Genomic DNA, 57671 nt, shown 5'->3' on the forward strand with positions numbered 1-57671 from the left:
CGCACGGCCGACTTAGCAGGCCTGAAACAAACGGGACGCTTCACCGAAATTCCCCCCCGGCACGCTTCCCCTCATGGCCAATGGCGCGCAGGTTCTCGCGCGGGCGGCGCCGGAGTCGGTTCCGACGGAACCTCCCGTAGTCGGCTCAGCCACGATGAGGTGGCGCGGCCCCGACGAACCCGGTCACCGAACGAAGGAGAACCATCAGTGGCCGCGACACCGCTCCTGGAACTGCGCGGGATCGACAAGAGCTTCGGCCCCGTCCAGGTCCTGCACGACGTCGGTCTGAGCGTCTACCCGGGCGAGGTAACCGCCCTGGTCGGCGACAACGGCGCGGGAAAGTCCACGCTGGTCAAATGCATCAGCGGCATCTACAGCATCGATGGGGGCACGGTCACCTTCGACGGCCGTGAGGTGACGATCCACAGCCCCCGTGACGCCGCCGCGTTCGGTATCGAGGTCGTCTACCAAGACCTCGCGCTCTGCGACAACCTGGACATCGTCCAGAACATGTTCCTCGGCCGCGAGAGGAAGCGCGGCATCGTCCTCGACGAGGGAACCATGGAGGAGATGGCCGGCGAGACGCTGCGCAGCCTCTCCGTACGGACCGTCAAGTCACTGCGCCAGCTCGTCTCCAGCCTCTCCGGCGGCCAGCGGCAGACCGTGGCGATCGCCAAGGCGGTGCTCTGGAACAGCCGGGTCGTCATCCTCGACGAGCCGACCGCCGCCCTCGGCGTGGCCCAGACCGCGCAGGTGCTCGAACTGGTCCGCCGGCTCGCCGACAACGGCCTCGGCGTGGTGCTGATCTCGCACAACATGAACGACGTCTTCGCGGTCTCCGACCGGATCGCCGCCCTCTACCTGGGCCGGATGGCCGCCCAGGTGAGAACCGCCGATGTGACCCACTCCCAGGTGGTGGAGCTGATCACCGGCGGGCGCAGCGGCAACCTCGGTCTGCCTCCGGAGCGGCCCTCCGACTTCATCGACATCACGCCGGGAGAGGTCAAGTGACCATCACGACTGAGACGGCCGGGGGCATCCAGGTCGTCAAGCCCACGGTCGGCAGCCACATCCGGGACTACTTCGCCCGGATCCGCGGCGGCGACCTCGGCACCCTCCCGGCCGTACTCGGCCTGCTGATCCTGGTGTTGATCTTCGGCACCGCCCGGAACGAGACGTTCCTCAGCGCGCTCAACTTCGCGAACCTGTTCAACCAGAGCGCCCAGATCGTCTTCATCGCGATGGGCCTCGTCTTCGTCCTGCTGCTCGGCGAGATCGACCTCTCCGCCGGCTTCGCCAGCGGCGTGTGCGGCGCGGTCATGGCGATCCTGCTGACCGATCAGGGCCTGCCCTGGTACGTGGCGATCCCCGCGGCCATGCTCACCGGCATCGTCATCGGCCTCATGCTCGGCGTGCTGGTCGCGAAGCTGGGTATCCCGTCCTTCGTGGTCACCCTGGCCGCGTTCCTCGGTTTCCAGGGCGTCCTGCTGACCCTCCTCGAGGGTGGCAAGAACATCTCGATCACCGACGAGTTCGTCAAGGCGCTGAACAACGGCACCCTGTCGGTGCGGGACAGCTGGCTGTTCGCGGTGATCGGCGTGGCCGGGTTCGCCGGGGCGCAGCTGCTGCGCTGGCGGGGGCGGGTCTCCCGCAACCTGATCGCCGATCCGCTCGGCATCGTGGCGTTCCGGATCGCCGGGGTCGCGCTGCTGGCCTTCTCGGCCACCTACGTGCTCACCCTCGAACGGGCCGTCAACAAGGCGATCACCTCGCTCAAGGGCACGCCGATCGTCGTACCGATCATCGTGGTCTTCCTGGTGATCTGGACCTTCGTTCTGGCCCGCACCACCTACGGCCGGCACGTCTACGCGGTCGGCGGCAACGCCGAGGCGGCCCGCCGGGCCGGCATCCCGGTCGACCGGATCCGCATCTCGGTCTTCGCCATCTGTTCGTTCATGGCTTCGATCGGCGGAATCCTGGTGGTCAGCCGCCAGAGTTCCGTCGATCCGAACACCGGTGGCAGTAACATCCTGCTCTACTCGGTCGGCGCCGCGGTCATCGGCGGCACCAGCCTCTTCGGCGGCAAGGGCAAGATCATCTACGCGGTCACCGGCGGTGCGGTGATCATCGTCATCGAGAACGGAATGACCCTGTTGGGCCTCAACTCCGGCGTGAAGTTCATCTTCACCGGCCTCGTGCTGCTGGCGGCGGCGAGCGTCAACACCCTAACCCGGCGTAGAGCAGCGGCAACGGGCAGTTGATGATGCAGGACCCCGTGCGGGGGACGGGACGCTGATGCGGGCCGGGCCCAGCCAGGAAGAGGTACGCCGGCACAACCTCGGGACGTTGCTGCGCTACGTGCACATGCACGGCGCCACGTCCCGGGCCGAACTCACCACCCGGCTCGGCCTCAACCGCAGCACCATCGGAGCGCTCACCGCCGAGCTGATCGGCGCAGGACTGGTCAGCGAGGCGGCGCCACGCGAAACCGGCCGGGCCGGACGACCGTCACTGGTCGTCCGGCCCGAATCCGGCCGGGTGTACGCCTACGCGCTCAGCATCGAGGTCGACCGCCTGCGTGCCGCCCGGATCGGGCTGGGCGGCCGGATCCTCGAGCAGTACGAGACCGAGCGCCCACCCGGGATGAGCGCCGCCGACGCGGTCCGCCCGCTCGCCCGGTTCGTGGCCACCATGCGCTCCGGCGTTCCCGACGACGGCCGTTGCGTGGGCACCGGCCTCGCCGTCGCCGGCATGGTCCGCCGCGAGGACGGGATGGTCCGCCTCGCCCCGACCATCGGATGGGTCGAAGAGCCGGTCGGCGCGACCCTCCGCTCCGAGCTCGGCGAATTCGGCAGACTGACGATCGGCAACCACGCCGACGTGTGCGCGCTCGCCGAACACGCCCGTGGCGCCGCGGTCGGCTCCGACAACGTCATCTACCTGTACGGCGACGTCGGTGTCGGCGCCGGGATCGTGGCCGGCGGACGGCGCGTCACCGGGCACGGCGGGTACGGCGGTGAGGTCGGCCACATGGTCGTCAACCCGTACGGGCGGCCGTGCAGCTGCGGCTCCCGCGGCTGCTGGGAGACCGAGATCGGCGAGCACGCGCTGCTCCGCCTCGCCGGTCGCGCCGACCGCGCCGGCCGGGACGCGGTCCTCGCCGTGGTGGACGCCGCGATGCGCGGAGACAGCCAGGCGCAGCACGCGCTGCGGCAGGTCGGCGACTGGATCGGGTTCGGCGTCGGCAACCTGGTCAACATCTTCAATCCGGAGGTCGTCATCTTCGGGGGCACCCTGCGCGACGTCTATCTGGGCGCCGCCGCCCAGATCCGCAGCCGGCTCAACGCGGTGGGGCTGCCCGCCTGCCGGGAGCACGTCCGGCTGCGCACGCCCGAACTCGGCGCGGACGCGGCTCTGATCGGAGCGGCCGAACTGGCCTTCGACCATCTGCTCGGTGACCCTCTCGTGTCCTGAGTAGCGGATCACCCGGAATCCGCCGGTGATCGTGGGAGATCTATGCTGCCCGCCATGCTCCCGCGCCAATTGGATCTGGACCCGGCGACCGCGTACCCGAAGATCACCAGCCTGCGGACCGCCCTGGACGCCGGGGACTGGCCGGCCTGCCGGGAGCTGCTCGACGCCGCCGACCCGGTGGAACGCACCTGCCTGATCGATGCCGTCTCGGACGAGAAGGGGCTGGAGGACTTCCTGCGCGGGGTGCTCCGCGGCGATCCCGGCGACGGCACCGCCGGCGCACTGCTGGGCCGGCATCTGGCCGTGGCGGCCTGGGACATCCGCACCGACGCCCGCGCCGTGCACGTGAGCCGGGAGCAGTTCGCCGCGTTCCGCGCCGGGCTGGTCGAGGCCGAGCGGGTGCTCGTCGACGCCGCCGCCCGCAGCCCGCACGACCCGGCGATCTGGACCACCCGGCTGCTCACCGCACGCGGCCTGCAACTCGGCCTGTCCGAGATACGCCGCCGCTACGGCCGGCTCGCCGAGATCGATCCGCACCACCTGCCCGGCCAGCAGCAGATGCTCCAGAGCCTGTGCGCCAAGTGGTACGGCGACGTCGCCCAGGCCTACGAGTTCGCCAAGGAGGCGGCCGACGCGGCGCCCGCCGGAGCGCCGAACCCCGTGCTGCTGGCGATCGCCTACATCGAACACTCCGACGTGGTCACCGACACCGACCGGATCCGTGCGGAGCTGCGGGAGGCCGCCCAGCGTTCGGTGTGGCACCCGGACTTCCGGCGCACCCACGGCTGGGTCCAGGTGATGAGCACCTTCGCGATGGCCTTCGGTGTACTCGGTGACCATCCGGCCGCGGCGTCGCTCTTCGACGCGCTGGACGGACTGGGCTCCCGGTGGCCCTGGGAGTACCTCGGTGACCCGGCCACCACGATCGAGAAGTTCCGGGCACGGGCGGGAGGCAACGCGTGATCAAACGGTTGGAGGTCGACGGCGTTCCCGCGGTCCTGGCCCCGGCGAGCGGGCCGATGCACGCCGGCCTGGTCTTCCGGGTCGGCACCGCCGACGAGCCACTGGCCCGGCACGGCCTCACCCGCCTGGTCGAGCACCTGGTCACCGACGGGCTGGGCGTCGACGGGCAGCAACTCGGGTCGACCGGCGCCGAACACACCTACTTCCACATGCACGGCTCGCCCGGCGAGGTCGCCGACTTCCTCACCGGCGTGTGCGCGGCGCTGCGGAACCCGCCGGCCGCCCGGCTCGCCACCGTCCGGCAGCTCCTGCGGGGCACGCCCCCGGACCGCGACCCGCTGCCGATGTGGCGGCACGGCGCCCGCGGCTTCGGCGTGGCGAGCTACCCCGAATGGGCCCTCGGCAAGCTCACCGAAGAAGACCTGCGGGAGTGGATCGCCCGCTACTTCACCAGGGAGAACGCCGCACTCTGGGTGGCCGGTGAAGAGATTCCGGACGGGCTGACCCTGGACCTGCCGTCCGGCGAGCGGCGGCCCGCGCCGGCCGTCCCCACCGAACTGCCGGTCACGCCGGCCTACTTCACGAGTGCCGGCGGGGCGGTCGCCTGGGACACCGTCGTCCGCCGGGAGGCCCGGGCCGCGGTCTTCGCCACCGTGCTGGAACGGCGGATGATGAACGACCTGCGCCGCCGCGACGGCATCTCCTACCAGCCCCACACCGAGTACGTGCCGCGCGCCGACGGCACCGCCCGGATCCTCGCGGTCGCCGACGCCCTGCCGGAGAGACAGGACGCGGCCGTCGGCGGCCTGATCGACGTGCTGGCCGCCATGCGAGCCGGGCAGATCGACCCGGACGAGGTCGCCACCGTGGTCAAACTGACCTGCGAGGGACTGCGCGACTCCGAACTGCGCGGGGCCCGGCTGCCCGGCCAGGCGTTCAACCTGCTCTCCGGCCGTGAGGTGCAGAGCCTGGAGGAGGCGCTGGCCGAGGTGCGCTCGGTCACCGTCGAGGACGTGACCGAGGTGGCGGCCGCCGCGTACCAGGCCGGCCTGTTGATGACCCCGACCGGGAGCGGCGCCGACTGGGCCGGGTACACCGCCGCCCCGGAGATGTCCGAGAACACGCTGCCCGGCCGGGCGCACCGCGGGCGCAAGGACCGGAGCCTGCGCCTGATCAGCGGCGACGACGGGATCAGCGTCACCGGTCACGGCCAGGTCGCGTCGGTCCGCTGGGACGAGTGCGCGCTGCTGCTCGCCTGGCCGGACGGCGGACGGCGGATGATCGGCCTGGACGCGGTGACGGCCCGGGTCGAGCCGACCCTCTACCGGGGCGCCGACCGGGTGGTCCGGGAGATCGACGCCCGGATCCCGGCCCGGCTGCGGATCGACATGCCACCCCGGGACCGGGCCGCCATCCCGCAGCCGGTCGCGCCGCACCGCGAAGGCACCTGGCGCGAACGTTGGCGCCCGCAGCTCTTCCTGCTCCTGTTCGGCCCGTTCACCCTGCTGGGCCTGACCGGCGTCGTGTCGGTTCTGACAGCTCTCGGCAACGACGGCCGGCTCGACTGGCAGGCGCTGCTCGCCGGCCTCGGCCTCACCGCGTTCTTCGGGTGGCTCTGCGTGGGCGCGATCCGTGAGCTGCTGGCACGCCGGGCGGCACGCCGTCGATGAGCCGCATCCACCGCACCCGCCAAGATCGGTTCCACCGGCCCGGGACCCGGCCGCGCCGCCGTGCCGAGAACCACCCGGCCACGCGACGGCCGATCCGGCGTCTCCGGGCGGACGAGGAAGCCTCGTGATCACCCGCACCGAGGTCGACGGGGTGCCGGCGCTGCTCGCCCCGACCACCGGCCCGATGCACGCCGGCCTGGTCTTCCGGGTCGGGCACGCCGACGAGCCGCTGACCCGGCGCGGCATCACCCACCTCATCGAGCACCTCGCGCTGTTCTCCTTCGGGGTGGCCGACTACCACTACAACGGGGCCACCGGCATCGAGCACACCCTCTTCCACATGCGGGGCGCCGAAACCGACATCGTGGCCTTCCTCAACGGGGTCTGCGCCGGACTGCACGACCTGCCGATGCACCGCCTCGCCATCGAGAAGGAGATCCTGCGGACCGAGGAGAACGGCCGCGGCGAGAACGCCGCCGACGCCCTGGCACCGTGGCGGTACGGGGCCCGCGACCACGGCATGCCCGGCTACCCGGAATGGGGCCTGACCGGCCTCACCCCCGACCACCTGCGCACCTGGACGGCCCACTACTTCAACCGGCAGAACGCGGCACTCTGGATCGCCGGGCCCGGCGTGCCCGCCGGCCTCGAACTCAAGCTTCCCGAGGGCATGCGCCGGCCGCCACCCGCTCCCTCCAGCGCCCTTCCGGTACGCCCGGCGTACTTCCCCGGCGACTCCGACGTCGTGGCCTGGGACGCCGTGGTGGACCGGGGCGCCGGCGCCGCCGTCTTCGCCGACGTGCTGAAACGGTCGCTGTTCCGGTCGCTGCGCCAGGAGAGCGGCCTCTCCTACCAGGTGCACACCGAGTACACGCCCCGCACCGGCGGGCGGGCCGTGCTCACCGCGGTCGCCGACGCGCTGCCGGAGAAGCGGGACGCGGTGCTCGGCGGCTTCATCGACGTGCTCGCCGCCGCCCGGCTCGGGCGGATCGACGCGGCCGAGGTGGCCACCGTCGTCGCCCAGCGCCGGCAGGAGCTGACACACGCCGACCAGGCCGGCGCGCGGCTGCCCGGCCAGGTGTTCAACCTGCTCGACGGCCGCCCGGTGCAGAACCTCGACCAGGTCCTCGCCGAACTCGGCGCCGTCACCCGCGACAGCGTCGCCGCGGTCGCCGCCGCGGCCTGCGCCGACGGCCTGCTCATGACGCCCGGCCGCGCCGAGGCCGACTGGGCCGGGTACGCCGCCGCGCCGGCCGGATCCGAGCGGACCGTCGACGGCCTCACCCGCCCGGCGCTGGGCGAACCCCGGATCCGGCTCGTCGCCGGGGACACCGGGGTCAGCATGGCAGGTGGGGACTCGGTCAGCACGGTGCTGTTCGCCGAATGCTCGGCCGTGCTCCAGTGGCCGGACGGAGGCCGGCGGTTCGTCGGGCACGACGCCGTCTACGTGCACATCGAGCCGACCCTCTTCCCGGACGGGCCCGCGCTGATCGCCGACCTGGACGCCCGCACCCACCCGGACCTGCGCGTGCCCATGCCGGCCCGCAACCCGGACCGGATCCCGCGCCCGCCCGTGCCGGTGGAGGCCACGGCACAGCGCGGCGAACGCCTCGCCCGCCGGATCTCCGGGATCACCGGCCTGTTCCTGACCCTGTCGGCCGCCCTCCTCTCCGGCCTGTTCCTCCTCGCCTTCCTGACCATGGCCGACGACGGCGAGGAGGACGCTCTCGACCGCGCGCTCGCCGTCTTCTTCCTCGGCGTCATCGCCGCCTCGACATACGGGGGATACCGGGCGATCCGCCGCCTCCTGGGGCGCTGACCGGTCCCGCGCGAGGCACGATGGTGACGTGAGGTCATCGGTACGCGCGGGACTGGCCGGGATCGTGGCGGCCGCGGCGGCGCTCGGCGTCGCCGAACTGGTCGCGGCCGCGACCGGGACACGGTCCGCGCCCCTGGTCGCGGTCGGCGGCGTGGTGGTCGACCACGTTCCGGCGCCGGTCAAGGACTTCGGCATCGCGGTCTTCGGCACGCACGACAAGACGGCCCTTCTCATCGGCACGGCACTGCTGCTCGCCGGATACGCCTACGGTGTCGGCGTGCTGGGACGGCGACGCTGGGCGCTCGCGGTCGGCGGGATCGCGCTGTTCGGGGCGGTGGGCGCGGGGGCGGCGCTGACCCGGGCCGGGGCCGGGCCGTCCGCGGTGCTGCCGGCGCTGACCGGCGCGGCGGTGGCCGTTCTCGTGCTGCACCACCTGCTGCGCCTGGCCCGGGCCGCCGAGCCCGCACCGGCCCGGCAGACGACGGCCGGGGGTGCCGGGCCCGCGGTGCACGGACAGACGACGGCCCGGGGGGTCGAGCCGGCGGTGGTGGGGACGGCCGGGCCGGTGAGTGGGCAGCCCAGCCCGGCGGCGGGTGACGGCCCGGACCACGACGGCGCCGGCGCGCGCGGAGCGGGACCCGGCGTTGCGGTCGGGGACACCCGAACTCCGTACGAGAAGGAAGGAAGCCGTCGCCGTTTCGTCCGTGATCTGGGGATCGTGGGTTTGATCGCCGTTGCCGGAGGTGTGAGCGGGCGACTGCTCACCTCGCGGCGTGCGGTGAGCGCGGCCCGGCGGTCGATCGCGCTCCCGGAACCGGTGGAGCCCGCTGCGATGCTGCCCGCCGGGGTGCAGGCGCCCGGCGCGGTGCCCTACCTGACGCCGAACCGGGACTTCTACCGGATCGACACCGCCCTGGTCACCCCGCAGGTCGACCCGGCCACGTGGGAGCTGCGGATCCACGGGATGGTGCGCAACCCGATCACCGTCACCTTCGCCGATCTGCTGCGCCGGCCCCTGGTGGAGCGTTACCTGACCATCGCCTGCGTGTCGAACGATGTGGGCGGCGACCTGATCGGCAACGCGCTCTGGCTCGGCACACCGATCAAGGCGCTGCTCGACGAGGCGGACCCGTTGCCCGAGGCTGATCAGGTGGTGCAGCGGTCGGTGGACGGCTGGACGTGCGGCACGCCGACCGCGGTGCTGCGGGACGGGCGGGACGCGCTGCTGGCGGTCGGCATGAACGGCGAGGCGCTGCCGGTCGAGCACGGTTTCCCGGTCCGGATGATCGTTCCCGGACTGTACGGCTACGTCTCCGCCTGCAAGTGGATCACCGAGATCGAGCTGACCAGGTTCACTGACTTCGATGCCTACTGGGTGCCCCGGGGTTGGTCGGCCCAGGCGCCGGTGAAGACGCAGTCTCGAATCGACAGCCCGCGTGACGGCGCGTCACGATCGGCTGGCCCGGTCACGGTCGCCGGCGTCGCATGGGCGACACATCGCGGCATCGCCAAGGTCGAGGTGCAGGTCGACGACGGTGAGTGGCGGCCCGCGACCCTGGCCGGGGCGGCCTCCGCGGACACCTGGCGCCAGTGGAGCCTCACCTGGGACGCCTCCGCCGGACGGCACACCTTACGAGTACGCGCGACCGATCTCGATGGGGTGACACAGACCCCGGAGGAGGCGCCGCCCGCGCCGGACGGCGCCACCGGCTGGCACCAGGTGACAGTCGAGATCGGGTAGTTGAAAGCCGCACTTTCGGTCCGACTCGGCGGCGCAAGTCGCTCATACGGTGGCTTGCATGTCCACCAATGCGGTTGAAGAACCGCTGAACCACTCGACACGGACCTCCGCGGAGGACCGTGCCGGAAGTCGTGTGGTGATGCCGCGCGCCGGGCGGCGTCAGGCCGCCGGTGCCTGCCGTTGTGCCGGCACCGCCGTCTTGTGGGGCCGGCCGAGGCGCGCCTCCAACCGGAGCAGGTCGACCCGTCCGTGACGGTCCGCCAGATCCTCCCAGCCGACCGCGAGCAGCCGCAGCCGCTCCGATTCGCTGAAACCTCCCCAGACACCGTACGGCTCGCGAACGGCGAGGGCGTGCGCGGCGCACTCGGCCCGGACCGGGCACGCGCCGCACATCGTCTTGGCCTTGGCCTCGCGACGACTGCGGGACGACCCGCGCTCGCCGTCGGGGTGGAAGAACTGCGCGCTGTCCCGGCCCCGGCAGAGCCCGAGTCTCTGCCAATCCCAGAGATCGGCGATGGGCCCGGGCAGTCTGCGAACGTTCGACATCAACACCCTCCTCCCGCGCGGCACCGCGGAGCGTTCGTCGTGAGGGGCCTGGATCAGGCCTTTCGCGGGTGTACCCCGGTCAACGCCGGCTCACACGCAACATGTCGATGTCTTCGCGAGCGGTATGGCAAAGGGGTGGCAAGTCATACCTTTCTTTCCCGTTTTTTCCATCTAAAGCGCGTAATGCTGCGGCCCTCGCGTGATCTCCTCTGAGAGAGAAGGAGGATCACTGTGCGTACCGTCCTCGTGTGCGTCCGAACCCCGCTGGCGGCCCAGACCGTCGCGTCCACCGCGGCCCGGCTCGGCATGACCGGCGTCGTCAGGACCGCGGTCAGCGAGACCGAGGCCATGATCCGACTGGCGGAACGGCCCGCCGAAGTGGTCCTGGCCGACACCGCCGTGACTCGGCCCGACAGCGTCGGCTTCACCCGGCGTGTACTAGCCCGCGCTCCGCAGGCACAGGTCGTGCTCTTCGGCGCTGAAGACCCCCGGGTGGCGGCGGCGGCCGTCGCGGCCGGTGCCCGCGGCGTCATCCGCGGCGTCGAGCACGACCTGGTCAGCGTCGTGGCGAAGGCGCTGCTCCTGCTGCTCCTACCGGTGCGCCCGCAGGGCATGCCGATCAACGGCGCGAACGCGCAGCCGGCTACGGTGGCCGGCGGCGTCCGCAACAACAACTCCCCGGGGACCCGGGGGCAATATCACCAGGGACCCGGCATGAGCGTGCAGAACGCGGCCGCGGTGCCGGCCATGCTCGGCCCGAACGCGCCGATGGTGCCGTCGCAGCGTGGCGACGCACCGATCGACCCGGCGACCGGCCGGCCGATGGTGGCGTGGCCCGGGAACGAAGCGGGTGTCGGCATGGCCGACGCGCAGCCCGCCGGACGGCGGCTCACGCTCACCGAGCGTGAACTGCAGGTGCTACGGGGGATGGCGGACGGCAAGAGCAACGCCGAGATCGGCCGGGAACTCTTCGTCTCGGAGGACACCGTCAAGACACACGCCCGGCGGCTTTTCCGCAAGCTCGGCGCCCGCGACCGCGCGCACGCGGTCGCCGCCGGCTTCCGTGCGGGGCTGGTCGCCTAGCCGGCCGGCTCCGCTTTCGCTCCACGGCAGGACTCCTGGTAACCGGTGACGAGGCAGATGATTTCCCGCCGCCAGCAAACCCCGCTGGCGTCGGCAGATCACTCGCCTCGTCACCGGCGGCGTTTCGCGGGCCGTCCCGTGCCCACGCCCTCGCGCGAACGGGGTGGTACGGGGAAGGGCCGCCGCCCGCTACGAGCCGTCGTCGTCCGTGCCCTCCGTCAGGGTGTCGTGGACGCCGTCGGCGTAACCGCGGGCGTACTCCCACGTGACGTAGTGGTCGGGATCCGGATCGTAGGCGGGCTCGTGCACCCGTGGGCGGCCGCTGCTCAGCAGATGGCGCAGGTTGCCGCGCAGCAGATCCCAGTCGAAGTAGTGCGGCTCGTGGCAGTCCTCGCACTCGATCACCAGCCCGCGGATGCCCGTCGGGCTGAGCAGCGCCTGATAGATCTCCAGGTCGGAGAGATCCTCCAGGACGTCCTGCCGCTCTTCCTCGGTCAGCGGGTCGGACTCGGCGTCCTCGTTGAGGTCGTCGAGACCAGCGGCCGGGTCGGTCGGGTCGCCGTTGAACGGGTCGATCGGCTCATCTTGCACCCTCATACCGTACTCACCTACCGCGCGTGTGTGCTGGCCCGCACGTTCTGTCCGCCGCCCGGGTGCCCCGCCCGGGATGGGTAGGATGATGAACTCCGCCTCTTCTCTAGGGATGATTTGTGGAAACTGACAGCGCTCGAACCGTTCCTCTCGGTCTGACCTTCGACGATGTGCTGCTGCAGCCCGGCGAGTCGGACGTGGTGCCCAGCCGGGTCAACACCGTCACGCGCCTGACCAGAAACGTCGAGCTCACCATCCCGCTGCTGTCCGCGGCGATGGACACGGTCACCGAAGCGCGCATGGCGATCGCCATGGCCCGTGAGGGCGGCATCGGTGTGCTGCACCGCAATCTCTCCGCAGAGGACCAGGCGGCCCAGGTCGATCTGGTGAAGCGTTCCGAGTCCGGCATGATCACGAATCCGATCACCTGCAGCCCTGAGGACACCCTCGGCCAGGTCGACGCGCTCTGCGCGAAATACCGCATCTCCGGTGCCCCGGTGACCGACGCCCAGGGCCGGCTCGTCGGGATAGTGACCAACCGTGACATGCGTTTCGTCAGCGACCCGACCACCAGGGTTCGCGACGTGATGACGAAGTCCCCGCTGTTCACCGCGGCGGTCGGGGTCAGCAAGACCGAGGCGCTCGAGTTGCTCCGCCGTCACAAGGTGGAGAAGCTGCCGCTGGTCGACGAGACCGGCCGCCTGCGCGGGCTGATCACTGTGAAGGACTTCACCAAGTCCGAGCAGTTCCCCAGTGCGACCAAGGACGAGCACGGCCGCCTGCGCGTCGCCGCGGCCGTCGGCGTCGGCGACGACGCCTACAAGCGGGCCCGTGGCCTGATCGACGCCGGTGTCGACGTCGTGATCGTGGACACCTCGCACGGTCACCAGCGCCAGGTGCTCGACATGATCGCCCGGTTGAAGAAGGACACCAGCACCGACATCGTCGGCGGTAACGTGGCGACCTACGCGGGGGCCAGGGCGATGGTCGAGGCCGGCGCCGACGCGGTCAAGGTCGGTGTGGGACCGGGCGCCATCTGCACCACCCGGATCGTCGCGGGCGTGGGCGTCCCGCAGATCACCGCGATCATGGAGGCGTCCCGGGCGTGCAAGCCGGCGGGCGTTCCGGTGATCGGTGACGGCGGTATCCAGTACAGCGGCGACATCGCCAAGGCTCTGGTGGCCGGCGCCAACACGGTGATGCTCGGTGGACTGCTGGCCGGCTCCGAGGAGAGCCCCGGCGAGCTGATCTTTGTGAACGGCAAGCAGTACAAGGCCTACCGCGGCATGGGGTCGCTCGGCGCCATGCAGTCACGTGGCCAGGCGAAGTCCTACTCGAAGGACCGCTACTTCCAGCACGACGTGCCCGAGGAGAAGCTGGTGCCGGAGGGCGTCGAAGGCCAGGTGCCCTATCGTGGCCCGCTCTCCCGGGTGGTCAGCCAGCTCGTCGGCGGCGTCCGGCTGGCGATGGGCTACGCGGGGGCGGAGACCATCACCGACCTCCAGGAGCGGGGACAGCTCATCCGGATCACGGCGGCCGGGCTCAAGGAGAGCCACCCGCACGACATCCAGATGACGGTCGAGGCTCCGAATTACCACTCGCGCTGACCGCGCCCCAAGTTCCCACCCACCGCCCGTAAGAAGGACCGAAGGGCTGTTTGATCATGCGTGACGTCGTGGAGATCGGCCTCGGGAAGACCGCCCAGCGCGGCTACCACCTGGACGACATCGCCATCGTTCCGAGCCGTCGTACCCGGGACGTCGACGACGTGTCGACCGAGTGGAAGCTCGACGCGTACCCGTTCAAGATTCCCTGCGTCGCGCACCCGTCGGACGCGACCCAGAGCCCCGAGTCGGTGATCGCGCTGGGCCGGCTCGGCGGCCTGGGCGTGCTCAACGCCGAAGGCCTGTGGACCCGCTACCAGGACCCCAGCAAGATCCTCGAGGAGCTGGCGTCGCTGGACGAGGACGCCGACGCCACCAAGCGGCTCCAGGAGGTCTACTCCGAGCCGATCAAGCCGGAGTTGATCGCCGAGCGGGTCCGCCAGATCCGCGAGGGTGGCGTCACCGTGGCCGTCCGGGTGTCACCGCAGCACACCCTGGCGCTGGCCCCGGTCATCCTGGACGCCGGTGTGGACCTGCTCGTCATCCAGGGCACCCTGGTGTCGGCCGAGCACGTGTCGACCACCGACGAGCCGCTGAACCTCAAGGAGTTCATCGCCGACCTGGACCTGCCGGTCATCGTCGGCGGCTGCACCGACTACAAGACGGCGCTGCACCTGATGCGGACCGGCGCGGCCGGCGTCATCGTCGGTATCGGCGCCGACGAGTGGTCCACGACGGACACCGTGCTCGGCATCCGGGTGCCGATGGCCACCGCGATCGCCGACGCCGCGGCCGCCCGCCGTGACTACCTGGACGAGACCGGCGGCCGGTACGTTCACCTGATCGCCGACGGCGGCATCGCCACCTCCGGCGACATCGCCAAGGCGATCGGCTGCGGCGCCGACGCCGTCATGCTCGGCGAACCGCTGTCGCTCGCCGAAGGCGCCCCCGCCGGCGGCGCCTGGTGGCATTCGGCCGCCAGCCACCCTGCCCTCCCGCGCGGCGGCTTCTGCATCGCGGGCGAGCCGGACGGCACCCTCGAAGAGGTTCTGTACGGCCCGGCCGACCGTCCGGACGGCCAGCTGAACCTGTTCGGTGGCCTGCGCCGTGCCATGGCCAAGTGCGGCTACCGCGACGTCAAGGAGTTCCAGAAGGTAGCCCTCGTCCTGGACCGCGCCTGACCGTCTCCCCGAGTAGCCGCACCGGATCTCACCAGCCGGCGCTGAGGGCTGTTTCGCCGGCCGTGAGGCAGCCCCCAGGCGCCAGCTGGACCACCGATCTCAGCCCGGCGGCCGTGAGGCCCCAGGCGCCAGCTGGACCACCGATCTCAGCCCGGCGGCCGCGGCACGGGCGGGACCCGGCAGCGGGCCGCGGCCTTCGCCGGACCCGGACACCCGTGCGGCGCCAGCCGCCCGGGTGGGATCGTGCGGCGCCAGCCGCCCGATCAGGCCTCGCCCGTACAAGATCAGGGCTTTGGGGGTTGGGTTTCGCCGTTGAGCCAGGCCTCGAAGAAGCTGTCGAGGTCGCGGCCGGCGGTGGACTCGGCGGCCTCGATGAACTGGGCGGTGGTGACGTTGCCGTCGCGGTGGTCGGTGGTCCACGACTTGACCAGTTTGAAGAAGGCCTCGTCGCCGAGGGTCTTCCGCAGGGCGTGGACGGTCATGCCGCCACGCTGGTAGACGGCGTCGCCGAAGAGGCGGCGCGGGGTGGGGTCGCCGGGAGCCTCGGTCCAGTCGAAGGCGCGGTAACTCCGGTCGAAGATCGTCTGCGCGGTCTCGTCGCCGTTGTGCTCGGACCACAGCCACTCGGCGTAGGTCGCGAAGCCCTCGTTGAGCCAGATGTCCTGCCAGCGGGTGAGCGCCACGCTGTCGCCGAACCACTGGTGTGCCAGTTCGTGCGCGACCACGCTGGTGTTCTCGCCGGTGGCGAAGAAGGTGTTGCCGTAGACCGGGCGGGACTGCGTCTCCAGGGCGTAGCGGATCTGTTCCTCGTCGACCACCACGCCGCCGTTGGCCCGGAACGGGTAGGGCCCGAACCGGGTCTCCAGGAAGTCGGTGATCTCACCGGTGCGGGCCAGTGACCGGGCGGCCGGGCCGTTGGCGGGCAGCGACTCGGGGATGGCCGTCACCATGGGCCGGCCGGCGTGTGTGGCCGTGGTGATCCGGTACTGCCCGATCACGACGGTGGCGAGGTAGCTGGCCATCGGCGACTCCTCGGTCCAGCGCCAGGTGGTCCAGCCGTCCACGGTGTCCCGGTTGCCGGGCGTCCCGTTGCTGAGCACCTCGACGCCGTCCGGCACGGTCATCGCCAGCCGGAAGGTCGCCTTGTCGGACGGGTGGTCGTTGACCGGGAACCAGGTGCTGGCCGACTCGGGCTGGCCCAGCGCGATGGCGCCCTTCTTGCCGTCGCGCAGCCAGCCGCCCGCCCCGAGGATCTCGTTCTCCAGCTGGCCGGGTTGGCCGCTGTAGCTGACCACGGCGGTGAAGCCGCGCCCTTTCGGGATGCCGGCGGCCGGGGTGACCACCAGCTCGTTGCCTTCGGTGGCGACGGTGGCCGGTGCGCCGTCCACGATCACGGTGGTGGCGGTCAGGCGTGCCAGGTCCAGATTGAACCGGGACAGATCCTGCGTGGCGGTGGCCGTGATGGTGGCGGTGCCGGACAGCTTGCCGGCCGCCGGGTCGTAACGCAGCGCCAGGTCGTAGCCGCCGACGTCGTAGCCCCCGTTGCCGTAGGTGGGGAAGTACGGGTCGCCGGCTCCGGCCGCGCCCGGCCCGAAACTGGGCGCCGGTGTCGGGGACGGGGCGGGCGCCGGCTCGCGCTCGCCATCCGTGCACCCGGACAGCAGCAACAGGAGGGTCAGCGCGCCGGCGCGTCGTTTCATGGCTTCGAGGTTACGTCCACTACTTGTCGACCAGTTTGGGATGGGTCCTCAGGTAGGCGACGTGGGTGCCTTTGGACAGTGCCTTCAGGAAGCCGCGGCCTTCCGACTTGAGCTGTTCACCGAGGTAGCCGCCGCCACTGCCGACACCGCCGCCGGGCAGCGACACGGTGGTGATGTCCTGGGCGGTGAGGTTGCGGAGGGCGTAGGCGTACTCGAACGGCGTACGCCCGCCCACGTAGACCAGCGTGTCCCCGAGCGCGCCGATCAGCCCGCCGAGCTGCGACGGATCCGCCAGGCCCTGGGCCATCGCCTTGGTGAGGATCGCCTCGACGAGTTGCCGGTGGTGCCGCTGCCGGTCGTAGTCGCCGTTGGGCAGTCCGTAGCGCTGCCGGGCGTAGTCGAGTGCCTGCCAGCCGACCAGGTGCCGGGTGCCGGGCAGGTAGACGGCCTGCGGTCCGCTGTAGTCGCTGCCGGACTGCGGCCGCATCGTGCCGTCCGGTCTGCGGTGCCGGGACTTCACCTTTTGGTCGATCACCAGGTCGATGCCGCCGAGTTTGTCGACCAGCTTGTCCATGCCGCGGAAATTGAGGATGGCGCCGGCGTGGAAGGTCTTGATCCCGGTGTACGCGCTGAGACTCTTCGTGAGCAACTCGTAACCCTGCTCCACGCTTTTCTTCTTCGAACCCGGGATTCGGGAACCGCGGCTCATCGCTTCTGTGATCTTGTATCGGCCGCCGCGGAAACCTGCCTTTCTGTACGCCGGCATGTCCACCCGGAGGTCACGTGGCAGCGAATACAGATACGCCGACTCAAGGTCGGCCTCCACATGCAGCAGCATGATCGTGTCGGCGTGCGGCTCGTAGCCGGGAATGCTCAGCCGGGTGTCGACGCCGATCAGCACCAGGTCGAGCGGCCCTTTGATGTCGGCGCCCGGTGACGCCGACGGGGACGCCGACGGCCCGCTGACCGTGGGCGGGGCGCCTGCCGAGGGGGCTCCGGCCGGCGCCGCGGCCGGTTCGGCGGGGCCCCGGTTGACCGCGATGGCGACGCCCACTCCGGCGATCAGCGCGAGGCCGGTGCCGGCGATGATCGACCAGGTGATCTTGCTGTTTCGCATAGCGGAACAGTAAATGACATCTCGGCGGTGCTCAATGCCGCGGGGTATTGCGGAATTCAAGATCGCCGGTAGGCTTGCGCGGCCGATTCGTCGATCGACGGATCGCCTCGTGGGGAGGCCGTCCGAGAATGAAATCCACTCACCGGCGCATCGTCGTCGGTATCGCTGCCGCGGCCCTCGTCGCGGGCGCCGGCATCGTTTCGGTCGCCTACGCCTCGGTCGACGGTCCGGTCGCCGGCTCCGGCAGCGAACTGCCGGTGCGCCTGATCGTGGGTCTGCGGGCGGGCGTCGACTCCGACGTCGACCTGCCCAGCCTGAGCCGGCTCGGCCTGGCCGGCGCCGACGCGAGGGGCTCGGTGGCCCGCCGCCTGCTCGGCGAGATCCGGGCCAAGTCGATCGAGGTGCCGGGCGCCCGGGCCGCCGCGGTCACGGCCGCGCTCAAGGTCGACCCCCACGTCTCGTACGTGCAGGTCGACCCGTTGGTCAAGAAGCTCGACGTGACGCCGAACGACCCGTACTACACGGCCGGCCGCCAGCCGGAGCTGAAGCAGCTGCGGGTGCCCACCGCGTGGGACACCACCACCGGCGCCGACGTGAAGGTAGCGGTCCTGGACACCGGCGTGACCGCTGTCGGCGACCTGGCCGGCAAGGTGCTGCCCGGCTACGACTTCTCCAACCAGGACGGCAACGCGTCCGACGACGAGGGGCACGGCACCGTCGTCGCCTCGTTGATCGCCGCCACGCCGAACAACTCGGCCGGCATGGCGGGCGTCTGCGCCCAGTGCCGGATCCTGCCGGTCAAGGTGCTCAACAGCAAAGGCTCGGGCAGTCACACGCAGATCGCCCAGGGCATCATCTACGCGGTCAAGCAGGGCGCGAAGATCATCAACATGTCGCTCGGCGGCTACCGGTCGTCGGCCGTCCTCAAGGACGCCGTCGCCTGGGCCAGCGGGCAGGGCGTGCTGGTGGTCGCGGCGGCCGGCAACGACGGCAAGGACATCAAGAGCTACCCCGCGGCGTACCCGGACGTGCTCGCGGTCGGCGGGACCAACACCCGCAACGCCGGCAATCCCGGTGAGCGGGCCTCGTTCTCCAACCAGGGCAGCTGGGTGGACGTCTCGGCGCCCGCCATCACCGCCGGCATGAGGCCGAACGGCGGCTACTGCTGGGACAGCCGCGAGTCCTGCTGGGTCACCGTCCGCGACAGCGCCGGCGTGGTCGTCAAGGACTACTACGAGATCCGGGGCACGTCGTTCTCGTCGCCGCTGGTCGCCGGGGTGGCCGCGCTGGTCAAGTCGAAGAACCCGAACTACAGCGGCTGGAGCCTGCTGCAAGCGATCACCAGCTCGGCCCGGAAGAACGGCGCCTGGAACAAGTACGGCATGGTCGACGCGGCCGCCGCGCTGACCAGGGGCACCGACATCACCCCGCCGACCGGCACCGGCACCGGCCCGGCGCAGAACGCCAAGGTCCACGGCAACGCGGCGATCACCCCGCTCGGCCTGAAGGACAACTGGTCCGGCATCCGGGCGGTCACCCTCTACGCCGACGGCGAGTGGCACAGCTGGGACTACACCGCCCCGTTCGCCCCGGTGCTGAAGACGGCCGGCCGCAACGGCGCGATCACGGTCCAGCTGCGGGTGCACGACAAGGCCGGCAACGTCACCTGGCTGCCGGCCCGGACGGTGATCGCGGACAACGTGCTCCCGACCCTGTCGATCACCAAGGCCCCGGCAAGCAAAGCCAAGGTCAAAGGCACCGTCAAGGTGTACGCGAAGGCCGCTGACAAGTCCGGGATCAGCAAGGTTCAGCTGCTGGTCAACGGCAAGGTGGTGGCGACCGACACGACGGCCGGCTACAAGCTCACCTTCAAGGTGGCGAGCCAGAAGAAGACGATGAAGGTCAGGGTCCGGGCGTACGACAAGGCCGGCAACGTGCGGTACACCACGATCCGCACCTACTACCGGGCCTGACGGGCTCGGGGTGCTCGCCCGATGAGTAAACTCGCCGGGTGAGTACCCCGCGTCCCGTTCTCGTCGTCGACTTCGGCGCCCAGTACGCTCAGTTGATCGCCCGCCGGGTCCGCGAGGCCCGTGTCTACTCCGAGATCGTCCCGCACTCGATGCCGGTGGCCGAGATGCTGGCGAAGAATCCCGCCGCGATCATCCTCTCCGGTGGCCCCTCCAGCGTCTACGAGCCGGGCGCGCCCACGCTCGACCCGGGCCTTTTCGCTCATGACGTGCCGGTCTTCGGCATCTGCTACGGCTTCCAGGCGATGGCTCAGGCGCTCGGCGGCACGGTCGCGCACACCGGCTCCCGGGAGTACGGGCGGACCGCGCTGGAGAGCCGGGGCGGCACCCTGCTCCGCGACCTGCCGGCCGGCCTGCCGGTCTGGATGAGCCACGGCGACAGCGTCACGGTCGCCCCGGTCGACTTCGAGGTCACCGCCTCCACCCCGGGCGCCCCGGTCGCGGCCTTCGAAAACCTCACCTCCAGGCGGGCCGGTGTGCAGTTCCACCCCGAGGTGGCGCACACCGAGCAGGGCCAGGAGATGCTCAAGCGCTTCCTGTACGACATCGCCGGCATCGAGCCCACCTGGACCCCGGGCAACATCATCGACGACCAGGTCGACCTGATCCGTTCCGTGGTGGGCGACAAGCAGGTCATCTGCGGGCTCTCCGGGGGTGTCGACTCGGCGGTGGCCGCGGCGCTCGTGCACAAGGCGATCGGTGACCAGCTGACCTGCATCTTCGTCGATCATGGTCTGCTGCGGGCCGGCGAGGCCGAGCAGGTGGAGAAGGACTACGTCGCCGCTACCGGCATCCGGCTCAAGGTCGTCGATGCTTCGGAGCAGTTCCTCGGTCACCTCGCCGGAGTCACCGACCCGGAGCGGAAGCGCAAGATCATCGGCCGGGAGTTCATCCGCACGTTCGAGCAGGCGGCCCGCGAGCTGGACGCCGAGCGGCACGTCGAGTTCCTGGTGCAGGGCACCCTCTACCCGGACGTGGTGGAGTCCGGCGGCGGCTCCGGTACGGCGAACATCAAGTCGCACCACAACGTCGGCGGCCTTCCCGACGACCTCCAGTTCGCGCTGATCGAGCCGCTGCGCACCCTGTTCAAGGACGAGGTGCGGGCGCTCGGTGCGGAGCTCGGCCTGCCGGAGGAGATGGTGCAGCGGCACCCGTTCCCCGGCCCCGGCCTGGCGATCCGGATCATCGGCGCGGTCGACCGGGAGCGTCTCGACATCCTGCGGGCGGCCGATCTGATCGCCCGCGAGGAGCTGGCCGCCTCCGGGCTGGACCGTGAGGTCTGGCAGTTCCCGGTGGTGCTGCTCGCCGACGTGCGCAGCGTGGGCGTGCAGGGTGACGGGCGGACCTACGGGCATCCGGTGGTGCTGCGGCCGGTGTCCTCGGAGGACGCCATGACCGCCGACTGGTCCCGCCTGCCGTACGACCTGATCGCCAAGATCTCGAACCGGATCACCAACGAGGTCGCCGAGATCAACCGGGTGGTTCTGGACGTCACGAGCAAGCCTCCGGGCACCATCGAGTGGGAGTGACGGACAGTAGTGGATCAATCGCCCAGGGCGGCGTGAGCCGCCCTGAGCTGCCATTACGCACCGCTATCCCACTGTCAGGAAGTTGACAAAAGTTCTTGAGAGGTAACATATTCCGGGCAGAATGCCGCCCGTGACCCCCGCACTTGAACCGCTCCGCAGGATCGCCGCCTACGCCGTCGCTCGCGACGGCGACGGCCGCGTGCTCCTGGTCCGGGCCTCGTCCAGATCCGGCACGCCCGGCGTCTGGTCGCTGCCCGGCGGCGCCGTCGATCACGGCGAAGATCCCAATCACACCGTCGTCCGCGAGACCGCGGCGGAGACCGGCCTGTCCGTCACCGTCACCGGGCTCCAGGACGTGCTCGCCGACATGCGCTCGATGCCGCACCGCGGCGTCACCATCCACACCGACCGGCTCGTCTACACCGTGTCGGTCCGTGGCGGCAACCTCATCGACCGGGTCGGCCACCCCACCGACCTGGCCCGCTGGCACACCCTCGAAGAGGCGGAGAAACTGAGGCTGCGGCCGTTCACCGCGGCCGCGCTCGGGCTGTCCACCGCCTCCGGCGACCTGCGGCCCGAAGAAGCGCCGGTCTTCCCCTCCTTCTACGCGTACGAGGGGCCGGACGGGCTGCACCGGGCACAGCGGTTCGCCGCCTACGCCATCGCCACCGACCCGTACGAGAACCTTCTGCTCACCCGGATCTCCGACGGCTACCCGGGCGCCGGCTGCTGGCACCTGCCCGGCGGCGGCACCGACTACGGCGAACAGCCCGGCACCGCCCTGATCCGCGAACTCGTCGAAGAGACCGGACAACGGGGCCGCCTCGTCTCGCTGCTCGGCGTGGCCAGCCACCGCGACGCCGCCTCGCTCGGCCCCGAGGGCTACCCCATCGACTGGCACGGCGTCCGCGCCTTCTACCAGGTCGTCGTCGACCACCCCACCGAGGTGACCATCCACGACGTCGGCGGCTCCACCTGCGAGGCCCGCTGGATGCCGCTCAAGCAGGTCGCCGAGCTGGCCCACGACCAGCTCACCGAGGTGACCGCCGATGCGTTGCGTGCGGCGAGGCTAATCTAGGTCCGGTCTCGTGGATCACGCGAGAGCCTCGCTCCCACACGATCCACGAGACAGGACCCGGGCACAGTGAAGATCAGGAGAAGAGCCGCGGCGTACGGCGTGTGCCGCACCGCGGACGGGCGAGTGCTGCTCACCCGCGGATCGGACGAGTCGGCCTTCCCCGGCGTCTGGTCCCTGCCCGGCGGCGGCATCGACCACGGCGAGCACCCGGACGACACCGTGGTCCGGGAGTTCACCGAGGAGACCGGCCTGCGGGTGCGGATCACCGGGCTGCGCACCGTGCTCGCCGACCTGGCCCGGCTCCCCGACGACTCCGTCGAGCACACCGACCGGATCATCTACGACGTCGAGGTGACCGGCGGCGAGCTGCGCCCCGAGACGGCCGGCACCACCGACGTCGCCGCATGGCTCACCCCGGCCGAGGTGGCGGCTCGCCCGCTGCTGCCCTTCACGGCCGGCGTGCTCGGCGTCAGCTTCGAACACGCCGCCCCCGAGGTGCCCGCCGGTGAGCCGGAGCGCACCGGGCGGATTCAGCGATTCGGAGCGTACGCCCTGGCCACCGACCCGGACGGCCGAGTCCTGCTGACCCTGATCGCCGACGGATACCCCGGAGCCGGGCTCTGGCACCTGGCCGGCGGAGGCACCGACTTCGGCGAGACCCCGGAGACCGCCGTCGCCCGGGAGCTGTACGAGGAGACGTCCCAGCACGGCCGCATCACCGGTCTGGTGGGCGTTTCGCACCGGTACGATCCGGCGGCGCTCGGCCCCGAAGGAGTGCCGCTCGACTGGCACGTCCTCCGCGTCGTCTACCGGGTCACCGTCGATCGGCCCACCGTCGCGAGGGTCACCGAGGCGGCCGGTGGATCCACCGCCGAGGCCGCCTGGTTCACGCCCGAACAACTCGACGGACTGCTGCTCACCGAACTGACCCGGGATGTGCTGGGCCGTACGGGCTAAAATCGTCACACGGAAGGTCGATGAGGTGTCCGTCGCACCACGCGAGGGATGAAACGGATGGCTCTCGTCGTTGCACTCCAGGACTGTTCGCCCTCTCGCCAAGGCCGTCCGGCTGTGCGATGGTGTAACCCGCAATTTCGCCGGGCTCGCGACAACCCGGCGGGACAACCGAACTCCATGGAGGAAGCACGTGCCGAGTACCCCTTGGCGCCGGCGTCGAACGACGGATAGTCCCCGTCCCGCCGGGCGTCGTTGGGCTGGCCGGCTGCGCCGCGGCGGGACTCTCGCGCGGCAAGCCCTGTTGGTTCGGGTGGGCCGCCGTTCCGCTGAGACCGGGCGGGCCGCCACCGCGACCCGGGCCGAGGTCTTGCACATCGGTTCCGACCCGGTGCGGACTCTGACGATTCCCGCGCCGGGGGTTCCTGTGGAGGTGTCCATCGCCGGGGCCGACCCGGCGCCGGCTTCCATTCCGCTGCTGCCGGGTGAGCGCACCATGTCCCGCCGCGCGAGCTTCGCCCTCGTCAACGCCTGCACACTGGCCAGCCTCGGCCTCGGCCTGCTGGCGATCTTCCTGGCCATGGACGGTCAGGTTCGGATCGCCGCGGCCTGCCTGGTGGCCTGCGTGGTGTTCGACGGCCTGGACGGCGCTCTCGCCCGCAAGCTCGGCGTCGCCAGCCCGTTCGGCGCCCAGATGGACTCGCTCGCCGACATGTGCTCGTTCGGCCTGGCCGCCCCGGTCGTCGTCTACGCGTCGCTCGCCGACGAGGTTCCGCAGGCCGCCGCCGCGGTCGCGACCGCCCTGGTGGCCGGGTGTGCCGCGATCCGCCTGGCCCGCTTCAACGTCTCGCCGAAGGACGGCCGCTTCTTCTGCGGCGTGCCCACCACGATGGCCGCCGCCGTCCTGGCCCTCACCGTGCTGATCCGCCTGCCGCTGCCCGGCATGGTCCAGCTCGCCGGGGTCACACTGCTGGCCTTCGCGATGGTCTCCAGCTTCCCGTATGCGAAGCTCGCCCGCCTGCTCAGGCTCCCGCCGTGGCTGTGGCTCCTGCCGATCGTCGGCGCCCTGATCCAGCCGCGCATGACGTTCGTTCTGATCGTCGCCACCTACCTGGTCAGCGGCCCGATCCTCTGGATGCGCGCCAAGCGCGTCTGATCCACACCGCTTCACGCGCGAAGGCCGCCTCCCGGCTCGGGAGGCGGCCTTCGCCGTACACGCTGTCTCAGCACTGCCCGGCAAACCAGGCGCCGCCGACGCGGGCCGATCAACGACTCTGATCAGCCCGCGGTCGGCACTGATCGCTCAGATGAATCGGGCGATCACGGTGGAGCCGCCCACCACGCGCTCACCGACGGAGACCAGGGCCTCCGCACGGTCGGCGGGAAGGTAGACGTCGGTGCGCGAGCCGAAGCGGATGAGGCCGTAGCGCTCACCCTTCGCCAGCAGGGTGCCGACCGGGGCCCGCTGCACGATGCGGCGGGCGATCAGGCCGGTCCGCTGGGCCACCACGACCGTGCCCTGATCGGTGTCGAGAACCGTGTAGGCGGCCACGTTGTGCTCGGCCGCCGCGGTCGCGGCGTTGGCGTAGCCGCCCTCCTCGACGAAGTAGTCGGCCACCCGGCCGGCCACCGGGGCACGGTTGACGTGGACGTCGAACACCGACAGGAAGACGGCGATCCGGAGGAACTCGCCCGGGCCGAAACGCTCGTCGTGCATCCGCTCGACGGACAGAACCTTGCCGTCCGCGGCGGAGATGATCGCCGACGGGTCCGCCGGGACGTCACGCTCCGGATCACGGAAGAAGGCCGCGACCGGAGCGGCCGCGAGTGCCGGCACCAGCCAGAGCTTCGACTTCGGCCGGGCGCGGCGGGCCAGCGCGGCCAGGCCCAGCGCGATCCCGGCCGCGGCGACCCCGTTGGAGTCGATGTGCATCGTACGGGTCAGCGGGACGCTCGACGTCCGGTACGCCGGGGCCAGAACCGCCGCCGACGACACCTCCGCCGGGCTGAACCGGAGCTTGTGCACCCGCAGCGGCGGCTGATTGCGGACCACCAGGTCGGAGCCGACACCGAACAGCGCGCCCTGACGGAAGAGCTCCGCGGCGGCGCCGGCGGTCCGCCCCGGCCCGGCGGGCACCGCCACCGACAGGACGGCGCCGTCGGCCAGGTATTTGCCGAGTTGGTCGATCAGGACGCGGGCCTCGTCGGCGGTGCCGGTCAGCGGCTCACCGACGATCACGACATCGGCGGGCTGGGCCTCGTCGAGAGACTCGACGACCCTCACCCGATCGGCGACCCAGCTGCCCAGGCCGGTGATGTGGCCGCGCAGCAGGTCGCTGCTGCTGTTACGGCCGGGAACCAGGGTGAGGGTGTCGCCGGGCAGCAGCGCCTCGACAGCGGCGGCCACCACGGCCGAAGCGTGGTCGGCGCCGACCAGCAGCGCGGACGTGGCCGCGTTCTGCCGGGCGAACTCGGCGGTGAGGGCGCGGGCGGCCCGGGCGCCCACGCCGGGAACGGGCGTGACGGACACGGTCGGAAACGCGGTCATCCAGCGAGCATATTGCCCCGCCCATCGGTCACCGACCGATGGGCGGGGCGAAGGCTCAACGAGCCGGGTGGTCGCGCTCGAACTTGCCGGCCGGATCGTCGAGCAGCTCGCGCACGATCGAGGCGTGCATCTCCGGCGGCAGATCGCCGGGAACATCGACGGCGGCCTGCGCCGCCACCGGGCCGGGCTGCGGCTCGCGGCGGCCGGAGCGGATCGCGCCGAGCAGGCCGGCCACCCCGAAGAAGATCAGTCCGCCGGCCACGATCCAGCCCACCGGAGGCAGGTTGACGGCGACCACCTGGGAGACCGCCCACCAGAACGCGATCGCCAGGAAGATCAGCCCGAAGCTGAGCGAAACCCCGTCCATCCGATGCGGTCTCATGACATCAACTCCGCTTCGCTCCGACGTCGCCATGATTTCGAACCCGTTCCCGATGATTCGCTCGCAAGGTCGCTCATCGGATCACTTCCAGATTTCCGGCCTCGACCCGGAGATCGAGTTGCAGCGTGCCCCCGCCGGCACCGTCCGCGCCGAGGTCGTCGGCCTGGCGGGCGCTGCTGTCGTTGTATTCCTCGCCGAACAGGACCAGCCGGCCGCCCTCGACACGGGCGGTCACCGAGGCGTCCACCTCCGGTGGGAGGACCACCCGGAGCTGACCGAGTTCCATGCTGGCGGTGATCGCCTGGGTCTGCCCGGTGAAGTCGACCCCGCGCAGGTCGAGCGTCACGTTGCCGAGGTCGAACGCGTACTCGTCGGCGACCGCGGCGAGGTTGGCCGGACGGTAGACGCTGGGCGTCCAGTCGCGGCCGAAGCGTTCCAGCCCGGTGGCCGTACCGAGGGCGAAGCTGAGCACGAGACCCAGCGCGATCAGGCCCCGGGCCCGGCCGAACCAGGTGCCGACGATCAGGCCGAGGGCGGTGGTCACCAGAGCGGCCGCGAAGTAGGTGGCGATCGACACGTCGACGCCGCTCATGTCGATCGCGACGACCAGCCCGATCATCATGATGACCGCGAAGAACGTCAGCCGGCCCAGGATCGAGCGTTCCCTCGGCGGCTTCGGCGGGCGCGGCGCCATCGGCGGTGAGGGCGGCGGCGGAGCGGTGGGCGGGCCGGCGAACGGCCCGTGCGGTGCGAACGGCGGACGGTACCCGCTGGACGTGGCCGGCTTGCTCACCGGTTCGCCGGCCGGCTCGGCCGCGGGCGGCGCCACGAACGCCATCGTCGGCTCCTCCGTGGACGGCGGCGGGGCGTCCGGTGGTGGTGGCGCGGCCGCCGGGAACGGTGCCGTGCCACCCCTTTTGATCAGCAGGAACGCCCCCAGGATCACGGCCGCGGCCAGCATGCTGGCCCGGGCACCGGAGTTGACGATGAAGGCGAAGGTCAGCAGCGCGGCGCCGCCGAGCAGGACCACCGACAGCGGCGCCATCCCGGAGCGGCCCTTGCCGAGCAGTGACTCGACCGGGGAGGACGTGTCGCCCTCGGACGGGATGATCAGCCAGCCGATCAGGTAGAGCAGCACACCGGTGCCGCTGAGCACGGCGAGCACGCCGAGCAGGACCCGCCACAGGACCGGGTCGGTGTTGGTGGCCCTGGCGAGGGCGCCGCAGACGCCGGCCACGTAGCGGCCGTTGCGGGGGCGGACGAGCTGCTGGCGGGACCAGGCCGCGGAGGCCGAGGCGACCCACGGCGGCACGTTGGAGCCGGGCGGGAAGCCCTCGGGCTGGTCGGAAGGTGCCTGGTCACCCTTGGGACCGGCACCGGGCGCTTCATCGGTCATGGCTTCGATCCTGGTCCGCGGGCCGCCCGAGCCGCCTCCGGAGACGACCCTGAGGCCACCCTGAGATATCCGGCCCGGATGCGGGGGAAGTTCCCCGTGGCCCGCCGGTGCGTCGCGTGTGACGATCGGGGGGTGACTATCGCCGCCCCGCCGCAACCCCGCCGGCTGTACCGGCCGCGTGACCAGCGCATCGTCGCCGGGGTCGCCGCCGGGTTGTCCCGCCATCTCGGTGTGCCGGTGCTCGGCGTCCGGATCGCGCTCGTCGTGCTGCTCGGTTTCAACGCCCTCGGCCTGCTGCTCTACGCGGCCTACTGGGCGGTGCTGCCGCAGGAGGCGCGCGACGACGAGCAGCCGGCTCGCCGTGACCTGTCGGCTCTGCTGCCGTTCGCGGCCATCGGTCTCGGTGTGGTGCTGTTGCAGGCCCAGCTGTTCGGCGACTCGGTGAGCACGACGGCGGGCTGGATGATCGCGGTGATCGCGGTCGGCGCCGGTGTGATCTGGCACCAGTCGGATCCGAGCCGGCGGGACGCGTACACCGACAATCCGGCCTCGGCGCCGTGGTTCGCGGCGATCGTCTCGGAGACCGACCGGCGGTCCTTCCTCTTCCGGTTCATCGGCGGCGGCATCCTGGTCGCGGTCGGCATCATCGGCGTGGTGGCGGTGTACGCCCCGGCGGGCTCGCTGTCCGCTGTCTTCAACGGCGTGATCTTCGCCTTCGTCGGTCTCCTCGGTGTCGGCGTGGTGGTGGCGCCGCTGGTCTGGCGTACCTTCGGGCAGCTGCGCGCGGAGCGTGAGGGCCGGATCCGGGAGCAGGAGCGGGCCGAGCTGGCCGCGATGATCCACGACCAGGTGCTGCACACGCTGGCGCTGATCCAGCGCAACTCCGCCGACATCAAGGAGGTGCAGCGCCTCGCCCGAGGGCAGGAGCGCAGCCTCCGCAACTGGCTCTACCGGCCCACCTCGTCGCCGACCGAGCGGTTCGCCGCGGCGCTGGAGCAGGCGGCGGCCGAGGTCGAGGACACCTACGCGATCAGCGTGGAGACCGTCGTGGTGGGGGACACCCGGTGCGACGACCGGGTGGCGGCGCTGGTGGCGGCGGCCCGGGAGGCTCTGGTCAACGCCGCCCGGCACGCCGGTGTACAGACGGTTTCGCTCTATGCCGAGGTGGAGGAGGATGAGCTGAGTGTCTTCGTCCGCGATCGGGGCGCCGGTTTCGACATGGGCGGTGTGGCGGAGACCAGGCATGGGGTTCGTGGTTCGATCATCGGGCGGATGCAGCGGCACGGTGGCCGGGCCGAGATCCGTAGCGCCCCCGGAGACGGTACCGAGGTGCGGTTGATGCTTCCCGTCACCAGGGAGAGCGTGACCGCCGGTAAGGAGTCAGTGAGATGACCGAGCCCGTTGTCGAGCCGGAGGCCCGGCGGCTCAACGTCTTCCTGGTCGATGACCACGCCATGTTCCGCGCCGGGGTGCGGGCCGAGTTGGGCCAGCACGTCGACGTGGTGGGCGAGGCGAGCACGGTGAGCGAGGCGATCAGCCGGATCTCGGCGGTGCAGCCGGACGTGGTGCTGCTGGACGTGCACATGCCGGACGGCGGTGGCCGGGCGGTTCTCGAGTCGGTACGCCGTACGCACCCGCAGGTCCGGTTCCTGGCGTTGTCGGTGTCGGATGCCGCGGAGGACGTGATCGGCCTGATCCGGGCCGGCGCCCGGGGCTATGTGACGAAGACGATCTCGCCGGACGAGCTGGCCGCCGCGGTGCGCCGGGTGGCCGACGGCGACGCGGTGTTCAGCCCGCGGCTGGCCGGCTTCGTGCTTGACGCGTTCGCCTCCCGGCCGGACGTGCCGGTGGCCGACCCTGAGCTGGACCAGTTGACCAACCGTGAGCGTGAGGTGCTCCGGCTGCTCGCACGGGGTTACGCGTACAAGGAGATCGCCAAGGAGCTGTACATCTCGATCAAGACGGTCGAGACCCACGTCTCCAACGTGTTGCGTAAGTTGCAGATGAGCAACCGTTACGAACTGTCACGATGGGCGGCCGACCGGCGGCTGGTCTGACCCTCCCGGAGGGCCTTACAGGCAGACTTCCTATAAGCTGCGCTGCGTGCCGAACCGGAAGCCCCGGTGAGTATGCCCAGTTCAGGATGGGCGAATAGGCCTAAACCATCACTCATGGGGCTTTTAGCGGACGTAGATGGCTAATATCGGCTTGATAACGGCGCTCTGGGTTTCGGTGCCTCTGTGTCACAGTGGCACCTACTCACACAACCCCCGTGAGCGCCCCTGAAGGAGGCACTCCCATGCCTGGGAAACGCCCGTGGAAGATGGCGGCCGCTGCGGCCGCCATCTCCTTGTTGGTCGCCGGATGCGGAGGTGGCGATTCGGAGGATCCGACCGCCAACTCGAACACCATCGTGATCGGTATCTCTGAGCCTGAGCACCTGCTTCCGTCGAACGCCACCGACGACAGTGGCTCGCAGGTGCTGTCCTCGCTGTTCTACCCGCTGGTCAACTTCAACAGCGCGCAGGAGCCGGTCGAGGTCGCCGCGGAATCCATCACGCCGGACAAGACCAACCGGGTGTGGACCGTCAAGCTCAAGCCGGGCTTCACCTTCCACAACGGCGAGCCGGTCACCGCGCAGAACTACATCGACGCGTGGAACTACGGCGCCTACGGGCCGAACGCCCAGACCGGCGGATACTTCTTCGAGCGCATCGCCGGTTACGCCGAGCTGAACCCGCTGGACCCGGACAAGGCCGGCCCGAAGAAGGCTCCCACGCCGAAGACCAACGAGCTCTCCGGCTTGAAGAAGGTCAACGAACTGACCTTCACCATCACCCTGTCGGCGCCGTTCTCCAGCTTCGAGTCGGTGCTCGGCTACTCGGTCTTCAACCCGCTGCCCAAGGCCGCCTTCTCCAAGCCCGGCGTGATCGCCGAGGGCTTCGAGGACCAGATCATCGGTAACGGGCCCTTCAAGATCAAGGGCAAGTGGGAGCACGACAACAAGATCGTCGTGGAGAAGGTCAGCGACTTCAAGGGCCAGGTCCCGAAGATCGACGGCATCACCTGGAAGATCTACCAGGACGAGCAGACCCAGTACGCGGACCTGGTCTCCGGCAACGTCGACGTGCAGATGAACATCCCGATCGAGGCTCTCTCCAAGGCGTCGGCCGACCTGGGCGACCGGTTCCAGATGAGCGAGAACTCCGGTTTCGACTTCATCGGCTTCCCGACGTACCAGTCCGAGTTCTCCAAGCCCGAGATCCGCAAGGCGATCTCGATGGCGATCAACCGGGAGGAGATCTCCGACCAGATCTTCCTCGGCTCCCGGATTCCGGCGAAGTCCTTCGTCTCGCCGGTGGTCCGCGGTTACCGCGAGGGCATCTGCGGTGAGGCGTGTGAGTACAACCCGCAGAAGGCCCGGACTCTGTACGAGGACAACGGCGGCCCGTCCGAAATCAAGATCACCTATAACGTCGACGGTGGTCACAAGGCCTGGGTCGACGCGACCTGCAACCAGATCAAGGCGTCGCTCGGGGTGAACTGCACCGGTATGCCGGAGCCGAAGTTCTCGGTTCTCCAGCAGAAGGCGCGGGCCCACGAGCCGATCGGCCTGATCCGGCTCGGCTGGATCATGGACTACCCGCTGATGGAGAACTACCTCGGCCCGCTGTACAGCACCAACGGGTCGTCGAACCACTACGGCTGGTCCAACTCCACCTTCGATCACTTGCTCAAGCAGGGTTCTCAGGCGCCGACGCCGGAAGCCGCGATCAAGAAGTGGCAGCAGGCGGAGGATATCCTCGTCCAGGAGCTGCCCGTCATCCCGCTGCGCTTCTCGCAGAACGTGTACGGCTACTCGGAGAAGGTTCAGAACGTCGAGATGAACCTCTTCAAGAAGGTCGATCTCTACGAGATCGAAACGGTCGCCTGATCTGACCGCACGACTCTGGTGGCGTCACGGAAAGCATGCGACCGTGACGCCACCGCTGTGTTGCCCCACTTCATCGTCGTCGCCGTGCCCACAAGGCCGGCGCTGTGCCGCGGAAGAGGCCAAGACCCGTAATGTTCCGCTACATCGTGCGGCGCTTACTACAGATGATCCTGACGTTCTTCGGGGCCACCTTCGTAGTCTTCGCGCTGATGTTCGCCAACCAGGACGACCCCATCCAGGCGCTGGCGGGCGAGAAACCGGTGAGCGACAGCCTGCGTGCTGCACTCACCGAGCGTTACCACCTGGACGAGGGTTTCCTGGCCCAGTACTGGTACTACATGAAGAGCCTGCTCACGGGCGATCTGGGTAAGTCGCTGACCGGTCGCGACATCTCCGAGATGCTGGCCGACGCGTGGCCGGTCACCATCCGGCTGGCGCTCATGGCCATCCTCATCGCGGCCGCCATCGCCGTCACGGCCGGTGTGTATTCCGGCATCCGGCGCGGTGGGCTGTTCGACAACGGCACCCTGCTGGTGACGCTGTTGTTGCTCGCCATGCCGATCGTCGTGCTGGCGCCGCTGGCCCAGCTGGTCTTCGCCATGGAGCTGCGATGGTTCCCGGCCACCACGGACCAGGACGCGACACCGTACGAGCTGCTGCTCCCCGCCCTCGTGCTGGCCACCACGGTCATCGCCACTCAGCTGCGGGTCACCCGTACGTCGGTGGTGGAGAACCTGCGGGCCGACTACGTGCGCACGGCACGCGCCAAGGGCCTGACCTCCGGCCGGGTCACGTGGGTGCACGTGCTGCGCAACTCGCTGATTCCGGTGATCACGCTGATCGGTGTCGATCTCGGTGTCCTGATGTCCGGCGCGATCGTCACCGAGGAGGTCTTCAACATCCCGGGCGTCGGGTTCAACCTGGCCCGCGGCATCCGCACCGAGGACGGCCCGCTCGTGGTCGGGTTCGTCAGCATTCTGGTGATCATCTTCTTGGTCGTGAACCTCGTCGTCGACCTGCTCTACGCCGCCCTCGACCCCAGGATCCGTTATGAGTGACCCCAACCTGATCACCGTGGCCGAGGCGCCGGACGTCAGCGGCAAGTCCCGGAGCCTGGCCGGCGACGCCTGGCTGGACCTGCGGCGCAACAAGATCTTCTGGGTGTCGGCGGTCCTGGTCGTCCTGATCCTGCTGATGGCGCTGGCCCCGTCGCTGTTCACCTCGGCCGACCCGGGCGCCTGTGCGCTGTCGAACAAGCACAAGGGCCCGGACGGCAGCGCCTTCTTCGGCTACGACTTCCAGGGCTGCGACGTCTTCGCCCGTACCATCTACGGCACTCGCGCCTCGATCGAGGTCGGTGTCCTCTCCACCCTGCTGGCCGGTGTGCTCGGCCTGGTCTTCGGGTTGTCCGCCGGCTACTTCGGCGGGACCACCGACGCGGTGCTGTCCCGGCTCACCGACATCATGCTGGGCGTGCCGTTCCTGCTCGGCGCGGTGGTCTTCTCCGGCCGGCTGTCCGGCAGTGCGGACGACGGCGTCTGGGCCGTGACGCTCACCCTGGGCCTGCTCACGTGGACGTCGGCGGCCCGGGTGATGCGCTCCTCGGTGATCGCGGTGAAGAGCCAGGACTACGTGGCGGCCGGCCGGATGCTCGGGGCCGGCCCGGCGCGGCTGATGCTCCGGCACATCCTGCCGAACTCGATGGCCTCGTTCATCGTGGTGCTGACGATCCTGCTGGGCACCAACATCGCGGCCGAGGCGACGCTCTCCTATCTGGGTGTCGGCCTCAAGGGCGACGCGATCAGCTGGGGCCTGCAGATCGCCGAGGCACAGGACTATGCCCGGATCGCGGCGCACCCGCTGATCTGGCCGTCGGTCTTCCTCGCCGCCACCGTGCTGGCCTTCATCATGCTGGGCGACGCCATCCGCGACGCCTTCGACCCGAAGTTGCGGTGACTGAACCCCATGAGCGAGCTTGCGAGCGAATCAGCCAACTCAGCCGCTGAGTCATGTCGGCGCCGGAGCGACGCGGAGGTGACGGCATGACTGACATGAAGGCACAGGTGGACGTCCTGCCCGGGATCGATCCGCGGGCGCCCCTGCTTCAGATCAACGACCTGCACGTCGAGTTCCGTACCCGGGACGGTGTCGCCAAGGCGGTGAACGGGGCCGGTTTCTCGCTGTCGCCCGGCGAGACCCTGGCGATCCTGGGCGAGTCCGGCTGCGGCAAGTCGGTGACCGCTCAGGCGATCATGGGCATCCTGGAGAGCCCGCCCGGGCACATCACCTCCGGCGAGATCCGTTACCGCGGTGTCGACCTGCTGAAGCTGCCGGAGGCCCAGCGCCGCAAGGTGCGCGCCAACCGGATCGCGATGATCTTCCAGGACGCCCTGTCCGCGCTGAACCCGGTCTACACCGTCGGCTTCCAGTTGGCCGAGTTGTTCCGGGCGCACCGCGGCATGTCCCGGTCGGACGCGAAGGCGCGGGCCGTCGATCTGCTCGACCAGGTCCGGATCCCGAGCGCGCGGAGCCGGGTGAACGACTATCCGCACCAGTTCTCCGGTGGCATGCGGCAGCGCGTCATGATCGCCATGGCGCTGGCGCTCGACCCCGAGGTGCTGATCGCCGACGAGCCCACCACGGCTCTCGACGTGACCGTCCAGGCGCAGATCATGGGCCTGCTCGCGGAACTGCAGCGGCAGCGCAACATGGGCCTCATCCTGATCACGCATGACATGGGTGTGGTCGCCGACGTCGCCGACCGGATCTCCGTGATGTACGCGGGCCGCGTCGTCGAGGAGGCCCCGGTCTACGACATCTACGCCCGTCCCGGGCACCCGTACACCCGGGCGCTGCTCGAGTCGATCCCGCGGCTGGACCTCAAAGGACAGCAGCTCAGCGTGATCCGCGGCCTGCCGCCGGCGCTCACCGACGTGCCGCGGGGCTGTGCTTTCAACCCCCGATGCCGGTACGCCAAGGATCCCTGCCGTCAGGATCCGGCGCCCCCGGCGTACGCCATCGCGCCGCACCGTACCGCGCGCTGCCACTTCTTCCGGGAGGTCCTCGGTGAGTGACGTCGTCCTCGAGACCAGGGGACTGGTCAAGCACTTCCCGATCACCCAGGGGATCCTCGTCAAGAGCAAGATCGGCGCGGTCCGCGCGGTCGACGGTGTGGACCTGCAACTGCGCCGGGGCGAGACGCTCGGCGTGGTGGGCGAGTCCGGCTGCGGCAAGTCGACGCTGGCGAAGCTGCTGGTCGGCCTGGAGAAGCCGACCTCGGGCTCGGTCATGGTGCGCGGCCAGGACATGACCCGGCTCTCCGGTTCGGCGATGCGCCGGGCACGCCGCAACATCCAGATGGTGCTGCAGGATCCGTACACCTCGCTCAATCCGCGGATGACGGTCGGCGACATCATCGGCGAGCCGTTCGAGATCCATCCCGAGGTGGTGCCGAAGGACAAGCGGCAGCGGGCCGTGCAGGACCTGCTCGACACGGTCGGTCTCAACCCGGACCACATCAACCGCTATCCGCACCAGTTCTCCGGCGGCCAGCGGCAGCGGATCGGAATCGCCCGGGCACTCGCACTGAAGCCGGAGATCATCGTCTGTGACGAGCCGGTGTCGGCGCTCGACGTGTCCATCCAGGCCCAGGTGATCAACCTGCTGGAGCGGCTCCAGGACGACTTCGGGCTGTCGTACATCTTCATCGCGCACGACCTGTCGGTGGTCCGGCACATCTCCGACCGCGTCGCCGTCATGTATCTCGGCAAGATCGTCGAGCAGGGTCATGACGTGGCGATCTACGATCAGCCGACTCACCCGTACACCCAGGCTCTGCTCTCGGCCGTGCCGGTCCCGGACCCGCGCCTGCGCGGCCGGCGCGACCAGATCGTTCTGGAGGGCGACGTGCCGTCGCCGGCTGACCCGCCGTCCGGTTGCCGGTTCCGGACCCGCTGCTGGAAGGCACAGCCCGTCTGCGCCGAACAGGAGCCGTTGTTGCAGATCAGGGAGCGCTCACCGCATCCCAGCGCGTGTCATTTCGCGGAGATCCGGTACGCGGCGAGCCGCTGAGAATCACGGCAACGGGCCGGGAGATCACTGATCTCCCGGCCCGTTGCCGTTTTCCCTAGATCATCCGGCCATCTTGCGTAACCGAAAATCACACTTTCGTGACTAAAAGTACTAGTTAATTAACCATGGGTTTTATGTCCGATATGAGAGAGTCTGGTAATCGAGAACCGAACTGATCGGAAGTGAGGAAACGGTATGAACAAGGTGCTCCGGACTCTGACGATGGCCGGACTCGGTCTTCTCGCAGGGATCGGTGCCGGCGCCCCGGCGCTGGCGGCGGACGGCGGTGACAAGGCGCCGGCCAAGCCCTCGACCAGCAAGGCGGCGAAGTACTACCCGCACTACGGCGACGAGGTCGTCGGCTACTTCCGCTCGCTGCGGGGCTGCGAGCGGGTCGGCTGGATCGGTGAGCGTCGCGGCTACTGGGACGACTACGACTGCGACCTGGTCCGCGTCGGCTACCGCCGCGGCGTGTGGGCGCTCGAGGTCGACCGCGACCACTGGAACTGGGGCCGTCCCGGTTTCCGCGACTACTACCGCGGTTACCACTTCCGCCACAACGGCGACGGTTTCGTCGGCTACGGCTCCCGCTTCAACACCTGGGTGCACGGCGACATCGACGACAGCCCGTTCATCATCAACAACCAGTGACCGATCGCGGGTAGTCCACTCTCCCCGAACCGCAGCCGGACCCTCGTCGGTCCGGCTGCGGTCGTTCGTCGGCGGGACTCAGAGTGGCCCCCGGCCGGAACGCAGCAGCAGCAGCGCGACCTGCGTGCCGTCCGGGCCCAGCGCGTTGCGGAAGTGCTCGATGATCTCCCGCTCCCGGGCCAGCACCAGACGGGTGCCGCCGCTGGCCATCCGGGTCTTGCCGACCTCCTTGGAGAGGGCGGCACGCTCCAGCCAGAGATCGATGATCGTCTTGTCGATCTCGTTGATCCGTTCCCGGATGGCGCGGATCTTCTCGGCGGCCGCGTCTTCGCCCGCGCCGGTCGTCTGGTCCATCACGTCGGCGGTCATGTCCTGCTCCTCGGGTGCTGTGGCCTCGGTGGGCCCGGCCCGGACAGCATCAAGCCCCGGGCGGGGAAGCCCGGGGCTTGATGTAGGTCTTGGGTTCAGGAGCGACCTACGGCTGCCGGGCCTCCGGTGCCGTAGTAAAAAAATCGCGCCTGCTGGATCACGAACCGAGTATGCCCCCGTCCCGGACGGTCCCGCAAGGAAGCCGCCCGAGTGTTGGGACGAAAGTTTGCGCTGATCAGGGGGCCGTCGATATGCGGTTGGCGGGCCCCGGCGCGATCGGGCCGGTGGCCAGGTGGGCCACCAGCGCGTCCACGTCGAAGCCCGGGGCGGTCACCCGTCCCGTGCCCAGAGTCAGATTGCTGAACCCGTCCCCACCGTTGGCCAGGAAGTCGTTCGTGGTGACCAGATAGTTCGCGGCCGGGTCGATCGGCGTGCCGTTCAGCGCCAGGGCGTTCACCTTCGAACCGGGCGCGGCCGACGCGCTCCACGTGTAGGTGAGCCCGCTCGACACCTGGAGGATCCGCTGCGTGGTCTGCCCACCGAAGCCGGCGAACTGCTGCTCCAGCACGTTCTTCAGCTGCGCCCCGGTGAAGGTCTGAGTGACCACCAGGTTGTTGAACGGCTGGACGGTGAACGCCTCGCCATAGGTCACCTGACCGTACGGCTCCCCGCCGGTGGACTGGTCGGCGTCCAGGTCGGCGCGGATGCCGCCCGGATTCATCAGGGCGATCTGCGCGCCGGCCGACCGCGTGTACGCCAACTGGGCGTCGGCGATCACGTCACCGAGCGGGCTCTCCCCGGCCGGCGTGGCGGTCCGGACGATGTCCGCGCTGATGCTGCCGACCAGACGGTTCGCGATCGGCGCGACCGCGGTGCGGTACTTGTCGGCGACCTTCTTGGCGGCCGGATCCACGGTGGCGGGGTTCTTCGCGTACCCGCCCGAGGCATCCCGCACCCAGCCGCCGTTGCCGTCCGGCACCCCGTTCTCCACGATCACGTTCTTCGCGGTGATCTCGGCGAACCGCCCGGTACGCCGGTCCAGGGTGTAGTCGATGTCGGTGATCAGCTGGCCGTTGCTGCCGGCGCTGGTGACGACGGTGTCCGCGCCCTTGCTGTTCGGCAGCTTGCACGAGTAGAAGCGGTGCGTGTGGCCGGAGATCACGACACTGATCTCCGGGCTCAGCCCGGCCACGATCGGCGCCAGCGGCCCGCCGAAGTTGGTGCAGTCGGAGACCCCGGGCGTCGGCGTGGCCGGGCCCTGCGAGCCGCCCTCGTGCAGAAGCAGCACCTGCGCCTTCACCCCGAAGAGCTTCAGCACACCGCTCCACTTGTTGGCGGTCTCGATCTCGTCGGTGAAACGCACGCCGGTGATGCCTGCCGGGTTCACGATGCTCGGCGTGCCCTCCAGGGTCATACCGATGAAACCGACCGGTACGCCGCTCACGTACCGGATCTCGATGGGCGGAAGGATCGGCAGCCCGGTCTTCTTGCTGATGGTGTTGGCCGCGAGATAGGTGAAGTCGGCGCCCTGGAACGGGTCCCCGTCCTGGCAGCCGTCCACCGGATGGCAGCCGCCCTGCTGGATGCGGAGGAGCTCGGCCACACCCTCGTCGAACTCGTGGTTGCCGACCGAGCTGACCTGCAGCCCGACCTCGTTCATCAGCTCGATCGTCGGCTCGTCGTGGAAGGCCGCGCTGACCAGCGGGGTGGCGCCGATCAGGTCGCCGGCCCCGGCGGTGATCGTCTGCCGGTTCTCCGCCTTCGCCTCGGCGCGCAGCTTCTTCAGGAAGGTGGCCAGGTACTCGACGCCGCCGGCCGGGGTGCTGGTGCCGCCGGCGTTGACCACCGCGCCACTGCCGGTGGGCGGGTCGATGGCTCCGTGGAAGTCGTTGTAGCTGAGGAACTGCCCCTTGACCGTGGGGCCCTTGGGCAGACCGTAGGTCGCCGACACCGGTGCGAACTCGGCCGGCGGCGCGGCGGCCGCGATCCGGGCGTCCGGGATCGCGACCAGGGCGCCGACCACGGCCAGGGCGGCCACCGGCACGGCGAGGTGTCGCCGCTGTGGAAGAGGCATGGGTTCGTTCCCCCGATCGGTGATGATTCGATGCCGATCTGGACAGCCTGGTGGATCGGATGATTCACCGCTACCACTTCGCGGTGACAGATTCATTGCTGATCAACGATGGCTGCCCCGCTCGGCCCCGGAATCCTGTCGGAGGGTCGGCATACACTGGCTCCCGCGATGCGACCTTCCTCCGATACCCCCGACCTGTTCTCGGCGATGGCCCCCGAGCGCCCGCGCCCGCCGGGCGCGACGGCCCCCGAGCCCTCGCGCCCGGCGGCGCGCCGGCTCGATCCCGAGTCCCTGCTCACCGGGCTGAACGGACCTCAGCGAGACGCGGTGACCCACGCCGGGGCGCCGCTGCTCATCGTGGCCGGCGCCGGTTCGGGCAAGACCCGGGTGCTGACCCACCGGATCGCCTATCTGCTGGCCGAGCGGGGCGTGCACCCGGGCGAGATCATCGCGATCACCTTCACCAACAAGGCCGCCGGGGAGATGAAGGAGCGGGTGGCCCATCTGGTCGGGCCCCGCGCCCGGCTGATGTGGGTGTCGACCTTCCACTCGGCGTGCGTGCGGATCCTGCGGGCCGAGCACGAGCACGCCGGCCTGAAGAGCACCTTCTCCATCTACGACGCCGACGACTCGCGCCGCCTCATGCAACTGGTCGCCCGTGAGCTCGACCTCGATCCGAAGCGCTACACGGCCCGCGGCCTGGCCGCCCAGGTGTCGAACCTGAAGAACGAACTGGTCGGGCCGGACGAGTTCAAGCAGAAGGCGAAAGGGCCCAACGAGCGGGCCGTCGCCGAGGCGTACGAGCTGTATCAGCGGCGGCTGCGCGAGGCGCACGCGCTCGACTTCGACGACATCATCATGACCGTGGTGCACCTGTTCCAGTCGCATCCGCTGATCGCCGAGGCGTATCGTCGCCGCTTCCGTCACGTGCTCGTCGACGAGTACCAGGACACCAACCACGCGCAGTACACCCTGATCCGGGAGTTGGTCGGCACCGACGAGACCGCCGAGGTGCCGCCGTCCGAGCTGTGCGTGGTCGGTGACGCCGATCAGTCGATCTACGCGTTCCGGGGCGCCACCATCCGCAACATCCTGGAGTTCGAGCGCGACTACCCGGACGCGCGGACCATCCTGCTGGAGCAGAACTACCGCTCCACCCAGACGATCCTCACCGCCGCCAACGCGGTGATCGACCGCAACACCTCGCGAAAGCCGAAACGGCTCTGGAGCGACCAGGGGCAGGGCGAGCAGATCGTCGGCTACGTGGCCGACACCGAGCACGCCGAGGCCGACTGGGTGGCCCGGGAGATCGACCGGCTCAGCGACAACCACGAGGTGCGGCCCGGCGACGTCGCGGTCTTCTACCGGACCAACGCCCAGTCCCGCGTCTTCGAGGAGGTGTTCATCCGGGTCGGGCTGCCGTACAAGGTGGTCGGCGGAGTGCGCTTCTACGAGCGCAAAGAGGTGCGGGACGCGCTCGGCTACCTGCGGGCGATCGTCAACGACGACGACACGGTCAGCCTCCGCCGGGTGCTGAACACCCCGAAGCGGGGCATCGGTGACCGGGCCGAGGCCTGCGTGGAGGCGCTGTCCTCCCGGGACCGGGTGTCGTTCGGTCAGGCGCTGCGCCGGGCCAAGGACGCGCCGGGCATCTCCACCCGCGCGGCCAACAGCATCGCCGACTTCGTGCGGCTGCTCGACGACCTGCGGGTGCTGGCCACCACCGCCCCGCCGGAGGAGGTGCTGGAGGCGGTTCTCCAGCGGTCCGGCCTGCTCGGCGAGCTGGAGGAGAGCCTCGACCCGCAGGACCAGGGCCGGGTGGAGAACCTCCAGGAGCTGGTGAGCGTCGCCCGGGAGTACACCGAGCGGGTCGAGTCCCTGGCCGACGAGGGGGCGGAGCAGGTCGCCACACTGGCCGGGTTCCTGGAGCAGGTGGCGCTGGTGGCCGACGCAGACCAGATCCCCAGCGACGACCCCGAACATCAGGGCGTGGTCACGCTGATGACCCTGCACACCGCGAAGGGCCTGGAGTTCCCGGTGGTCTTCCTGACCGGCCTGGAGGACGGCGTCTTCCCGCACATGCGGGCGCTCGGCGACAACACCGAGCTCGAGGAGGAGCGCCGCCTCGCCTACGTGGGCATCACCCGGGCCCGGCAGCGGCTCTACCTGTCCCGGGCGGTCACCCGGTCGGCATGGGGGCAACCGCAGTACAACCCGCCCTCCCGGTTCACCGACGAGATGCCGGCCGAGCTGGTCCGCTGGGAGCGCACCGGCGGGTCGTACACGTCCTGGTCCGGCACGGGCGGCGGGGTGGGTGGCCGCGGTGGGGGAGACCGGCAGCGCGGCGGCGGCTTCGCCGGGGGCACACCCAAGGCTCAGCGGATCGCCGAGCGGCTGGGCATCGACGGCAGCAAGCTCTCCACCGCGAGCGAGCTCAGGCAGGCGCCGAAGGTGGATCCCGGCGACCGGGTCAACCATCAGCGCTACGGCCTGGGCCGGGTGCTCGCCGTGGAGGGCCACGGCCCCGGCGCGCGGGCCCAGATCGACTTCGGCGACCAGGTGATGTGGCTGGTCCTGCGGCACGCCCCGATCGAAAAGCTCTGATCCCGGTCCGGGATCAGCTCGCGGGCTCGGAGCAGCCGGAGATCTCCACACCGTGCTCGCGCATCCAGGTGGTCGGCTCGACCGGGTTCTGGAAGTGTCCCTCGTGCACCTCGAAGTGCAGGTGAGGGCCGGTCGAGCGCCCGGTCGAGCCCTCGTCGCCGATGTGCTCGCCGGCCTTGACGACCCGGCCCACCTCGACGCCGATCACGGACAGGTGGCCGTAGTGGGTGAGGTACCCGTTGCCGTGGTCGATGAGGACGGCGTTGCCGTAACCGCCGTTGGCGCCGGCCGCGACGACGGTGCCCGCGCCCGCGGCAACCACCGGGGCGCCGTGCGGCGCGGCCAGGTCGACGCCGGCGTGCAGGCGCCCCCAGCGCGGTCCGAAGCAGGACGTGACCGACGCCGACGGGAGCGGGTGGACCCAGTTCCGCTTCGGCAGCGGGCGGACCTTGCGCCGGACCGGCGCGGCGGCCGGGCCCCCGGTGTCGGGCGCCGGGTCGAGGCGCGGGTACTCCTTGCCGGGCGCCTGATCACCGGGGGGTGGCACGATCGGCAGCGCGGCCGTGGCGTGTGCGGCGGTGGGCAGGCCGGAGGTGACACCGGTGGGCGCGGCGGCGGCGGACATGCTCGCGGCGCCGACCCCGGCGGCCAGGGTGGCGCCGAGCGCGGTCACCGAGAGGGTCGACCGGCTTCGGGTGGCGAACAGCGCGGGGAGGGCCGGCGCACGGTGGCGGCGGAGGTTCTCCTGCCGGTGCCGTCCGATCCGGCTCGATGACGACTGCTGCTGCCCCACGCGACGTGCCCTCCCGACCTACGTGACGTCTGCTGTCACGTTCCTGTCGGCCGGGGGCGAACCGCGATGACCTGCCGGGGACCGGTTCTACCCATTGGCAACCGAAAACGCGGCCGGACATGGTCCCGGCCGCGTTTCGAGTCTCTGGGTCAGGAGGCGGCTTCGGCCGCGGCCAACCCGGCGTACACCGACTCCATGCGGAGCTTGATGTCGACGCCACGGTCGTTGAGGAAGGTGATCGGGTCGGTCGGCGTGCCCTTCACGTGCACCTCGAGGTGCAGGTGGGTGCCGTACGAATACCCGGTGTTGCCCACCTCGCCGATGACCTGGCCGGCCTTCACCTGGTCGCCTTTCTCCACCAGCACGCGCCGGGAGTGGGCGTAGATGATGTCGGTGCCGTCGTCCTGCCGGATCGTGACGGAGTAGCCGTACCCACCGCTGTAGCCGGCCGCGACGACCGTCCCGCCGTGGACCGCCTTGTAGGGGGTGCCCTCCGGGGCGGCCAGGTCGATGCCGGCGTGCAGTTTGCCGAAACGGACGCCGTACGCCGAGGTGAACTCGTACTCGTCCAGCGGCAGCAGGTAGATGTCCTTGGCGGCCTGTTCGGCGCTGAGCTCGGTCTTGGCGGTCTCGCGGTTCTCCCCGCGGGAGGCGGCCGGGTTGTCCGAGCGGTTCTCCAGGGCGTCGGTGGCGACCTGCTGTGTCTTGAGGCTCTGCAGAACGTCCGGGCTGACCGCTTTGGCGTCCGGGAGGTTGGAGGCCGCGCCGAGCGCTACGACCCCGGCGCCGACGAAGGCTGAGGTGACGACGACGGCGTAGCGGCTGCGCGGAGGGGTCGGCACGCGACGCCGGCCGCGATAGCGATCGGGCTCAGACGACAAGCGCTGGCGCACGAAGGGTCCTCCGTCGGTGGCATTGCGGCGGCGCGGCAGTTCAAACCCCGGGAAATTGGGTTGAACAGTGATCCGGCCGGGCTGTCGCTGTGGGGGGAACCTGCGTGACAGCCGTGGCCACGGTAACGAAACGGCCGCCGGGTCACAAGTCGCAGCGCCAATTTCATGACAGTTAGCGGTCGGTATTGATCATCTATTGTCCGAATTGATGAGCTTTCTGATGTCGGGTTCAGTCAACCCTCTGTAATTGCTTTGGGAGCGGAAAGTAATGTGACCGACTCAACTATTCCGTCCGTCCTCCGGGTGGGTCCAGTGGGTATCCCGGTCTCGTGTCCCGGGTTACCGTTCGTTCAGGTGACCACGGAAGGAAGCCCACCGCGGCGGCCGGACACCGGGGTCAAAAGAGCCCGAAGGGGTCAGCATGCAAGCACGGATCAGGGTCGTCGTGGCGAAACCCGGCCTGGACGGGCACGACCGCGGGGCCAAGGTGATCGCGCGGGCGTTGCGCGACGCCGGTATGGAAGTGATCTACACGGGTCTGCATCAGACGCCCGAACAGATCGTGGAGACCGCGATTCAGGAGGACGCGGACGGCATCGGCCTGTCCGTGCTCTCCGGCGCCCACATGACTCTGTTCCGCAGAGTGCTGGAACTGTTGGCGCAGCGTGACGCCGCTGACATCGTGGTATTCGGTGGCGGCATCATTCCGGAGGACGACATCGCGGAATTGCAATCACTCGGGGTAGCCGCGCTATTCACGCCCGGTACTTCCCTGGAATCCGTCGTCGAATGGGTTCGCACCAATGTGGCGGCGCCGGTCGCCTGAATGGGTCGCTGACCTGCCGAACGCAAGGGGAGAGGCCGGACGCACCCCTCACACGTCCGGCCTCTCTATGCGCGATGCCCCGCCGCCACCCCTCGACCGACAGGGCATCGGCCGCTTCCTCGCGGACGCCGCAGCGCTCCGACATCACACTCAACGACCCCCTGCCGGGCGGGTTACGCGCCCGTGTGACTTTTTCCGCGCCGCCCTCGCGGACGGCGCCGCGAGCAGAGGATCCACCACCGGCGGGGTACGCGTACCGCCGCGAGATACGCCACCACATCGGCTGCCGGCACGCGGTGAGTTCCGGCGTGCGCGCACTGCGCCCGGCCGTCACCATCGCCCCGGAGCTGCGTTTTCGTCACTTCGGTGTGTGGTCTTGCACACCGCGCACCCGCGCGCTCGCCATGGCCGATCAGGTCGCTAGTCTGCGGATGAAGTCCGTCTCGCAGCTGCGGACGGGCTGGACGATCCTAACGCTGTCGGCGCGCTGCGCTGCGCCGCACATACAGGTCGGGACGCAACGGTGCGGCTTGCCGGCGCTTGGCGTCGCGAGCGAAAGGAGACACGTGGACCTGTTCGAGTATCAGGGGCGCGACCTGTTCGACCGGCACGGGCTGCCCGTGCTGGGCGGCGGCGTCGCCGAGACCCCGCAGGAGGCCCGGGCGATCGCCGAGCGGCTGGGCGGCAAGGTCGTCGTCAAGGCGCAGGTCAAGGTCGGCGGCCGCGGTAAGGCGGGTGGCGTCAAGCTGGCCGACGGGCCGGACGAGGCCGAGGCCCGCGCGGCCGACATCCTGGGCATGGACATCAAGGGCCACACGGTCGAGAAGGTGATGCTGGCCGAGACGGCCGACATCAAGGAGGAGTACTACTTCTCCTATCTGCTGGACCGGGCCAACCGCACGTTCCTCTGCATCGCCAGCGTCGCCGGTGGTATGGAGATCGAGACGGTCGCCGAGGAGGACCCGGACCGGGTCGCCAAGATCGCGATCGACGCGAGCAAGGGTGTCGACGAGGCCAAGGCGCGCGAGATCGTGACCGCCGCCAAGTTCCCGGCCGAGGTCGCCGACCAGGTCGTCGACATCGCGGTGAAGCTGTGGCAGGCGTTCGTCGCCGAGGACGCCACGCTGGTCGAGGTCAACCCGCTCGCCAAGGTGGGCGACGGCCGGGTGCTGGCGCTCGACGCCAAGGTCACGCTGGACGAGAACGCGGGCTTCCGGCACCCCGACCACGAGGCCCTGGAGGACAAGTCCGCGGTCGACCCGCTGGAGCAGACCGCCAAGGAGAAGGACCTCAACTACGTCAAGCTCGACGGCGAGGTCGGCATCATCGGCAACGGTGCCGGCCTGGTCATGTCGACCCTGGACGTGGTGGCGTACGCGGGCGAGAGCCACGGCGGCGTCAAGCCGGCCAACTTCCTCGACATCGGTGGTGGCGCGAGCGCCCAGGTGATGGCGGACGGTCTGGAGATCGTCCTCGGTGACCCGGCGGTGAAGTCCGTCTTCGTGAACGTGTTCGGCGGCATCACCTCCTGCGACGCGGTCGCCAACGGCATCGTCCAGGCCCTCGCCCTGCTCGCCGGGCGCGGCGAGACCCTCACCAAGCCGCTGGTGGTCCGCCTCGACGGCAACAACGCCGACGCCGGCCGCGCCATCCTGGACGGCGCCAACAACCCGCTGGTCGAGCGGGTCGACACGATGGACGGAGCGGCCCAGCGCGCCGCCGAGCTCGCGGCTGCGGGGAAGTGAACTAATGGCGATTTGGCTCACCAAGGATTCCAAGGTCATCGTCCAGGGCATCACCGGCGGTGAGGGCTCCAAGCACACCAAGCGGATGCTCGCCGCGGGCACCCAGGTGGTCGGCGGCGTAAACCCGCGCAAGGCCGGCACCAAGGTTGACTTCGACGGTACCGAACTGCCCGTCTTCGCGACCGTGGCCGAGGCGATCGCGGAGACCGGCGCCGACGTGTCGGTCGTCTTCGTCCCGCCGGCGTTCACCAAGGCCGCGGTCGTCGAGGCGATCGACGCCGAGATTCCGCTCGCCGTGGTGATCACCGAGGGCGTGCCGGTGCAGGACTCGGCGGCGTTCTGGGCGTACAACGTGGCCAAGGGCGAGAAGACGCGGATCATCGGGCCGAACTGTCCCGGCATCGCGTCGCCCGGCGCCTCCAACGCCGGCATCATCCCGGCCGACATCACCCCGCAGGGCCGCATCGGCCTGGTCAGCAAGAGCGGCACGCTGACCTACCAGCTGATGTACGAGCTGCGCGAGTTCGGCTTCTCCACCGCGGTCGGCATCGGCGGTGACCCGATCATCGGCACCACCCACATCGACGCGCTGAAGGCCTTCCAGGACGACCCGGAGACCGACGCGATCGTGATGATCGGCGAGATCGGTGGCGACGCCGAGGAGCGGGCCGCCGAGTTCATCAAGGCCAACGTCACCAAGCCGGTGGTCGGCTACATCGCCGGCTTCACCGCGCCGCCCGGCAAGACGATGGGCCACGCCGGCGCCATCATCTCCGGTTCGGCCGGCACCGCCGAGGCCAAGAAGGTCGCTCTCGAGGCGGCCGGTGTCAAGGTCGGCAAGACGCCGTCCGAGACCGCCCAGCTCATGCGGGACATCTTGAGCTGAGGACGACGATGCACACGGCGCGCCGCCGAACGGGAAGCGACCCGATCGGCGGCGCGCCGTCGTATCTGTCTCGCCGTGCTGGCACCGGCATGGAAAAGTAGGCGCGATGTCCAGCACAACCGACCGGCCCGGCGGCTCGGAGGACCCGTTCGCGGTCGCCGAGGCGCTGCAGTCCGTGGTGCGGGACACCGCCGCCGTCGAGCGGGAGCCCCCCGCCGAACGGGTCACCGAGGCCGTCGGCGCCGGCGACAGCCGGCGCGACACCGTCGTCGTCGACGAGGAGATGCTCGGCCGCCGGCCGACGGTCCGGGTGCCGAGCCAGCGCCGGCCCACCCCGGGACGGCGCGCCCCACTGCCGGTCGCGGCGCTCTTCGCCACCGTGTGGGCCGCCCTGTCGACCTACCTTCCGGTGGCCGTCGTGATCGGCCTGGCCCGCACCCTGGAGGGCTCCGGCGGACTGGCCGGGGCCGCGCACGCCGGGCTGGCCGGGTGGCTGCTCGGGCACGGCGTTCCGATCGGCACCTCGATCGGGCCGCTCGCGCTCACACCGCTGGCGCTCACCGGGTTCGTGGTCTGGCGGCTCAACCGGGCCGGGCTGCACGTGACCCGCGCCATCGGGGCCCGGCGAACCGGTTCGACCGTGCGGGCGATCCTGGTCGCGGTGGCGGTCGGCAGCGCGTACGCCATGGTCGGGGCCCTTGCCGCGATCCTGGTCGACGGCCGCGGCACGCAGGTCTCCACCGCTGGGGCCGCGGCCCGGTTCCTCGCCCTCGGCGTCTTCGGATCGCTGATCGGGGCGTTGCGCGGCACCGACGCGATCTCTGTCCTGGCCCGCCGGTCGCCGCCCGCGATCCGCCACGGTCTACGGGCCGGAGCGGTCGCGGCGCTGCTGATCCTCGGCGCCGGCGCGGTCGCCGGCGGACTCGCGGTGGCGTTCGGCGGAGCGCAGGCGGCCGAGATCATCGCCGGTTACCAGACCGGCGTGGCCGGCCAGGCCGGCATCACCCTGATCAGCGTCGGGTACGCGGTGAACGTCTCGATCTGGGCGGCCGCCTACCTCATCGGCCCCGGATTCGCGCTCGGCGCCGGATCGATCGTCCGGCTCACCGAGGTGGTGGTCGGCCCGCCGCCGATGCTGCCGCTGGTCGCCGGTCTGCCGGAGGGGCCGGCCGGGCCGATCGGCACGCTGCTGCTGGCCTGCCCGTTGATCGCCGGGACGATCGCCGGCTGGGCGCTCACCCAGCGTCTGCGGTTCGGGCGGGACAGCGCGTGGCAGGCGGTGCGGCGGTCCGGCAAGGGCTCCGCCGCGGTCGTCGAGCCGCGCTGGTCGCTGCTCGTCGCGTCGGGCCTGTTCGCCGGACCGGTGGCCGGGCTTCTGCTGGGCGTGCTCGCCTGGCTCTCCGGCGGCGCGGTCGGCGCCGGTCGGCTGTCCCGGATCGGGCCGGACCCGGTTCAGGTCGGTGTCGTCTCGGCCGTCGTGGTGGCCGTCGCGGTCACCCTGGGTGCCACCGCCACCAGGGCGTTCTTCCGGCGTTCCTGAACCGGGCCGGGCACCCGGTCACTGGTCGTAGAAGTCCTGTGGGTTGAAGTCCCGGGTGACCACGCTGAGGATCACGAACACCACGGCCAGCGCGAGCGTGGCGATGCCGCAGGCGATGCCGGCGACGGCCTGACCGCGGTTGCCGGCCAGGCCCCGATCCGCTTTCTGCTTGCCGAGGAAGCCCAGGACGATCGCCGCGAGGGCGAGTGGCACCCCGAGATAGAAGCAGCAGAGTGCCGGGATCGAGACGATACCCAGGATCATGGCGATCAGACCCTGGCTGTTGTCGGAGGCGGACGGTGACATGCCACCGGGCTCTCCATGGAACGGCGGCGGCGGGGGCGGCGGAATGCTCATCCTCTGGTCCTCCGGATCCGGCGAACGGTCAACGACCGTCATGGATGCCCCGAAGTCGGCGCAGCTTAACGCGGGAGCGACCGTTCCGGTCCGGTAAACGCCCCGTTGTCGGAGATCGGCCCACGCGGCGATAGGGTGCACAGGTGACTGACCCCGCGCCCGCCCGCCTGGTCGTCCTCATCTCCGGATCGGGCAGCAACCTGCAGGCTCTTCTCGAAGCGACAGCCGACCCGGCGTACGGCGCCGTCGTCGTGGCGGTCGGCGCCGACCGGGACGGGATCGCCGGTCTGGAGCATGCCGCGGCCGCCGGGATCCCCACCTTCGTGGACTCGGTGAAGGCCTACCCGACCCGTGACGACTGGGACGCCGCCCTCACCGAGCACGTCGCCGCGCACCGGCCCGACCTGGTCATCTCGGCCGGCTTCCTGAAGCTGGTCGGCAAACAGTTCCTGGACGCGTTCGGCGACCGGTACATCAACACGCACAACGCGCTGCTGCCCGCCTTCCCCGGCATCCACGGCCCGCGGGACGCGCTGGCGTACGGGGTGAAGGTGGCCGGGGCGACGCTCTTCTTCGTGGACGCCGGTGTCGACACCGGGCCGATCATCGCGCAGACCGTGGTTCCCGTGCTCGACGGCGACACGGAGGACACGCTCACCGAGCGCATCAAGGTGGCCGAACGGGCCCAGCTGGTCGAGTTCGTCGGCCGTCTGGTCCGGGAGGGCTGGACCATCGAGGACAGGAAGGTACGGATCCCGTGAGCACTGAGGGGCGTCGTCCGATCAAGCGGGCGCTGCTGAGCGTCTGGTACAAGGACGGCATCGTCGAGCTGGCGCGGGCGCTGCACGCCGCCGGGGTGGAGATCGTCTCGACCGGGTCGACCGCGTCGACCGTGGAGAAGGCGGGTGTGCCGGTCACCCGGGTCGAGCAGCTGACCGGCTTCCCGGAGATCCTCAGCGACCGGGTCAAGACCCTGCACCCGCGTGTCCACGGCGGGCTGCTCGCCGACATGCGGCTGGAGAGCCACGTGAGCGAGCTCGCCGAGCACGGCATCGAGCCGTTCGACCTGCTGATCAGCAACCTCTACCCGTTCACCGAGACGGTCGCCTCGGGCGCGAGCGAGGAGGACTGCATCGCGAAGATCGACATCGGTGGGCCGGCGATGGTCCGGGCCGCGGCCAAGAATCACGCGTCCGTTGCGGTCGTCACGGCCGTTTCGGCGTACCCCCTGGTGTTGGAGGCCGTGGAGAACGGCGGTTTCACGCTGACGCAGCGCAAGGCGCTCGCGGCTCGCGCTTTCGCCGACATCGCGGAGTACGACGTGGCCGTCGCCAACTGGTGTGCCTCGACGCTGGTGGAGAGCGAGTGGCCGGAGTTCACCGGGCTGGCGCTGCGCCGTTCGTCGGTGCTGCGGTACGGGGAGAACCCGCACCAGCAGGCGGCGCTCTACCTCGACCCGGAGGCCCGCCCGGGGCTGGCCCAGGCCGAGCAGCTGCACGGCAAGGAGATGTCCTACAACAACTACGTCGACGCCGACGCCGCGTGGCGTAGCGCCAACGACTTCACCGAGCCGTGCGTGGCGATCATCAAGCACGCCAACCCGTGCGGCATCGCGGTCGGCGCCGACGTCGCCGAGGCGCACCGGAAGGCGCACGCCTGCGACCCGGTCTCCGCGTTCGGCGGCGTGGTCGCGGTCAACCGGGAGGTGACCGCCGAGCTCGCGCGGCAGCTCGGGGAGATTTTCACCGAGGTGGTCGTGGCGCCGTCCTACGAGGCCGAGGCCCTGGAGTTGTTCCGGGAGAAGAAGAACCTGCGGGTCCTGGTCGCGCCGGCCTGGAACCCGCCGGCCGCGGAGGTCAAGCAGGTCGGCGGCGGTGTGCTCGTGCAGCTGGCCGACCGGATCGACGCGCCCGGCGACGACCCGGCCAACTGGACGCTCGCGACCGGTGAGCCGGCGTCCCCGGAGCTGCTGGCCGACCTGGCCTTCGCGTGGCGGGCGATCCGCAGCGTGAAGAGCAACGCCATCCTGCTCGCGCACGACGGCGCGACCGTCGGCGTCGGCATGGGGCAGGTCAACCGGGTCGACTCGGCGAAGCTGGCGGTGTCCCGCGCCGGGGCCGAGCGGGCGGCCGGCAGTGTGGCGGCGTCCGACGCGTTCTTCCCGTTCCCGGACGGGCTCGAGGTGCTGATCGAGGCCGGGATCAAGGCGGTCGTCCAGCCGGGCGGCTCGATCCGTGACAACCTGGTGATCGAGGCGGCGGAGAAGGCCGGCCTGACCGTCTACCTCACCGGGACCCGCCACTTCTACCACTGATCACATCGTCGGCGGGTCGGCTGAGGTGGCTTATCTCCCGTTCAGCCGACCGGCTGGTAATCAGCCGTTAACCGGCTGATACGGTCGCGAAAATTCGCCCGGACACTGGGAGTGAAGAGCTATGGGCAAGAAGGTAACCGTCGTAGGCGCCGGTTTCTACGGGTCCACGACAGCGCAGCGTCTCGCTGAGTACGACATCTTCGAGACGGTGGTCCTCACCGACATCCTCGAGGGCAAGCCGGCCGGCCTCGCGCTCGACATCAACCAGTCCCGGTCGATCGAGGGCTTCGAGACCAAGGTCATCGGTGTCAGCACCGGCCCGAACGGCGAGGGTTACGAGGCCATCGCGGGCTCGGACGTCGTGGTCGTGACCGCCGGCCTGCCGCGTAAGCCGGGCATGAGCCGGATGGACCTGCTCGAGGTCAACGCGAAGATCGTCCGGCAGGTCGCGGAGAACATCAAGAAGTTCGCGCCGAACGCCGTCGTCATCGTGGTGTCCAACCCGGTCGACGAGATGACCGCGCTGGCCCAGCTCGCCACCGAGTTCCCGCGGAACCAGGTCTTCGGCCAGGCCGGCGTGCTCGACACCGCCCGGTTCACCAACTTCATCGCCGAGGAGCTGAAGGTTCCGGTGGCCAGCGTGAAGGCGCTGACCCTGGGCTCGCACGGCGACACCATGGTGCCGGTCCCGTCGCGTTGCACCGTGGACGGCAAGCCGCTGTCCGAGCTGCTGCCGGCCGAGAAGATCGAGGAGCTGGTCGTCCGGACCCGTAACGGTGGCGCCGAGGTGGTGGCGCTGCTGAAGACCGGTTCGGCGTACTACGCCCCGTCGGCCGCCGCGGCCCGCATGGCCAAGGCCGTCGCCGAGGACTCCGGCGTGGTCATGCCGGTCTGCGCCTGGGTCGACGGCGAGTACGGCATCTCCGGTGTCTACCTGGGTGTCGAGGCCGAGCTGGGCGCGCAGGGCATCAAGAAGGTCGTCGAGGACAAGCTCACCGAGAGCGAGCTGGCCGGCCTGAAGGAGGCCGCCGAGGCGGTCCGCGCCAAGCAGGCGGACGTCGCGCACCTCTGATCCCAGTGTCGATGCGAAGGCCGGGGCGTCCGCGTCCCGGCCTTCGGCGTGTCTCCGGTACGAGGATCAGCTGCCCGGATGCCGTCGGTGAGGCGGCGGTCACTCCACCGATCCGGTCGGACGTTATTCGGGGATCGGTTCATCCGGGCCTGGGATGGTAGAGGGGGAATGTCAGGACGGGGCCGCCCGGCGATCTACGGCGGGTGGGCAGTACGCTCGTACTGCTAAGCGTGTGTTTCGGGAGAGGAGCGCCGGCCGATGGCGAAAATCAAGGTCAAGAACCCGGTCGTGGAGATCGACGGCGACGAGATGACCCGGATCATCTGGAAGCAGATCCGTGAGCAGCTGATCCTGCCGTACCTCGACGTGAACCTCGAGTACTACGACCTGTCGATCCAGCACCGGGACGAGACCGACGACCAGGTCACGATCGACTCGGCCAACGCCATCAAGCGGCACGGCGTCGGCGTCAAGTGCGCCACCATCACGCCGGACGAGGCGCGGGTCCAGGAGTTCGGCCTCAAGAAGATGTGGCGGTCGCCGAACGGCACGATCCGCAACATCCTCGGTGGCGTCGTCTTCCGTGAGCCGATCATCATGAAGAACGTGCCCCGGCTGGTACCGGGCTGGACCAAGCCGATCATCATCGGCCGTCACGCCCACGGCGACCAGTACAAGGCGACCGACTTCGTCGCGCCGAAGGCCGGCAAGTTCACCGTCACCTTCACCCCGGAGGACGGCTCGGAGCCGCTGGAGTTCCACGTCGCGGACTTCCCGGCCGGTGGCGTCGGCATGGCCATGTACAACTTCGACGAGTCCATCCGCGACTTCGCGCGCGCCTCGTTCCGGTACGGCCTGGCCCGCAACTACCCGGTCTACCTGTCCACCAAGAACACGATCATGAAGGCGTACGACGGTCGTTTCAAGGACCTGTTCGCGGAGATCTTCGAGACCGAGTTCGCCGACCAGTTCAAGGCCGCCGGCATCACCTACGAGCACCGGCTGATCGACGACATGGTCGCCGCCGCGCTCAAGTGGGAGGGCGGTTACGTGTGGGCCTGCAAGAACTACGACGGTGACGTGCAGTCCGACACCGTCGCCCAGGGCTTCGGCTCGCTCGGCCTGATGACCTCGGTGCTGATGACCCCGGACGGCCGGACCGTCGAGGCCGAGGCCGCCCACGGCACCGTCACCCGGCACTACCGGCAGTGGCAGAAGGGCGAGAAGACCTCGACCAACCCGATCGCCTCGATCTTCGCCTGGACCGGTGGCCTCAAGCACCGTGGCAAGCTGGACGGCACCCCCGAGGTGACCCAGTTCGCCGAGACGCTCGAGCGCGTCTGCATCGAGACCGTCGAGGGCGGTCAGATGACCAAGGACCTCGCGCTGCTGATCGGCAAGGACGCCCCGTGGCTGTCCACCGACGAGTTCATGAACGCTCTGGACGAGAATCTGGCCCGCAAGCTCGCTGCCTGATTTCGACACTTTTCGAGGGTCTCGCCGGATTGTTACCCCGGCGGGACCTTCGGCCCTTCAGATGAGGACTTCGCGCCGCGTACCCCGATCTTCCGCTCGGCGAGGATGAAGGAGGCGGGGATACGTCCCCCGCGACTCGAACTGAGGGGAAGAGGATCGTGAGCGAGCTGGAGGCGACGATCGACCTGCTGGTGAGTCACGCGGAGAAGGCTCTCGCAGCCTACGCGGATTTCACCCAGGAGCAGGTTGACTACATCGTCGGCAAGGCCTCCGTGGCCGCGCTGGACAAGCATGGTGAATTGGCCCGGTTGGCGGTCGAAGAGACCGGCCGAGGCGTGTTCGAGGACAAGGCTGTCAAGAACATCTTCGCTTGTGAGCACGTCACGAACAGCATGGCCGGGATGCGTACGGTGGGCATCATCCACCGTGACGACGTCAACGGCATCACCGAGATCGCCGACCCGGTTGGTGTGGTCTGCGCTGTCACCCCGGTGACCAACCCGACCTCCACCACCATCTTCAAGGCGCTCCTCGCGCTGAAGACCCGTAACCCGATCGTTTTCGCCTTCCACCCCAACGCCCAGCGGTGCAGCTCCGAGGCGGCGCGGGTGGTCCGGGACGCGGCCATCGCCGCGGGCGCCCCGGCGAACTGCATCCAGTGGGTCGAGCAGCCCTCGATCGAGGCGACCTCCACCCTGATGAACCACGCCGGGGTCGCCACGATCCTGGCCACCGGCGGCAACGCGATGGTTCGCGCCGCCTACTCGACCGGCAAGCCGGCCCTGGGCGTCGGCGCCGGCAACGTTCCGGCGTACGTCCACCCGTCGGCCGACGTGGTCCGCGCCGCGCACGACATCGTGGTGTCGAAGACCTTCGACAACGGCATGATCTGCGCCTCCGAGCAGGCCGTCATCCTGGACAAGAAGATCGCCTCGCAGGCGATCAAGGAGTTCAAGCGGCTGCACGCCTACGTGGTCACGGCCAAGGAGAAGAAGCTCCTCCAGGACTTCATCTTCCCGCCGGACGGCGAGGGCAAGGACTGCGTCGGTGAGAAGCTGAACGCCTCGGTGGTCGGCAAGTCTCCGGTGTGGATCGCCGAGCAGGCCGGTTTCAGCATCCCCGCGGACACCTCGGTGCTGCTGGCCGAGATCTCCGAGGTCGGCCCGGCCGAGCCGCTGAGCCGGGAGAAGCTGTGCCCCGTTCTGGCCGTGCTCAAGGCCGAGGACGAGGAGCAGGGCATCCTGTACGCCGAGCAGATGGTCGAGTTCCACGGACTCGGGCACAGCGCGGTCGTGCACGCCAAGGACGCGGACCTGTCGGAGCGCTTCGGCAAGCGGATGAAGGCGGTCCGGATCATCTGGAACGCGCCCGCCTCGCAGGGCGGCATCGGCGACATCTACAACGGCTTCCGGCCCTCGCTGACCCTGGGTTGCGGCAGCTACGGGCACACCTCGGTCTCCGACAACGTGTCCGCTCTCAACCTGCTCAACATCAAGCGCATCGGGCGTAGGACGAACAACATGCAGTGGTTCAAGGTGCCGGCGAAGATGTACTTCGAGCCGCACGCCATCCGGTACTTCAAGGACATGCCGTCGGTCTCGCGGGTCACCATCGTCACCGACTCGACGATGACCCGCCTCGGCTACGTGGACCGGATCAGCAACGTGCTGCGGGAGCGCCCCGAGTCGGTGACCATCCAGGTCATCGACAGCGTGGAGCCGGAGCCGAGCATCGACACGGTGCAGAAGGGCGCGGCCCTGATGCGCTCGTTCCGCCCGGACACCATCATCGCGATCGGCGGCGGCTCGCCGATGGACGCCGCGAAGGTGATGTGGCTTCTCTACGAGCACCCCGACATCGAGTTCGGGGACATGAAGGAGAAGTTCTTCGACATCCGCAAGCGGGCCTTCAAGTTCCCGACCCTGGGCAACCTGGCGAAGCTCGTCTGCGTGCCGACCACGTCCGGCACCGGCGCCGAGGTGACCCCGTTCGCGGTCATCACCGACACCGCCACCGGTCAGAAGTTCCCGCTGGCCGACTACGCGCTCACCCCGAGCGTGGCGATCATCGACCCGCACCTGACCAAGAACCTGCCCGCCGTGGTGACCGCGGACAGCGGCTTCGACGCCCTGACCCACGCCACTGAGGCCTACGTCTCGGTCTACGCCAGCGACTTCACCGACGGTCTGGCGCTGCACGCGATCAAGCTGATCTTCAGCAACCTCGAGCAGGCGGTCAAGGACGGACCGAACAGCCCGCAGGCCCGGGAGAAGATGCACAACGCGGGCACCATCGCCGGCATGTCGTTCGGCAACGCGTTCCTCGGCATCGTGCACGCGATGGCCCACACCCTGGGCGCCACCTTCCACGTGGCGCACGGCCGGACCAACGCGATCCTGCTGCCGCACGTCATCCGGCACAACGGCACCGTGCCGTCGAAGCTCAACAGCTGGCCGAAGTACGAGCGGTACATCGCCCCGGAGCGGTTCCAGGACATCGCCCGCCACCTGGGCCTGCCGGCCGAGACCCCGGAGCAGGGTGTCGAGTCCTACGCCCAGGCCGTCGAGAAGCTGCGCGCGGCCGTCGGCATCCCGGCGTCGTTCAAGGGCGCCGGCGTCGAGGAGCAGGAGTTCCTCACCGCCCTGCCGCAGCAGGCCATGAACGCCTACCTGGACCAGTGCGCGCCGGCCAACCCCCGGATGCCGATGCTGGCCGACCTTGAGCGGATCATGAAGACCGCCTACTACGGCGAGTAACCAACAGCGCGGTCAGTTCGTTGACCGGTGGGGAGGCCTTGTCCCGGGCCTCCCCACACCGCTGTCCGGGCTTCTCCACACCGAAAGACCGGGCGGGGCCGTCTGGCCCCGCCCGGTCTTTCGTGTAGGACTCGGCAGTGGGATGTCAGATGTCGCGCAGCCGCTGCGCCGCGGCCTCCGGGACGATGTCGTTGACGAACGAGCCCATCGCCGACTCCGAGCCGGCCAGGAACTTCAGCTTGTCCGCCGCCCGCCGGATGCTGAACAACTGCAGGTGCAGATAGCCCAGCTCCCGGTCCTCGCCGGTGACCGCCTGGTGCCAGGCCGAGATGTACGGCATCGGTTTGCCGAACAGCCCGTCGAAGCGGCGCAGCAGATCCAGGTAGAGGGGACCGAAGGCGTCCCGCTCGGCATCGGTCAGCGCGGGCAGGTCGGGAACCTGCCGGTGCGGCGCCAGATGCACCTCGAACGGCCAGCGGGCGGCGGCAGGCACATACGCCGTCCAGTGCTCGTTGGACGCCACCACCCGCACCTTCGCATCCTGCTCGGCGGCGAGGACGTCGGCGTACAGATTGCGCCCGGTCTTCTCGAAGTGCCGTCGCGCGGCCCGCAGGTAGGCCGCGGTCTTCGGGGTCACCGTCGGGTAGGCGTAGATCTGCCCGTGCGGGTGGTGCAGGGTCACCCCGATCTCGACGCCCCGGTTCTCGAACGGGAACACCTGGGCCACCTCGGGCAGCGCGGAGAGCTCGGCGGTGCGATCGGCGAGAGCGTCGATCACGGTACGCACGCGCGCCGGCGGAAGCGAGCCGAAAGCGCTGTCGTGATCACTGGTGAAGCAGACCACCTCGCACCGGCCGTGACCCGGCCGGACCGGCACCATGTCGGTCACCTGGGTCAGCTCGTCCGGCACGATCCGGTCGGAGAACGACGGGAACTGGTTCTCGAAGACCACCACGTCGTAGCTGGGCGCCGGGATCTCGCTGGCGAACCGCTCGGTCGTCGGGCACAGCGGGCAGGCGTCCGACGGCGGCAGGAACGTCCGGGTGTTGCGGTGCGCGGCGATCGCGATCCACTCGTCGGTGAGCGGGTCGTAGCGCAACTGCGAGGCCGGCGGGGGAGGCGGCAGGTCGCGGGTGTCCGGGTAGCCGGACCGGCCGCTGCCGGGGGCCTCGTCGAAGTAGATCAGCTCACGGCCGTCGGAGAGCCGGACGGCCGATCGGGTCGGGGTCACTGGGGATTCACCACCACGAGTTCGGGGACTGTTTCCGTGAGGAGATCGCGGGCGCCGGCTTCCAGGCCGTCGTCGGTGATCAGGACATCTGCGCGGGCCAGCGGCACGATCGAGGAGATGCCGACGGTGCCCCACTTGGTGTGGTCGGCGAGCACCACGAGGCGCTCGGCCGCCTCCACGAGGGCGCGGTTGACATCGGCCTCCATGAGGTTGGGGGTGGTGTAGCCGGCGCGCTCGCTCATCCCGTGCACACCCAGGAACAGCATGTCCAGGTGCAGGGTGCCGATGGCGGCCACGGCCACCGGGCCGACCAGCGCGTCCGACGGGGTCCGGGTGCCGCCGGTGAGCACCACCGTCTGATCCGGGCGGCCGGCCCGGTAGAAGACGTCCGCGACCGGGATCGAGTTTGTCACCACGGTCAGGCTCGGCACGTCGACGAGTCGCTGGGCCAGCTCCGCCGTGGTGGTGCCGGCCGACAGGGCGACGGCGTCGCCCGGGGAGACCAGGGCGGCGGCCCGCATGGCGATCGCCGTCTTCTCCCCGCGCTGGCGCACCGACTTGGCGGCGAAGCCCGGCTCGTGCGCCGAACCGGGACTGACGGTCGTCGCGCCGCCATGAACCTTCGACAGCAGACCGCGGTCGGCGAGGGCCTCCAGATCACGACGGATCGTCA

General features: G+C 70.0%; 46 protein-coding genes and 1 pseudogene (1 of these 47 running past the window's edge). 33 read left to right on the top strand and 14 right to left on the bottom strand.

What is annotated here, in order from left to right:
• Positions 1-207: 207 nt before the first annotated feature.
• From AB0I88_RS04985 to AB0I88_RS05015, 7 genes are all read left to right on the top strand, one after another.
• Complete coding sequence (locus AB0I88_RS04985) at positions 208-1011, top strand: ATP-binding cassette domain-containing protein (protein ID WP_361018413.1); 804 nt, start codon at positions 208-210, stop codon at positions 1009-1011.
• Entirely contained in the window at positions 1008-2261 is a 1254-nt protein-coding gene (locus tag AB0I88_RS04990; RefSeq protein ID WP_361018416.1) for an ABC transporter permease, read from the top strand. The genes AB0I88_RS04985 and AB0I88_RS04990 overlap by 4 nt, the downstream gene beginning before the upstream one ends.
• Before the next feature lie 34 nt (positions 2262-2295).
• Positions 2296-3474 carry an ROK family transcriptional regulator gene (locus AB0I88_RS04995; RefSeq protein WP_361018419.1) on the top strand — a complete coding sequence of 393 codons (1179 nt, stop codon included), beginning with the start codon at positions 2296-2298 and terminating at the stop codon, positions 3472-3474.
• 54 nt (positions 3475-3528) lie between these two features.
• Positions 3529-4437, top strand: a complete 909-nt coding sequence (locus AB0I88_RS05000; RefSeq protein ID WP_361018422.1) for a hypothetical protein — start codon at positions 3529-3531, stop codon at positions 4435-4437.
• Positions 4434-6107 carry an insulinase family protein gene (locus tag AB0I88_RS05005; RefSeq protein ID WP_361018425.1) on the top strand — a complete coding sequence of 558 codons (1674 nt, stop codon included), beginning with the start codon at positions 4434-4436 and terminating at the stop codon, positions 6105-6107. The genes AB0I88_RS05000 and AB0I88_RS05005 overlap by 4 nt, the downstream gene beginning before the upstream one ends.
• Positions 6108-6231: 124 nt before the next feature.
• Entirely contained in the window at positions 6232-7926 is a 1695-nt protein-coding gene (locus AB0I88_RS05010; RefSeq protein ID WP_361018428.1) for an insulinase family protein, read from the top strand.
• Between the two features lie 28 nt (positions 7927-7954).
• On the top strand, positions 7955-9667 hold the full coding sequence (locus AB0I88_RS05015) for a molybdopterin-dependent oxidoreductase (RefSeq protein ID WP_361018431.1): 1713 nt from the start codon (positions 7955-7957) through the stop codon (positions 9665-9667).
• A 159-nt stretch (positions 9668-9826) separates the two neighbouring features.
• Here the strand turns inward: AB0I88_RS05015 and AB0I88_RS05020 are convergent, their stop codons facing one another.
• Entirely contained in the window at positions 9827-10213 is a 387-nt protein-coding gene (locus AB0I88_RS05020) for a WhiB family transcriptional regulator (protein WP_043531275.1), read from the bottom strand.
• Positions 10214-10444: 231 nt separating this feature from the next.
• Here AB0I88_RS05020 and AB0I88_RS05025 point away from each other — a divergent pair, with 231 nt between their 5' ends.
• The gene (locus tag AB0I88_RS05025) at positions 10445-11296 is read left to right on the top strand and encodes a helix-turn-helix transcriptional regulator (protein ID WP_361018435.1); all 852 of its coding nucleotides are present in this window, start codon (positions 10445-10447) and stop codon (positions 11294-11296) included.
• Positions 11297-11485: 189 nt separating this feature from the next.
• On the opposite strand, the gene AB0I88_RS05030 is transcribed toward AB0I88_RS05025, so the two are convergent.
• The gene (locus AB0I88_RS05030; protein WP_361018905.1) at positions 11486-11887 is read right to left on the bottom strand and encodes a DUF5319 domain-containing protein; all 402 of its coding nucleotides are present in this window, start codon (positions 11885-11887) and stop codon (positions 11486-11488) included.
• Positions 11888-12006: 119 nt separating this feature from the next.
• Between AB0I88_RS05030 and guaB the strand changes: the two genes are divergently transcribed.
• Together guaB and AB0I88_RS05040 are read left to right on the top strand one after the other, a co-directional pair.
• Positions 12007-13494 carry an IMP dehydrogenase gene (gene guaB, locus AB0I88_RS05035; protein WP_361018438.1) on the top strand — a complete coding sequence of 496 codons (1488 nt, stop codon included), beginning with the start codon at positions 12007-12009 and terminating at the stop codon, positions 13492-13494.
• A 56-nt stretch (positions 13495-13550) separates the two neighbouring features.
• The gene (locus AB0I88_RS05040; protein WP_361018442.1) at positions 13551-14672 is read left to right on the top strand and encodes a GuaB3 family IMP dehydrogenase-related protein; all 1122 of its coding nucleotides are present in this window, start codon (positions 13551-13553) and stop codon (positions 14670-14672) included.
• Between the two features lie 284 nt (positions 14673-14956).
• On the opposite strand, the gene AB0I88_RS05045 is transcribed toward AB0I88_RS05040, so the two are convergent.
• Both AB0I88_RS05045 and AB0I88_RS05050 read right to left on the bottom strand, forming a co-directional pair.
• A complete protein-coding gene (locus AB0I88_RS05045; RefSeq protein WP_361018444.1) occupies positions 14957-16372 on the bottom strand; it encodes a M1 family metallopeptidase in 1416 nt (471 codons plus the stop codon).
• 19 nt (positions 16373-16391) lie between these two features.
• Positions 16392-17489: an LCP family protein gene (locus tag AB0I88_RS05050; RefSeq protein ID WP_361018447.1), complete on the bottom strand. Its 1098-nt coding sequence runs from the start codon at positions 17487-17489 to the stop codon at positions 16392-16394.
• 128 nt (positions 17490-17617) lie between these two features.
• On the opposite strand from AB0I88_RS05050, the gene AB0I88_RS05055 reads away from it, so the two are divergent.
• From AB0I88_RS05055 to AB0I88_RS05075, 5 genes are all read left to right on the top strand, one after another.
• The gene (locus AB0I88_RS05055; RefSeq protein ID WP_361018450.1) at positions 17618-19462 is read left to right on the top strand and encodes a S8 family serine peptidase; all 1845 of its coding nucleotides are present in this window, start codon (positions 17618-17620) and stop codon (positions 19460-19462) included.
• Between the two features lie 38 nt (positions 19463-19500).
• Entirely contained in the window at positions 19501-21048 is a 1548-nt protein-coding gene (gene guaA, locus AB0I88_RS05060) for a glutamine-hydrolyzing GMP synthase (RefSeq protein ID WP_361018453.1), read from the top strand.
• A 130-nt stretch (positions 21049-21178) separates the two neighbouring features.
• Positions 21179-22126, top strand: a complete 948-nt coding sequence (locus AB0I88_RS05065; RefSeq protein WP_361018456.1) for an NUDIX domain-containing protein — start codon at positions 21179-21181, stop codon at positions 22124-22126.
• 66 nt (positions 22127-22192) lie between these two features.
• A complete protein-coding gene (locus AB0I88_RS05070) occupies positions 22193-23083 on the top strand; it encodes an NUDIX domain-containing protein (RefSeq protein ID WP_361018459.1) in 891 nt (296 codons plus the stop codon).
• A 265-nt stretch (positions 23084-23348) separates the two neighbouring features.
• Positions 23349-24236, top strand: coding sequence for a CDP-alcohol phosphatidyltransferase family protein (locus AB0I88_RS05075; RefSeq protein WP_361018907.1), 888 nt, complete (start codon positions 23349-23351; stop codon positions 24234-24236).
• 147 nt (positions 24237-24383) lie between these two features.
• Here AB0I88_RS05075 and AB0I88_RS05080 read toward each other — a convergent pair whose 3' ends face one another.
• From AB0I88_RS05080 to AB0I88_RS05090, 3 genes are all read right to left on the bottom strand, one after another.
• Entirely contained in the window at positions 24384-25628 is a 1245-nt protein-coding gene (locus AB0I88_RS05080; RefSeq protein ID WP_361018462.1) for a phosphatidylserine decarboxylase, read from the bottom strand.
• Positions 25629-25683: 55 nt separating this feature from the next.
• Complete coding sequence (locus AB0I88_RS05085) at positions 25684-26010, bottom strand: hypothetical protein (RefSeq protein WP_361018465.1); 327 nt, start codon at positions 26008-26010, stop codon at positions 25684-25686.
• Positions 26011-26083: 73 nt separating this feature from the next.
• Positions 26084-27406 (bottom strand): PspC domain-containing protein, encoded by a 1323-nt coding sequence (locus tag AB0I88_RS05090; RefSeq protein ID WP_361018468.1) that lies wholly within the window; start codon positions 27404-27406, stop codon positions 26084-26086.
• A 132-nt stretch (positions 27407-27538) separates the two neighbouring features.
• On the opposite strand from AB0I88_RS05090, the gene AB0I88_RS05095 reads away from it, so the two are divergent.
• The 8 genes from AB0I88_RS05095 (at position 27539) to AB0I88_RS05130 (ending at position 36062) form a co-directional block, all read left to right on the top strand.
• Positions 27539-28798, top strand: coding sequence for a PspC domain-containing protein (locus tag AB0I88_RS05095; protein WP_361018471.1), 1260 nt, complete (start codon positions 27539-27541; stop codon positions 28796-28798).
• Complete coding sequence (locus AB0I88_RS05100) at positions 28795-29463, top strand: response regulator transcription factor (protein ID WP_361018474.1); 669 nt, start codon at positions 28795-28797, stop codon at positions 29461-29463. The genes AB0I88_RS05095 and AB0I88_RS05100 overlap by 4 nt, the downstream gene beginning before the upstream one ends.
• Positions 29464-29705: 242 nt before the next feature.
• On the top strand, positions 29706-31340 hold the full coding sequence (locus AB0I88_RS05105; RefSeq protein ID WP_361018476.1) for an ABC transporter substrate-binding protein: 1635 nt from the start codon (positions 29706-29708) through the stop codon (positions 31338-31340).
• A 131-nt stretch (positions 31341-31471) separates the two neighbouring features.
• Positions 31472-32398: an ABC transporter permease gene (locus AB0I88_RS05110; protein ID WP_361018479.1), complete on the top strand. Its 927-nt coding sequence runs from the start codon at positions 31472-31474 to the stop codon at positions 32396-32398.
• Positions 32391-33296: an ABC transporter permease gene (locus tag AB0I88_RS05115; protein WP_361018482.1), complete on the top strand. Its 906-nt coding sequence runs from the start codon at positions 32391-32393 to the stop codon at positions 33294-33296. The genes AB0I88_RS05110 and AB0I88_RS05115 overlap by 8 nt, the downstream gene beginning before the upstream one ends.
• An 86-nt stretch (positions 33297-33382) precedes the next feature.
• Positions 33383-34414, top strand: coding sequence for an ABC transporter ATP-binding protein (locus AB0I88_RS05120; protein ID WP_361018485.1), 1032 nt, complete (start codon positions 33383-33385; stop codon positions 34412-34414).
• Positions 34407-35411 carry a dipeptide ABC transporter ATP-binding protein gene (locus AB0I88_RS05125; protein WP_361018489.1) on the top strand — a complete coding sequence of 335 codons (1005 nt, stop codon included), beginning with the start codon at positions 34407-34409 and terminating at the stop codon, positions 35409-35411. Before AB0I88_RS05120 ends, AB0I88_RS05125 begins: the two co-directional genes overlap by 8 nt.
• 195 nt (positions 35412-35606) lie before the next feature.
• Positions 35607-36062: a hypothetical protein gene (locus AB0I88_RS05130; protein ID WP_361018492.1), complete on the top strand. Its 456-nt coding sequence runs from the start codon at positions 35607-35609 to the stop codon at positions 36060-36062.
• 78 nt (positions 36063-36140) lie between these two features.
• On the opposite strand, the gene AB0I88_RS05135 is transcribed toward AB0I88_RS05130, so the two are convergent.
• Both AB0I88_RS05135 and AB0I88_RS05140 read right to left on the bottom strand, forming a co-directional pair.
• The gene (locus AB0I88_RS05135) at positions 36141-36575 is read right to left on the bottom strand and encodes a chorismate mutase (protein ID WP_361018909.1); all 435 of its coding nucleotides are present in this window, start codon (positions 36573-36575) and stop codon (positions 36141-36143) included.
• A 91-nt stretch (positions 36576-36666) separates the two neighbouring features.
• Positions 36667-38505 carry a bifunctional metallophosphatase/5'-nucleotidase gene (locus AB0I88_RS05140; protein ID WP_361018494.1) on the bottom strand — a complete coding sequence of 613 codons (1839 nt, stop codon included), beginning with the start codon at positions 38503-38505 and terminating at the stop codon, positions 36667-36669.
• 207 nt (positions 38506-38712) lie between these two features.
• Here AB0I88_RS05140 and pcrA point away from each other — a divergent pair, with 207 nt between their 5' ends.
• Positions 38713-41109 (top strand): DNA helicase PcrA, encoded by a 2397-nt coding sequence (pcrA, locus tag AB0I88_RS05145; protein WP_361018912.1) that lies wholly within the window; start codon positions 38713-38715, stop codon positions 41107-41109.
• Positions 41110-41122: 13 nt separating this feature from the next.
• Here the strand turns inward: pcrA and AB0I88_RS05150 are convergent, their stop codons facing one another.
• Entirely contained in the window at positions 41123-41902 is a 780-nt protein-coding gene (locus AB0I88_RS05150; protein ID WP_361018497.1) for a M23 family metallopeptidase, read from the bottom strand.
• Between the two features lie 149 nt (positions 41903-42051).
• Positions 42052-42795 (bottom strand): M23 family metallopeptidase, encoded by a 744-nt coding sequence (locus AB0I88_RS05155; RefSeq protein WP_361018500.1) that lies wholly within the window; start codon positions 42793-42795, stop codon positions 42052-42054.
• Positions 42796-43216: 421 nt separating this feature from the next.
• Here AB0I88_RS05155 and AB0I88_RS05160 point away from each other — a divergent pair, with 421 nt between their 5' ends.
• The 4 genes from AB0I88_RS05160 (at position 43217) to AB0I88_RS05175 (ending at position 47792) form a co-directional block, all read left to right on the top strand.
• On the top strand, positions 43217-43621 hold the full coding sequence (locus tag AB0I88_RS05160; RefSeq protein ID WP_361018503.1) for a cobalamin B12-binding domain-containing protein: 405 nt from the start codon (positions 43217-43219) through the stop codon (positions 43619-43621).
• Positions 43622-44187: 566 nt separating this feature from the next.
• Positions 44188-45366, top strand: a complete 1179-nt coding sequence (gene sucC, locus AB0I88_RS05165; protein ID WP_361018505.1) for an ADP-forming succinate--CoA ligase subunit beta — start codon at positions 44188-44190, stop codon at positions 45364-45366.
• Between the two features lie 4 nt (positions 45367-45370).
• Positions 45371-46252, top strand: a complete 882-nt coding sequence (gene sucD / locus AB0I88_RS05170) for a succinate--CoA ligase subunit alpha (protein ID WP_361018508.1) — start codon at positions 45371-45373, stop codon at positions 46250-46252.
• 106 nt (positions 46253-46358) lie between these two features.
• Positions 46359-47792: a DUF6350 family protein gene (locus AB0I88_RS05175; RefSeq protein ID WP_361018510.1), complete on the top strand. Its 1434-nt coding sequence runs from the start codon at positions 46359-46361 to the stop codon at positions 47790-47792.
• 18 nt (positions 47793-47810) lie between these two features.
• Here the strand turns inward: AB0I88_RS05175 and AB0I88_RS05180 are convergent, their stop codons facing one another.
• The gene (locus AB0I88_RS05180; RefSeq protein WP_361018513.1) at positions 47811-48149 is read right to left on the bottom strand and encodes a DUF4190 domain-containing protein; all 339 of its coding nucleotides are present in this window, start codon (positions 48147-48149) and stop codon (positions 47811-47813) included.
• A gap of 143 nt (positions 48150-48292) precedes the next feature.
• Here AB0I88_RS05180 and purN point away from each other — a divergent pair, with 143 nt between their 5' ends.
• The 5 genes and pseudogenes from purN to adhE form a co-directional block, all read left to right on the top strand.
• The gene (purN, locus tag AB0I88_RS05185) at positions 48293-48910 is read left to right on the top strand and encodes a phosphoribosylglycinamide formyltransferase (RefSeq protein ID WP_361018515.1); all 618 of its coding nucleotides are present in this window, start codon (positions 48293-48295) and stop codon (positions 48908-48910) included.
• Positions 48907-50463, top strand: coding sequence for a bifunctional phosphoribosylaminoimidazolecarboxamide formyltransferase/IMP cyclohydrolase (purH, locus tag AB0I88_RS05190; protein WP_361018518.1), 1557 nt, complete (start codon positions 48907-48909; stop codon positions 50461-50463). The genes purN and purH overlap by 4 nt, the downstream gene beginning before the upstream one ends.
• Before the next feature lie 121 nt (positions 50464-50584).
• Positions 50585-51535, top strand: a complete 951-nt coding sequence (gene mdh / locus AB0I88_RS05195; protein WP_361018520.1) for a malate dehydrogenase — start codon at positions 50585-50587, stop codon at positions 51533-51535.
• Positions 51536-51793: 258 nt separating this feature from the next.
• Complete coding sequence (locus tag AB0I88_RS05200; RefSeq protein ID WP_361018523.1) at positions 51794-53011, top strand: NADP-dependent isocitrate dehydrogenase; 1218 nt, start codon at positions 51794-51796, stop codon at positions 53009-53011.
• A 134-nt stretch (positions 53012-53145) separates the two neighbouring features.
• A pseudogene (gene adhE / locus AB0I88_RS05205) lies at positions 53146-55767 on the top strand (bifunctional acetaldehyde-CoA/alcohol dehydrogenase); the annotation flags it as partial.
• A gap of 145 nt (positions 55768-55912) precedes the next feature.
• Here the strand turns inward: adhE and galT are convergent.
• On the bottom strand, positions 55913-56998 hold the full coding sequence (gene galT, locus AB0I88_RS05210) for a galactose-1-phosphate uridylyltransferase (protein ID WP_361018526.1): 1086 nt from the start codon (positions 56996-56998) through the stop codon (positions 55913-55915).
• Positions 56995-57671, bottom strand: partial view of a DeoR/GlpR family DNA-binding transcription regulator gene (locus tag AB0I88_RS05215; RefSeq protein WP_361018528.1) — the 3' portion only. Its footprint extends 100 nt past the window's final position; the window shows 677 of its 777 coding nt (coding positions 101-777); the start codon falls outside the window, past its right edge; it ends in the stop codon at positions 56995-56997. The genes galT and AB0I88_RS05215 overlap by 4 nt, the downstream gene beginning before the upstream one ends.

The organism is Actinoplanes sp. NPDC049802 (assembly GCF_040656595.1).
GTDB lineage: Bacteria > Actinomycetota > Actinomycetes > Mycobacteriales > Micromonosporaceae > Actinoplanes.

Coding starts and splice junctions, on each gene's coding strand:
- AB0I88_RS04995 (WP_361018419.1), top strand. CDS start 2,296: ATGCGGGCCGGGCCCAGCCAGGAAGAGGTACGCCGGCACAACCTCGGG.
- AB0I88_RS05000 (WP_361018422.1), top strand. CDS start 3,529: ATGCTCCCGCGCCAATTGGATCTGGACCCGGCGACCGCGTACCCGAAG.
- AB0I88_RS05020 (WP_043531275.1), bottom strand. CDS start 10,213: ATGTCGAACGTTCGCAGACTGCCCGGGCCCATCGCCGATCTCTGGGAT.
- AB0I88_RS05040 (WP_361018442.1), top strand. CDS start 13,551: ATGCGTGACGTCGTGGAGATCGGCCTCGGGAAGACCGCCCAGCGCGGC.
- AB0I88_RS05045 (WP_361018444.1), bottom strand. CDS start 16,372: ATGAAACGACGCGCCGGCGCGCTGACCCTCCTGTTGCTGCTGTCCGGG.
- AB0I88_RS05050 (WP_361018447.1), bottom strand. CDS start 17,489: ATGCGAAACAGCAAGATCACCTGGTCGATCATCGCCGGCACCGGCCTC.
- AB0I88_RS05055 (WP_361018450.1), top strand. CDS start 17,618: ATGAAATCCACTCACCGGCGCATCGTCGTCGGTATCGCTGCCGCGGCC.
- AB0I88_RS05080 (WP_361018462.1), bottom strand. CDS start 25,628: ATGACCGCGTTTCCGACCGTGTCCGTCACGCCCGTTCCCGGCGTGGGC.
- AB0I88_RS05085 (WP_361018465.1), bottom strand. CDS start 26,010: ATGAGACCGCATCGGATGGACGGGGTTTCGCTCAGCTTCGGGCTGATC.
- AB0I88_RS05090 (WP_361018468.1), bottom strand. CDS start 27,406: ATGACCGATGAAGCGCCCGGTGCCGGTCCCAAGGGTGACCAGGCACCT.
- AB0I88_RS05100 (WP_361018474.1), top strand. CDS start 28,795: ATGACCGAGCCCGTTGTCGAGCCGGAGGCCCGGCGGCTCAACGTCTTC.
- AB0I88_RS05105 (WP_361018476.1), top strand. CDS start 29,706: ATGCCTGGGAAACGCCCGTGGAAGATGGCGGCCGCTGCGGCCGCCATC.
- AB0I88_RS05110 (WP_361018479.1), top strand. CDS start 31,472: ATGTTCCGCTACATCGTGCGGCGCTTACTACAGATGATCCTGACGTTC.
- AB0I88_RS05115 (WP_361018482.1), top strand. CDS start 32,391: ATGAGTGACCCCAACCTGATCACCGTGGCCGAGGCGCCGGACGTCAGC.
- AB0I88_RS05120 (WP_361018485.1), top strand. CDS start 33,383: ATGACTGACATGAAGGCACAGGTGGACGTCCTGCCCGGGATCGATCCG.
- AB0I88_RS05130 (WP_361018492.1), top strand. CDS start 35,607: ATGAACAAGGTGCTCCGGACTCTGACGATGGCCGGACTCGGTCTTCTC.
- AB0I88_RS05140 (WP_361018494.1), bottom strand. CDS start 38,505: ATGCCTCTTCCACAGCGGCGACACCTCGCCGTGCCGGTGGCCGCCCTG.
- pcrA (WP_361018912.1), top strand. CDS start 38,713: ATGGCCCCCGAGCGCCCGCGCCCGCCGGGCGCGACGGCCCCCGAGCCC.
- AB0I88_RS05160 (WP_361018503.1), top strand. CDS start 43,217: ATGCAAGCACGGATCAGGGTCGTCGTGGCGAAACCCGGCCTGGACGGG.
- sucD (WP_361018508.1), top strand. CDS start 45,371: ATGGCGATTTGGCTCACCAAGGATTCCAAGGTCATCGTCCAGGGCATC.
- AB0I88_RS05175 (WP_361018510.1), top strand. CDS start 46,359: ATGTCCAGCACAACCGACCGGCCCGGCGGCTCGGAGGACCCGTTCGCG.
- AB0I88_RS05180 (WP_361018513.1), bottom strand. CDS start 48,149: ATGAGCATTCCGCCGCCCCCGCCGCCGCCGTTCCATGGAGAGCCCGGT.
- mdh (WP_361018520.1), top strand. CDS start 50,585: ATGGGCAAGAAGGTAACCGTCGTAGGCGCCGGTTTCTACGGGTCCACG.
- AB0I88_RS05200 (WP_361018523.1), top strand. CDS start 51,794: ATGGCGAAAATCAAGGTCAAGAACCCGGTCGTGGAGATCGACGGCGAC.